The 57,177-nt window shown below is 52.4% G+C and carries 58 protein-coding genes, 2 pseudogenes and 1 other annotated feature (1 of these 61 running past the window's edge); of the genes and pseudogenes, 21 read left to right on the top strand and 39 right to left on the bottom strand.

Translation table 11 applies throughout. The features are described from left to right. A protein-coding gene (locus tag KNP67_RS06280) for an asparagine synthetase B family protein (RefSeq protein ID WP_214714152.1) crosses the window boundary here: on the bottom strand, positions 1 to 1,497 show its 5' portion. Its footprint begins 456 nt before the window's first position; the window shows 1,497 of its 1,953 coding nt (coding positions 1-1,497); the start codon lies at positions 1,495 to 1,497; its stop codon lies beyond the left edge, outside the window. A 73-nt stretch (positions 1,498 to 1,570) separates the two neighbouring features. Further along, positions 1,571 to 2,071 (bottom strand): hypothetical protein, encoded by a 501-nt coding sequence (locus tag KNP67_RS06275; RefSeq protein ID WP_214714154.1) that lies wholly within the window; start codon positions 2,069 to 2,071, stop codon positions 1,571 to 1,573. A gap of 226 nt (positions 2,072 to 2,297) precedes the next feature. On the opposite strand from KNP67_RS06275, the pseudogene KNP67_RS15650 reads away from it, so the two are divergent. Both KNP67_RS15650 and KNP67_RS06270 read left to right on the top strand, forming a co-directional pair. Then, positions 2,298 to 2,416, top strand: a pseudogene (locus KNP67_RS15650) (transposase); the annotation flags it as partial. A 149-nt stretch (positions 2,417 to 2,565) separates the two neighbouring features. Further along, on the top strand, positions 2,566 to 4,392 hold the full coding sequence (locus tag KNP67_RS06270) for a hypothetical protein (protein WP_214714156.1): 1,827 nt from the start codon (positions 2,566 to 2,568) through the stop codon (positions 4,390 to 4,392). Between the two features lie 275 nt (positions 4,393 to 4,667). Here KNP67_RS06270 and KNP67_RS06265 read toward each other — a convergent pair whose 3' ends face one another. The 3 genes from KNP67_RS06265 to KNP67_RS06255 all read right to left on the bottom strand — a co-directional run bounded on the left by KNP67_RS06265 (position 4,668) and on the right by KNP67_RS06255 (position 9,693). After that, positions 4,668 to 7,079, bottom strand: a complete 2,412-nt coding sequence (locus tag KNP67_RS06265) for an Ig-like domain-containing domain (protein WP_144060661.1) — start codon at positions 7,077 to 7,079, stop codon at positions 4,668 to 4,670. Positions 7,080 to 7,842: 763 nt separating this feature from the next. After that, positions 7,843 to 9,165 carry an Ig-like domain-containing protein gene (locus KNP67_RS06260; RefSeq protein WP_214756243.1) on the bottom strand — a complete coding sequence of 441 codons (1,323 nt, stop codon included), beginning with the start codon at positions 9,163 to 9,165 and terminating at the stop codon, positions 7,843 to 7,845. Positions 9,166 to 9,318: 153 nt separating this feature from the next. Further along, positions 9,319 to 9,693, bottom strand: coding sequence for a nuclear transport factor 2 family protein (locus KNP67_RS06255; protein ID WP_029594901.1), 375 nt, complete (start codon positions 9,691 to 9,693; stop codon positions 9,319 to 9,321). Between the two features lie 180 nt (positions 9,694 to 9,873). On the opposite strand from KNP67_RS06255, the gene KNP67_RS06250 reads away from it, so the two are divergent. From KNP67_RS06250 to KNP67_RS06240, 3 genes are all read left to right on the top strand, one after another. Further along, positions 9,874 to 10,155, top strand: a complete 282-nt coding sequence (locus KNP67_RS06250; RefSeq protein WP_051627691.1) for a hypothetical protein — start codon at positions 9,874 to 9,876, stop codon at positions 10,153 to 10,155. A 73-nt stretch (positions 10,156 to 10,228) separates the two neighbouring features. Beyond that, positions 10,229 to 10,452: a binding site (T-box leader), on the top strand. 56 nt (positions 10,453 to 10,508) lie between these two features. After that, positions 10,509 to 11,840, top strand: a complete 1,332-nt coding sequence (gene trpE, locus KNP67_RS06245; protein WP_029594899.1) for an anthranilate synthase component I — start codon at positions 10,509 to 10,511, stop codon at positions 11,838 to 11,840. Next, entirely contained in the window at positions 11,837 to 12,415 is a 579-nt protein-coding gene (locus tag KNP67_RS06240; RefSeq protein ID WP_029594898.1) for an anthranilate synthase component II, read from the top strand. Before trpE ends, KNP67_RS06240 begins: the two co-directional genes overlap by 4 nt. An 8-nt stretch (positions 12,416 to 12,423) precedes the next feature. Here KNP67_RS06240 and KNP67_RS06235 read toward each other — a convergent pair whose 3' ends face one another. The 8 genes from KNP67_RS06235 to KNP67_RS06200 all read right to left on the bottom strand — a co-directional run bounded on the left by KNP67_RS06235 (position 12,424) and on the right by KNP67_RS06200 (position 19,452). Beyond that, entirely contained in the window at positions 12,424 to 13,641 is a 1,218-nt protein-coding gene (locus KNP67_RS06235) for a hypothetical protein (protein WP_214714160.1), read from the bottom strand. Positions 13,642 to 13,742: 101 nt separating this feature from the next. Next, on the bottom strand, positions 13,743 to 14,441 hold the full coding sequence (locus tag KNP67_RS06230) for a ferredoxin--NADP reductase (RefSeq protein WP_214714162.1): 699 nt from the start codon (positions 14,439 to 14,441) through the stop codon (positions 13,743 to 13,745). Between the two features lie 17 nt (positions 14,442 to 14,458). Further along, a complete protein-coding gene (locus tag KNP67_RS06225) occupies positions 14,459 to 15,211 on the bottom strand; it encodes an iron ABC transporter ATP-binding protein (RefSeq protein ID WP_021066414.1) in 753 nt (250 codons plus the stop codon). Then, a complete protein-coding gene (locus KNP67_RS06220) occupies positions 15,208 to 16,284 on the bottom strand; it encodes an iron chelate uptake ABC transporter family permease subunit (RefSeq protein WP_214714164.1) in 1,077 nt (358 codons plus the stop codon). Before KNP67_RS06220 ends, KNP67_RS06225 begins: the two co-directional genes overlap by 4 nt. Then, entirely contained in the window at positions 16,281 to 17,273 is a 993-nt protein-coding gene (locus KNP67_RS06215; protein WP_251130824.1) for an ABC transporter permease, read from the bottom strand. Before KNP67_RS06215 ends, KNP67_RS06220 begins: the two co-directional genes overlap by 4 nt. Before the next feature lie 24 nt (positions 17,274 to 17,297). Continuing rightward, the gene (locus tag KNP67_RS06210) at positions 17,298 to 18,299 is read right to left on the bottom strand and encodes a siderophore ABC transporter substrate-binding protein (RefSeq protein WP_207391693.1); all 1,002 of its coding nucleotides are present in this window, start codon (positions 18,297 to 18,299) and stop codon (positions 17,298 to 17,300) included. Between the two features lie 293 nt (positions 18,300 to 18,592). After that, entirely contained in the window at positions 18,593 to 18,883 is a 291-nt protein-coding gene (locus tag KNP67_RS06205) for a hypothetical protein (protein WP_029594892.1), read from the bottom strand. Beyond that, on the bottom strand, positions 18,880 to 19,452 hold the full coding sequence (locus KNP67_RS06200) for a zinc dependent phospholipase C family protein (RefSeq protein ID WP_165569433.1): 573 nt from the start codon (positions 19,450 to 19,452) through the stop codon (positions 18,880 to 18,882). Before KNP67_RS06200 ends, KNP67_RS06205 begins: the two co-directional genes overlap by 4 nt. Positions 19,453 to 19,563: 111 nt before the next feature. Between KNP67_RS06200 and KNP67_RS06195 the strand changes: the two genes are divergently transcribed. From KNP67_RS06195 to KNP67_RS06175, 5 genes are all read left to right on the top strand, one after another. Continuing rightward, a complete protein-coding gene (locus KNP67_RS06195; protein WP_131471800.1) occupies positions 19,564 to 20,091 on the top strand; it encodes a TetR/AcrR family transcriptional regulator in 528 nt (175 codons plus the stop codon). Position 20,092: 1 nt separating this feature from the next. Further along, entirely contained in the window at positions 20,093 to 20,401 is a 309-nt protein-coding gene (locus KNP67_RS06190) for a DMT family transporter (protein WP_131471798.1), read from the top strand. A gap of 11 nt (positions 20,402 to 20,412) precedes the next feature. Beyond that, positions 20,413 to 20,754, top strand: a complete 342-nt coding sequence (locus tag KNP67_RS06185; protein WP_131471796.1) for a DMT family transporter — start codon at positions 20,413 to 20,415, stop codon at positions 20,752 to 20,754. Then, positions 20,744 to 21,091: a nuclear transport factor 2 family protein gene (locus tag KNP67_RS06180; protein WP_131471793.1), complete on the top strand. Its 348-nt coding sequence runs from the start codon at positions 20,744 to 20,746 to the stop codon at positions 21,089 to 21,091. The genes KNP67_RS06185 and KNP67_RS06180 overlap by 11 nt, the downstream gene beginning before the upstream one ends. Before the next feature lie 135 nt (positions 21,092 to 21,226). Further along, positions 21,227 to 21,736 (top strand): hypothetical protein, encoded by a 510-nt coding sequence (locus KNP67_RS06175; protein ID WP_131471791.1) that lies wholly within the window; start codon positions 21,227 to 21,229, stop codon positions 21,734 to 21,736. A 36-nt stretch (positions 21,737 to 21,772) separates the two neighbouring features. Here the strand turns inward: KNP67_RS06175 and KNP67_RS06170 are convergent, their stop codons facing one another. The 9 genes and pseudogenes from KNP67_RS06170 to KNP67_RS06130 all read right to left on the bottom strand — a co-directional run bounded on the left by KNP67_RS06170 (position 21,773) and on the right by KNP67_RS06130 (position 26,850). Further along, positions 21,773 to 22,135 (bottom strand): VOC family protein, encoded by a 363-nt coding sequence (locus tag KNP67_RS06170; protein ID WP_131471789.1) that lies wholly within the window; start codon positions 22,133 to 22,135, stop codon positions 21,773 to 21,775. After that, positions 22,132 to 22,905, bottom strand: coding sequence for an ABC transporter permease (locus tag KNP67_RS06165; protein ID WP_131471787.1), 774 nt, complete (start codon positions 22,903 to 22,905; stop codon positions 22,132 to 22,134). Before KNP67_RS06165 ends, KNP67_RS06170 begins: the two co-directional genes overlap by 4 nt. Beyond that, positions 22,902 to 23,606, bottom strand: coding sequence for an ABC transporter ATP-binding protein (locus KNP67_RS06160; protein WP_131471785.1), 705 nt, complete (start codon positions 23,604 to 23,606; stop codon positions 22,902 to 22,904). Before KNP67_RS06160 ends, KNP67_RS06165 begins: the two co-directional genes overlap by 4 nt. Positions 23,607 to 23,621: 15 nt before the next feature. After that, complete coding sequence (locus KNP67_RS06155; protein ID WP_214756361.1) at positions 23,622 to 24,155, bottom strand: GNAT family N-acetyltransferase; 534 nt, start codon at positions 24,153 to 24,155, stop codon at positions 23,622 to 23,624. Then, positions 24,155 to 24,373, bottom strand: a complete 219-nt coding sequence (locus KNP67_RS06150) for a DUF6440 family protein (protein ID WP_058764442.1) — start codon at positions 24,371 to 24,373, stop codon at positions 24,155 to 24,157. The genes KNP67_RS06155 and KNP67_RS06150 overlap by 1 nt, the downstream gene beginning before the upstream one ends. A 131-nt stretch (positions 24,374 to 24,504) precedes the next feature. Next, positions 24,505 to 24,621 (bottom strand): annotated as a pseudogene (locus KNP67_RS06145) (UTRA domain-containing protein); the annotation flags it as partial. 438 nt (positions 24,622 to 25,059) lie between these two features. Continuing rightward, positions 25,060 to 25,485, bottom strand: coding sequence for a hypothetical protein (locus tag KNP67_RS06140; RefSeq protein WP_131471783.1), 426 nt, complete (start codon positions 25,483 to 25,485; stop codon positions 25,060 to 25,062). 44 nt (positions 25,486 to 25,529) lie between these two features. Continuing rightward, a complete protein-coding gene (locus tag KNP67_RS06135) occupies positions 25,530 to 25,937 on the bottom strand; it encodes a hypothetical protein (protein WP_131471781.1) in 408 nt (135 codons plus the stop codon). Between the two features lie 352 nt (positions 25,938 to 26,289). Then, positions 26,290 to 26,850, bottom strand: a complete 561-nt coding sequence (locus KNP67_RS06130; protein WP_214756241.1) for an AAA family ATPase — start codon at positions 26,848 to 26,850, stop codon at positions 26,290 to 26,292. Between the two features lie 270 nt (positions 26,851 to 27,120). On the opposite strand from KNP67_RS06130, the gene KNP67_RS06125 reads away from it, so the two are divergent. Then, positions 27,121 to 28,362, top strand: a complete 1,242-nt coding sequence (locus KNP67_RS06125) for a hypothetical protein (protein WP_131471777.1) — start codon at positions 27,121 to 27,123, stop codon at positions 28,360 to 28,362. Between the two features lie 13 nt (positions 28,363 to 28,375). Here the strand turns inward: KNP67_RS06125 and KNP67_RS06120 are convergent, their stop codons facing one another. Further along, complete coding sequence (locus KNP67_RS06120; protein ID WP_165569432.1) at positions 28,376 to 28,540, bottom strand: hypothetical protein; 165 nt, start codon at positions 28,538 to 28,540, stop codon at positions 28,376 to 28,378. A 19-nt stretch (positions 28,541 to 28,559) separates the two neighbouring features. Beyond that, positions 28,560 to 28,787 carry a DUF3221 domain-containing protein gene (locus tag KNP67_RS06115; protein WP_131471775.1) on the bottom strand — a complete coding sequence of 76 codons (228 nt, stop codon included), beginning with the start codon at positions 28,785 to 28,787 and terminating at the stop codon, positions 28,560 to 28,562. A 125-nt stretch (positions 28,788 to 28,912) separates the two neighbouring features. On the opposite strand from KNP67_RS06115, the gene KNP67_RS06110 reads away from it, so the two are divergent. Beyond that, positions 28,913 to 29,797 carry a tetratricopeptide repeat protein gene (locus KNP67_RS06110; RefSeq protein ID WP_021066381.1) on the top strand — a complete coding sequence of 295 codons (885 nt, stop codon included), beginning with the start codon at positions 28,913 to 28,915 and terminating at the stop codon, positions 29,795 to 29,797. A gap of 71 nt (positions 29,798 to 29,868) precedes the next feature. Here KNP67_RS06110 and KNP67_RS06105 read toward each other — a convergent pair whose 3' ends face one another. The 8 genes from KNP67_RS06105 to KNP67_RS06070 form a co-directional block, all read right to left on the bottom strand. Continuing rightward, positions 29,869 to 30,615, bottom strand: a complete 747-nt coding sequence (locus tag KNP67_RS06105; RefSeq protein WP_131471773.1) for an SDR family NAD(P)-dependent oxidoreductase — start codon at positions 30,613 to 30,615, stop codon at positions 29,869 to 29,871. Positions 30,616 to 30,741: 126 nt separating this feature from the next. Further along, positions 30,742 to 32,448, bottom strand: coding sequence for a methyl-accepting chemotaxis protein (locus tag KNP67_RS06100; protein WP_131471771.1), 1,707 nt, complete (start codon positions 32,446 to 32,448; stop codon positions 30,742 to 30,744). Between the two features lie 193 nt (positions 32,449 to 32,641). Then, positions 32,642 to 34,465 (bottom strand): methyl-accepting chemotaxis protein, encoded by a 1,824-nt coding sequence (locus KNP67_RS06095; protein WP_214756238.1) that lies wholly within the window; start codon positions 34,463 to 34,465, stop codon positions 32,642 to 32,644. A gap of 119 nt (positions 34,466 to 34,584) precedes the next feature. Beyond that, positions 34,585 to 37,326: an Ig-like domain-containing protein gene (locus KNP67_RS06090; protein WP_214756236.1), complete on the bottom strand. Its 2,742-nt coding sequence runs from the start codon at positions 37,324 to 37,326 to the stop codon at positions 34,585 to 34,587. Between the two features lie 114 nt (positions 37,327 to 37,440). Then, complete coding sequence (locus KNP67_RS06085) at positions 37,441 to 37,653, bottom strand: DUF2922 domain-containing protein (protein WP_021066376.1); 213 nt, start codon at positions 37,651 to 37,653, stop codon at positions 37,441 to 37,443. A 29-nt stretch (positions 37,654 to 37,682) separates the two neighbouring features. Next, the gene (locus KNP67_RS06080) at positions 37,683 to 37,895 is read right to left on the bottom strand and encodes a hypothetical protein (RefSeq protein ID WP_058764453.1); all 213 of its coding nucleotides are present in this window, start codon (positions 37,893 to 37,895) and stop codon (positions 37,683 to 37,685) included. Positions 37,896 to 37,921: 26 nt separating this feature from the next. After that, complete coding sequence (locus KNP67_RS06075) at positions 37,922 to 38,062, bottom strand: YvrJ family protein (RefSeq protein WP_021066374.1); 141 nt, start codon at positions 38,060 to 38,062, stop codon at positions 37,922 to 37,924. A gap of 68 nt (positions 38,063 to 38,130) precedes the next feature. After that, positions 38,131 to 38,343 (bottom strand): hypothetical protein, encoded by a 213-nt coding sequence (locus KNP67_RS06070; protein ID WP_029594867.1) that lies wholly within the window; start codon positions 38,341 to 38,343, stop codon positions 38,131 to 38,133. Between the two features lie 320 nt (positions 38,344 to 38,663). Here KNP67_RS06070 and KNP67_RS06065 point away from each other — a divergent pair, with 320 nt between their 5' ends. Beyond that, on the top strand, positions 38,664 to 39,104 hold the full coding sequence (locus KNP67_RS06065) for a MerR family transcriptional regulator (RefSeq protein ID WP_029594866.1): 441 nt from the start codon (positions 38,664 to 38,666) through the stop codon (positions 39,102 to 39,104). A gap of 29 nt (positions 39,105 to 39,133) precedes the next feature. On the opposite strand, the gene KNP67_RS06060 is transcribed toward KNP67_RS06065, so the two are convergent. After that, a complete protein-coding gene (locus KNP67_RS06060; protein ID WP_214756234.1) occupies positions 39,134 to 39,889 on the bottom strand; it encodes a Fic family protein in 756 nt (251 codons plus the stop codon). 197 nt (positions 39,890 to 40,086) lie between these two features. On the opposite strand from KNP67_RS06060, the gene KNP67_RS06055 reads away from it, so the two are divergent. Beyond that, positions 40,087 to 40,287, top strand: a complete 201-nt coding sequence (locus KNP67_RS06055) for a sensor histidine kinase (RefSeq protein ID WP_214756232.1) — start codon at positions 40,087 to 40,089, stop codon at positions 40,285 to 40,287. Positions 40,288 to 40,348: 61 nt separating this feature from the next. Here KNP67_RS06055 and KNP67_RS06050 read toward each other — a convergent pair whose 3' ends face one another. Further along, complete coding sequence (locus KNP67_RS06050; protein WP_214756230.1) at positions 40,349 to 42,202, bottom strand: sensor domain-containing phosphodiesterase; 1,854 nt, start codon at positions 42,200 to 42,202, stop codon at positions 40,349 to 40,351. A 280-nt stretch (positions 42,203 to 42,482) separates the two neighbouring features. On the opposite strand from KNP67_RS06050, the gene KNP67_RS06045 reads away from it, so the two are divergent. Beyond that, complete coding sequence (locus tag KNP67_RS06045) at positions 42,483 to 44,108, top strand: C40 family peptidase (protein ID WP_251130797.1); 1,626 nt, start codon at positions 42,483 to 42,485, stop codon at positions 44,106 to 44,108. A 115-nt stretch (positions 44,109 to 44,223) separates the two neighbouring features. Further along, positions 44,224 to 46,932 (top strand): EAL domain-containing protein, encoded by a 2,709-nt coding sequence (locus KNP67_RS06040; protein WP_214756229.1) that lies wholly within the window; start codon positions 44,224 to 44,226, stop codon positions 46,930 to 46,932. Positions 46,933 to 46,962: 30 nt separating this feature from the next. Here the strand turns inward: KNP67_RS06040 and KNP67_RS06035 are convergent, their stop codons facing one another. Further along, positions 46,963 to 47,229, bottom strand: a complete 267-nt coding sequence (locus tag KNP67_RS06035; RefSeq protein WP_131471752.1) for a hypothetical protein — start codon at positions 47,227 to 47,229, stop codon at positions 46,963 to 46,965. Beyond that, positions 47,226 to 47,960 carry a DUF3784 domain-containing protein gene (locus KNP67_RS06030; protein ID WP_214756228.1) on the bottom strand — a complete coding sequence of 245 codons (735 nt, stop codon included), beginning with the start codon at positions 47,958 to 47,960 and terminating at the stop codon, positions 47,226 to 47,228. Before KNP67_RS06030 ends, KNP67_RS06035 begins: the two co-directional genes overlap by 4 nt. A gap of 107 nt (positions 47,961 to 48,067) precedes the next feature. Here KNP67_RS06030 and KNP67_RS06025 point away from each other — a divergent pair, with 107 nt between their 5' ends. Continuing rightward, a complete protein-coding gene (locus KNP67_RS06025; protein WP_214756227.1) occupies positions 48,068 to 48,541 on the top strand; it encodes a DinB family protein in 474 nt (157 codons plus the stop codon). Between the two features lie 34 nt (positions 48,542 to 48,575). Here KNP67_RS06025 and KNP67_RS06020 read toward each other — a convergent pair whose 3' ends face one another. Next, entirely contained in the window at positions 48,576 to 49,817 is a 1,242-nt protein-coding gene (locus KNP67_RS06020; protein ID WP_214756226.1) for a UDP-glucose dehydrogenase family protein, read from the bottom strand. A 126-nt stretch (positions 49,818 to 49,943) separates the two neighbouring features. Between KNP67_RS06020 and KNP67_RS06015 the strand changes: the two genes are divergently transcribed. From KNP67_RS06015 to KNP67_RS06000, 4 genes are all read left to right on the top strand, one after another. Continuing rightward, positions 49,944 to 50,189, top strand: coding sequence for a hypothetical protein (locus KNP67_RS06015; RefSeq protein ID WP_029594856.1), 246 nt, complete (start codon positions 49,944 to 49,946; stop codon positions 50,187 to 50,189). Between the two features lie 119 nt (positions 50,190 to 50,308). Further along, positions 50,309 to 51,568 carry a poly-beta-1,6-N-acetyl-D-glucosamine synthase gene (pgaC, locus tag KNP67_RS06010; RefSeq protein WP_214756225.1) on the top strand — a complete coding sequence of 420 codons (1,260 nt, stop codon included), beginning with the start codon at positions 50,309 to 50,311 and terminating at the stop codon, positions 51,566 to 51,568. Further along, a complete protein-coding gene (locus tag KNP67_RS06005) occupies positions 51,526 to 52,005 on the top strand; it encodes a PgaD family protein (protein WP_029594854.1) in 480 nt (159 codons plus the stop codon). The genes pgaC and KNP67_RS06005 overlap by 43 nt, the downstream gene beginning before the upstream one ends. Beyond that, positions 52,005 to 52,859: a polysaccharide deacetylase family protein gene (locus tag KNP67_RS06000; protein WP_214756224.1), complete on the top strand. Its 855-nt coding sequence runs from the start codon at positions 52,005 to 52,007 to the stop codon at positions 52,857 to 52,859. Before KNP67_RS06005 ends, KNP67_RS06000 begins: the two co-directional genes overlap by 1 nt. A 34-nt stretch (positions 52,860 to 52,893) precedes the next feature. Here KNP67_RS06000 and KNP67_RS05995 read toward each other — a convergent pair whose 3' ends face one another. After that, positions 52,894 to 53,538, bottom strand: a complete 645-nt coding sequence (locus KNP67_RS05995; RefSeq protein WP_165569430.1) for a thioredoxin domain-containing protein — start codon at positions 53,536 to 53,538, stop codon at positions 52,894 to 52,896. Positions 53,539 to 53,676: 138 nt separating this feature from the next. Beyond that, positions 53,677 to 56,883, bottom strand: coding sequence for an Ig-like domain-containing protein (locus KNP67_RS15555; RefSeq protein WP_214756222.1), 3,207 nt, complete (start codon positions 56,881 to 56,883; stop codon positions 53,677 to 53,679). Between the last annotated feature and the right edge of the window lie 294 nt (positions 56,884 to 57,177).

The following is a 57,177-nucleotide window of genomic DNA, read 5'->3' as shown; positions in this document are numbered from 1 at the left end:
CAACGGGATCGTCGTCTTGTCCAAACGGCCGCTCGTGATGACCCCATCGAGCGCCATCCACCCTTGGTCGAGCGTCGGATGCATATAGTCACGCATCGTGTCCCGCTTGTTCACACCCCAGAACGCGAGCACCGGCCACTCGTTCCCGATCACTTCATAGAACAGTTTGGCGTATAACCGATCCCCATAATCTGGCATCAAGAACAGCTCGAGGATGGCGCGCGCGTTGAACGGGATATACGTCTCGAACGCGACATCGCTCTCGGCGAGTACTTGCTGGTGCCAGACGCCCATCCGATACTCCCAATACAACAAGTCGTACGGGTCGTAGCCGTGCAGCGTCTCAGTCGTCAAATTGACCGCGGCCACGTAGGACGTCCAAAGCGAGACAACACGCTCGTCTTCCCGCGACTTCCATGAATAGCAACGAATCGCCCCTTCGACCGTGAACTCGGCCGGCAGCGTTCGATTCTTCCGATAAAATGCCCGGCCGATTTCAAGGATGTTTGAGCGCAAGTGACGCGTCGGCCGGTCTTTGTACAGTTTCATATATTCGTACGCGTGGGCATGACCGTGACGTGACGTCACACTTTGGCGCAACATCGTCCGGAACGACCGCGTCTCCTCGGCGCGTTCGAACGCCCGGTCATCGACCGGGATGACGCGATGACGAAACTGGAGATCACGCGCCATCATCGACGCAACTTCGACATCGATATCGAGCGACTCGACGTGATGGCCTTCCGTCACGTTCTGATACGTGAACGTCTCGATGTTCGCGAGGAACGGTTTGAGGAGCGCCAACGACAAACGACTGTCAATCCCGGCCGTGAGCGAGAAAATCATGCGTTCGTCCGACTCGAGTAGTTGATGGAGCTGATTGTCGAACCACGTCCGAAGTGGTTCGATGGCCGCCTCGACCGGCAACGCATCGAGCGGACGCCGTGGATAATAGCGTGTCATCCGGTTCGTCTCGTCCACGAAATGGTTCGGGACGAGAATTCGAATCGACTTATAAATCGTGAAATGACCTGGCAAGTGATAATGGTTATGGTGTCGCAACTCGTCCGAACAGAGCGGGTGCGCCTCAGACTGGACGTCTTCTTGTAACAGTTCGAGATGCGACGCCGCTCGGAGCGGTGCTTCCGTCGTGAAGTAGACACCTCGCATCCCGGTGGCATCATGATAGAGGCGAACCGATGTTTCATCACCCCGAATCAACACGTAGCGGCCACCCATGAAGTCAAGCGTTTCATGGAAGGTATCCACGTCTTGCCCGTTCAATCGTTCGAGCACCCCTATCCGGTCACGCTGTCGCGCTCGGATGTCGAGGATGTCCCCGAAAGCGAGCAGCCAACGGTCGCCTTCTTGAATCAAGTCGACCGGACTGAGCGGGTCATAATAGAAGAAATCGCCATTCGGCAAAGTGATTGTTTCCCATTCTTCACGGTTTAGCCGTGTGGCGGTCATTAAAAATCCACGTTGATAAGCTTGCATCGTTTTTCCCTCATTCTATAGAAAATTCGTTCCTCGATTCCAAAAAAAGACGAGCACCGGTCGTGCCGGCGACTCATCGACTCTGACTGATAATGGTCATCCAAATATTGGAGAAGACGCCAGCCGTCTTGGCATAATCCACGGGATCAGCCATGTTAAGTTGGACGCCGTTCTGATAGACAAACAAATGCGTCACCGTCCCACCCCCGGACGCCCCGATCGTGATGCCCCGTTTCGTGAGCGTCTCATCCGGTTCGGCGATAATGGAGACGACCGAATCGGCCCGATCGCGCCGGACAACGATGTAGCCCCGCGTCGGTTCAATATAGGCTTGGGTGAAGCCGAGCGGTTTATGACTCCCGTTCGCATGTATGTATAGTCCTTGCGGATCAAGCCGCAACGCCATGCCGCTGAATCTCAACTCACTCCCCGATGTGGACGGATGCAACATCCCGTCCGCCTCGGCTTCCTGGTTTTGTTCGTAAATGACCCCCACTAATACCAGACAGACCAGGACGAACGTCCTGATGAGAAGTTGAAACTTTTGCCTCTGTTTTCGTTGTGTTCGACTCATAATTCCCCTCCAAATTATAAAGTATCCACTAAAAAAATAGAACAATATAATCATACCGTACTTGTTTTAAATTTCCATAATAAATTGGGATTAATATGTATTTATTGAAGCTTCATACATAGTAAAACCAATAGAGTTCTGTGATATCGGTTCTACTATGTCTCGTCCATCATCAAAACGTATGCGTGACCTGCACGTCGTCTGTCCGATTGCGGGGAGACGAACGATCCTTTCACGACTATCAAACAGGAAGATGAAAGGACAAACAATAAGATCAAGCTCATCAAACGGCGTGCATATAGCTACCGGAACCTAGAACGTTTCTTCTACAGTCTTCAGATTTGAAATCGGTCGAACTAGTGTCAACTACGGTTTATTGTGATGAACTAACTTTTACACTGTTAACAAGAATTCATTTTCCATTTTTAATAAACATTAGAAATAAAGAATCTCTCATTTCTATATAATGGTTTTGTTAAAGGAGGAGAATTCTTATGTATAAAAAATGGTTCATGGTTTTCGTCATCGCTCTCGTCACATTGATTACGGGAAACGTCGAGGCGTCGTCGTTTCCATATAAGACGCTCGAGTCAACTCCATTGAAGGTGTCCGCAAGTTCTAAAGCGAAAACAATCCAAACTCTCAAAATGAACACGAACGTCTCACTCATCTCGACACAAAACGGATGGGCCAACGTCCAAGTCGGCAAGACGAAAGGATACGTCCCGTTCAAGAGTATCCTGCCCCTTGAAATCCCAATCAAAAATCATGATAGCTATCATCAGGTCATGACATATAAAGGGACTGAGATTGCCAGTGTCAACGGAAAAAGCGCGAAAATCGCTCCGGCGTTGCTCCCTTTCTTCAAACAGAACGCTGTGGCGCTACGAAGCACGCTCGCAAAGCCAATCATACAAAACAACACAATCGTGGGATTCGAACGATTGGCACTCGGCCAATTCGTGCAGGTCAAGACTCCAATTATCATTGATCGGAATGCCGCTGCACGAATTCAGAGTTTAAAGTTGCCCGGAGGACCCGTTACAATTACGACAGCCGCCCCACTCCGGCAAGTGATCCTAGAAGGGTGGGGGTTCGAGCCCTACAAACAGACGTCACAATGGAACGTCACGTTGAATGGTACGATTCACCAATTCCACTCAAACACGCGATTTACGCTTCGGGGGAAAGGAACAATCAATCGTTGGGACATCCATCAGGCTCAACTCTCTTATGATTTACCTATTACATACAATGGAGAGATTGGTTTCTTAAACGTTAAACATGCAGACGTCGTATTGCGCGGCACATCAACCTTTAAAGTCAGAGCTGTATCCGCTCCAACGAAAACGCATATCCTCGATGGACCGAACGGGTTACTTGGTGTCACTAAACCAAACCTTGTGATACAAGGTAAACGAATGGGCGCAGACGAAAGGGCGATTGCTACAGCATTACAAAATGTGACTGCCGCTAAACTCACTCAGCTACTTAAACAAATGAACATCGAACATAAATCAAATCATATGAATGACTACGTGAAAGCATTTAAATTGAACGAGACAGCCGGACCAAACAAGTTGTTCTTCACGACAAAATCCGACATCTCGTTTGTAGTCAGTGCGGTCGATCGCACGCTTGAATTCAATCAGTTCAGTGAACCGTTTGTTACATTGAACAATCCATCGAATCGAATCCAAATTCAGATGAAGAACATCCAGTATAATTCTTGGGCTAATCCGATTTATCATAAGCGTATCGTGAATGCTCTAATTGGAAAATCCGGCCTCATCACAATCTCGTTCAAAGGTCCAGAACAATCTGTCAGCGAGTTTGCGCGACTGGAAAAACAGGGTCGCTACTTTATCTATAATCACCCTCACGGTCCCGGAACGTTCCGTGTTGTCTCGATTGATGGCAAGAAAATTAATGGCTTCACGTATGTTATTGAGATGGGACGCTATTCGTACGACGAGCATAACCATTTCAATAGGGAAGAGCTCGTTCGTATTGGCGATAAGACGCTCGACTCTTACAATCAAGTACCGCCTGCATTCGAAGTCAAAGTCGTAAAAGGGTTGCGCGGTTCCAATTCATATTTAGCGATCCGCTCAAACGACAACCAATGGCTCAAGCGCGTGTATGGATACACGTTACAAGTCAATAAAAACTACTGGGCAGATGGCCGACTCAGTTCGGACGCAGTCGACCTCGCCGGCTGGGACCCAAAACAGACAATTATCTTATCGCAACTCGACGGAAAATTGAACGATACTTTGACCATCAAAGCATTCGGCTATCAAGACGCAAAACAAAAATAAGACAAGGTCATCTCGCGCGCGGGATGACCTTGTCTTATTTCGGTTGGCTGATAATCGTGACTCAGGCGTTCGAGAACTGCCCCGCAATCATCGTATAATCGGACGGTTTTACTTTAACGGAGTTGTTCTCAAAATCCGAGGTCAACCACACATTACGATGATGAACTAGACATAGTAAAACCGATAGCGTCAAACGCTACCGGTTTCAAGATGGCTCAGCCCGAAGGCCTTGCTCTATTTAACCCTAAGGGAGGGTCAATGAAGGTCAACGCTAATTACTTAGCGATGTTCACCGAAGTGAACAATGGGTGTTTGTTGTTCTCGAGGTCGAGGACTTCGAACGCAGCGCCTGGTTTGAGCGTGAGCGTTTGAGCTGTCTCGGCCGGAGTCAACACACGGTCAATCGTGATTTGGACTTGGTTCGACTGCGATCCCATGATTTCTGTGACTGTCGCAGATTTCGAGAGATCTTTGTCGCCAACGAGGACTTTGAAGTCTTCGTAGCCATCTTCGATTGAGTACTTCGCGATTGACTCATCGAACGTGAGCGTGATGACCGCGTAGTCGCCCGATACGTTGTTCGACGTGAGGACCGCAGACGTCAAGCCTGGAAGGTCGTTCTCCGCGAACTTCTCGTTCAACGAGACTGTATCCATGACGTTGCCCACTACATCCTTGATGTTTTGGATCACGAACGCATATTTACCAGTCGTTTGAATCGCGCCTTCTTTGAGCGTCAACTTGATGACGTCGCGATCTTCATCCGTGAAGACAGCTTTCTCGGCGATTGCCTTGCCTTCAATCAAGAAGTTGCCCAAGTTGAGTGACGATGGGTCGAGCTTCTCGCTGAACTTGAGGTAAAGCGTGCTGTTGTCCTTCTCTTGGAAGTAGTAGCCATCGAACGTTGGCTTCTCTTTCTCGATTGGGCTCGAGACAATTGAGAACTTGATTGATTGCTCAAGGCTCTCGTTGCCGACGACATCCTTCACGAGGTTAGCCGGAAGTTTAACTGAGTAGTTTCCAAGCTCAAGATCCGAGATTGGCGTCTTGATTTGGTTCTTCGAGTAATACGAGGCGTCAGTCCATGCCGCCACTTTCTTCTCGACACCGTTCGGCGTGATGTACGAACCGTACATCTTACCGTCGCTGTAAGCACCATGCTTGAGTTCTTCAGAGAACGTGAGGACGAGGTGGTTCTTGCCGTCGATGACTTCCACTTTCGCATCTGTCACAGTCGGAGCCATCTCATCGTTCGTGAAGTTAACCAATTTCGTTGACGCAGCGCCGTAGTTGCCAGCAAGGTCGCGGAAGTGAGAAACTTTCACGTCGATTTGACCGATGAACGAGTGGTCGCGGACAGTGAGGACTTTGCCTGACTCATCGAGCCATGCGTTGTCATCAAGGTCAGCTTCGATTTCGCCGTTTGTGAGCGTGATTTTCGCGACGTGGTTGTAACGGTCCACGTAGACAGCCTCAGAGAATGTGACTGTGAGGTAGCCTGGTTTCGACGAAGACATGCCGACGACTGAAGGGTTGACCGCGTCGATGACTTTCTTCTGAACGATCTTCGTCACTGGGTTTGGCGAGATGAAGTTGCCAGCGAAGTCACGGAGACCGACGAGCGTCAACTTGTAGTCTTTGCCTGCGACGAATTGCGCATCTGACAAGTCAAGGATGAACGATTTGCCGTCCCATGAGAGTTTGTCGACGTCTACTTTGTAGCCAGCGCCAGAAGCATCTTTCAATTCGAGTTTCTTCTCGAGCTCATCTTCCGAGTCAACGTTGACCGGCTCGGAGAACGTGAACTTCACGCGGTTGTTTTCAAGGTACTCAGGGTCGTTAAGGACCGGGCGTACGTTGTCTTCGAACGTGTAGATTTCTTTGAACGGTACGAGCGCTTTACCGTCGAGTCCTTCAATCTTCGAGCTAGCAAGCACAGCGTAGCGGCCATCGAATGTCTTCTCGGCGCGAACGACGAGCGTTTTGCCGTCTTTCGAGAGTGTGCCGCGAAGTCCTTTGAGGCGTTGCGCGTCTGGAATGTGATCGATTTCGACCGTTCCATCTTTGAGCATGCCGTTATAAAGGAGTGTGCTCGCGTCTACCGGTTTCGAGAAGTTGATTTCAAGTTCCTTCGCATTGAGCAACTTGACGCTCGACACCATCGGAGCTGATTCAACAACTTTATACTTGAACGATTTTGAGACCGTTCCGTACGCTTTGTTCGTGTACGTGAAAGTCGCCATGAACTCGCCGACTTTCGATGTGTCGATACCAGACCATGAACCTGGTTTCATATAGACGCGATCTGCGAACTTGACCGGCTGTGTGCGGATTCCTGAAACGGCTTCCCCTTTTTCGAAGACGAGCATTTCTTTCGGTCCGACCACTTCTTGGGCATAGTTCAAGACGCGAATGCGTTTCTCGACTTTGATGCCTTTCCCTTTGACGAAACCAACCGCCGTTTGGAAGACTCCCAATTTGTTCATGTTGACTGAAGACTTGTACCAGTGGATCTCTGATCCGTGATACTTCTTGTCAAGCGCTGCATCCAAATTGCCTTGGCGTACATAATCTGAACCTAGCTTGACGACGGGCATTGCTGCTGAAGCCGACATTGCTGGTGCGACTGCTGCCGCTGTCACTGCAAACGCTGCCGCTGCTGTGACAAATTGTTTTTTGTTTGCCATCTTGTTTAAATCCTCCCTTTGGTAAAATGCGATTTCTGCGTCTTCGACTTTCTCGGTCCTCTCGATCACTCCTCAGACACCCTTACTGCCCGAGTTATGTATAGCATCGATAGGACTCGAGTCATACAAAAACAGGTATCTAAAACCATACATTGACTTTTAGCCTATGCATCGTCCCAGATTGCTTACATCCATAATATACATAACGTTTCCAGTTGAAACAAGCGAATTTTTAGCGAAAAAGGGAAATGATAATGCATTTTCATGATTTTATTTAGAATAAACATTCTGCGTTCGATTAATTACCAGTGTAACAAAAATCGCATTAAATCAACAAAGTAAGCGCTATCAATAAATAAACTCAAGATCAGACTTCCGTCATCAGGTTAGATTTTTATAAATACACCTAATAAAATATAATTACCAATTATTTTTTTGTATTTTACAATAGAAGATAAATATTAACCATTAAATACCATATAATTATGTGGATAACGTTTTTTAATAAACCATTTCGTTACCAGTTCATGCTTTATTGGATTCATAAATAAATCATTACACTTTTCGAATAGGACTTTTGAAGGTGAGTCCAATGGACGATACACAAAAAAATGAAGGGCTTTTCGCAGAAGTGTTTGATTTTATCCAGTAAATGGATATTGGATTACGGGGATTGTTGTTGTACACAACACCGATGCTCCTTATTTTTGAGAACAAAAAAAATCGCCCTTCTCCTATGAAGGGCGATTAAAACTGATGGGGATTAATAACCGACGAAACTGAGTGATTCCATGAATGCACGTTTCTCCGCAGCATAGAGTGGCCATTCGATGACGTCCTCACTGCCTTCCACCGTCACAACGATTCGGTTCTCGGGACGAACATTCGCTTTCACGAATTGGACGAGCTTCGCATCCGGTTTGAACTCAACGTATTCCGCGACCGTTCCATCCTCGTATTCAATGTACTCGATGTCGTCTTGATCAAGGTTCACTTTATACGACTTGCTGCCGACTTTCAGGCGGAGCGTGTCCATTTCAAGGAAACCATCTTCCGATTCGATGTTGAGGAAGAACTGCATGCTCGCTTTCGACGGTGAACCGTAGAAGACCGGCGCGAACGTCTCCGCATAACGGAACTCCCCATAGCTATCGAGCACTTCACGGTGGACCGTCACCGGACCTGGGAAACGATAGAACTTGTTATAGAGCGCATGTTGGACGCCGAGTTTGAGCGTGCCGCCTTTATTGCCAGCGCCGTCAATCGCATACAACGAGATCGCTTGCCCTCGTTTTTGTTTTGGGATTTTAATCGCGAATTTTCCAGTCGACATGACCGGCGCTTTGTAAAGTTTCGTTCCGATTTGGGCATAGACTGTCGCATACGCCTCGGCCGTCCCTGTGATCGATGTCGATGTCGTCGTCACGCTCTGCGCGACACGCGGGCGTGCTGGAGCCACACCGTCTTTAATGACTTTCGTCGAACGCGTGACGCTTGTCGCGCCTTTCGCGTCGACCGTTGTCGCACGGATGACCGTTCCGATTGGAAGGACGACCGTCGCACGGCGATAGACGCCTTTCGCGTCATAGCGCGCCGTGTACGAAGCTGCACCGACTTGGAGTGTCACTTTCGCGCCAGGCGTTCCTGTCACGACGATTTGACGAGCCGAGTTATTGACCGTTCCGATTTTCGGCGTCGCCGGACGTGCGGCCGGATCGACGGCGACAACGACTTCCGTCGTCTCACTGACGTTGCCCGCGGCATCACGCAAGCTGACCGAGATCCGTTTGCCGACCGATTGCGGGCTCATGTTGAATTGAGCCGTCCCCGCTTCCGTGACGACACGCGTGTACACTTTGCTGTTGATGCCGATCAATGCTGTCGTGCCAGCCTCTCCTTCAATTACAAGTGACTTCGACGTATGGAGTGGCGTCGAGACGACAGGTGCGAGCGGTGCTGTGACGTCGACCGTCTCGACGACTGGTGGTTCTTCTGTTGATCCTTCTGCTTGCGCTTGGAGCGGCAAGAGTGGCGAGACGATGAGTGAACCGGCTAAGAACAATTTCAAATACGATGAATGATTCATGACTTTCCTCCATTATGTAGGTTTTACAGTTAATTGGTCGAATACCAAATTCTATTGTAATAATTCGACTTCATACAATGACGGATTTTTAATAAATCAGGTAAATGATTTCACAAAAAAACTGCTTTAGTTTCCCAAAGCAGTTCACGGTTCTCACACCTCATGAATCATTGTTGACTGGCCGCCTTGCCAGAGCCACGTGTCTTCTTGTTTCACATAGACATGCAACACCCAGAACCGGCCTTCGTAAGCGTTCGTCCCGAGAATGAAACGCTCCTCGAGCAACAGTTGCACGAGCGCGATCTCACCAGCCACCGTCTCGTCGAACGTGACGGTCTCCTGCGTAATCCACTGGACAGACGCCGGGTCAACGAACTGGTCTAAAAATGTTTCTTTATCGAACTGACGTCCGCTCGAGTCGACGTAACGAAACTCGTCATGCATGATGCCGCGCATCGCGTCCAGGTCGCCCTTGACTTGAAGTTCGGCCCGTTCGTCAGAAAGTTGTTTTAAGTTGATTGTTTCCATTGATGTACCTACCTTTCGCGTCCATCATAACATACTCGTATGCTCGAGTCGTCTCACTTGTAATGGTCATCTTCATTGTTCGATTGAATGTAACCACATCGGTAGTATTCTTTTTCTTATCCTCTATTCCCTGTATACTTATCAATATACAGTTAATCCCATTTCGAGAGGACTATGCTTATGGATTTGATCGACCCGTTCATCTGGCAACTCGTCATCGTCCCTATCCTCACCATCGGGACCGGTGTCCTTATTGCATTACGATTCGAAAAGTCTTATATCGCCCCGCTCATCACGTTGGTGCTCAATCTCGCAATTGAAATGACGATGGGCCTCGCGTACTACGGGACGCTCACTTCTCCATCGTCTTGGAATTGGCTTTTCCCGATTCCCTCGTTTCTCGTAGCCTATACGTTTCTCAGTAAACGGAAAACTGAGCGCCAGACAGAAAAACATTCCTGAGCCCTAATCATTCTGACAGTTTCAATATTGACATTCTTGCTTCAGCCCGTTAAAGTAACGATAACATTCATACGAACTCGCGATGAGAAAGAAGAGTAGCGTGAAGATTCGTCTCCAGAAAGCCGGTGGTCGATGCGAACCGGTGACGTGTCTCACGTGAATGGGCTTTTGAGCGTTCAGACCGATACGTAGGCTCTGACGGGTCCTCCCGTTACCGAGGATAGCGAATGATTGTTCGCGATGAGTGGGGGGGAACTCCCCCAACGAAGGTGGCACCACGGGTCCCCCGTCCTTCATGTCTTTTTTAGACATGTCGGGCGGGGGACTTTTTTTATTTTTAAGGAGGAGATCACATGAAACAACTCATCATCAACGGCGACGAACTGACACCGGTGGCCATCTTTCATCGATTAGAGGGAGATCGGAAAGTACTGCTCGAGAGCCGCGCCGAAGGCAAGCATGGCCGTTACTCGATTATCGCCTCCAATCCGGTCGAGACGATTCGCGCCAAAGGCAACGAATTGACCGACGCATCCGGCACGATGCACACGGACGACCCGCTCGCCTTGTTATCGGAACTAGTTTCGCGAGACACGCCGGATGCCCCCTATCCGTTCATCGGCGGTGCCGTCGGCTATATCGGCTATGACATGCAACGCGTCTATGAACCGATTCCGAATACACCTAGCGAGACTCGCGGTTTGCCAGATGCCTTGTTCCAACGATATGAGACGGTCGTTCTCTATGATCACGTCGAGGAGCAGGTCATCGTGATCGATACCGGGGATGATGATGCTGAGAAGCGACTCCACCACATCAAACTGGCACTCGAGACGGCGAAGACACACGAGCTCGCCCCTGTCGTCCGCACGAGTGAACGGGTGTTGACCGGGAAAGATGAATTCGTCGAACGCGTCTTGCAGGCGAAAGAAGCCATCCTCGCCGGTGAGGTGTTCCAACTCGTCTTGTCCCAACGCATCGACGCGACGTTCACCGGCGACCCGTTCCACTTCTATCGGACGCTCCGGAAACAGAACCCGAGTCCGTACTTATTCTATATCGACCTAGGCGAGGCGATCGTCCTCGGGGCGTCCCCGGAGAGTCTCGTTCGCGTCGAGGGAAATCGCGTCTCGACAAACCCGATCGCCGGCACGCGCCCCCGTGGCAAAACGGTCGAAGAAGACGTTCGTCACGCCGCTGACCTCGTGAAAGACGAGAAAGAACTCGCCGAGCATCGGATGCTGCTCGACCTCGGTCGCAACGACATCGGCCGGGTCGCAAAAGTCGGCTCGGTCACGATTCCGAAACAGATGGAAGTCGAGCGCTTCAAAAACGTCATGCATCTCGTCTCCGAGGTCGAGGGCGAACTGCGTGACAACTTGAATCCGATTGATGCGTTACGTGCCTGTCTCCCGGCCGGTACCGTCTCCGGCGCCCCGAAGATTCGGGCGATGCAGCTGATTGACGAATTGGAGACGGTGAAACGCGAAGTATATGCCGGGGCCGTCGGGTATCTCGACGTCCGGGGCGGCTATGATTTCGCTCTCGCCATCCGGACGATGGTCGTTCAAGGAGATACGGCCTACGTCCAAGCGGGCGCCGGTATCGTCTACGACTCGGACCCGGTGTCAGAATATGAAGAGACGTTGCATAAAGCCAAATCCCTTTTGGAGGTGTTCGCATGATTCTACTTATCGATAACTACGACTCGTTCACGTACAACGTGTATCAAGATGTCGCCCGGTTCAGCGACGTGACGGTCATCCGTAATGATGAACTGACAATCGACGCGATCCGCGACCTCAATCCGGCTGGCATCATCATCTCTCCGGGTCCAGGTGGCCCACTGGATGCCGGTGTGTCGCTCGACGTCGTCCGCTCTTTGTCTGGCACCATCCCCATCCTCGGCGTCTGTCTCGGTCATCAAGTCATCGCCGAAGCGTTCGGGGGGACGGTCGGACGGGCCGAGCAGGTCATGCATGGGAAGACGTCCGTGATCGAGACAATACCGAGCGTCTTGTTCGATGGGAATCCGAGCGAGGTCATGCGCTATCATTCGCTCGTCGTCCAAGAGACGGACCTCATCGTAACCGCTCGCACGACGGACGGTGTCATCATGGCACTCGAGCATCCCGAACACCCGACGTATGGCGTCCAGTACCATCCCGAGTCGATTGGCACACCGGACGGACGCGACCTGTTCGAGCGCTTCGTTGAGATTTGCCATACAAAAAGACCGAGGAACGTGTCCTCCGTCTGAGTACTAATTCATCGATTCGCCAACACTTTGACGTCATCCCCGTCCGAGACGAGGAATAATTTTCTCGGTTCGACTTCTGCCTTGAAATCGAGGTTAATCGTTCGAGCCGCGGACCGGTCTTTCACCGCCGCATGTTCGCTCGCGATTAGCTGGATTTGATTTCGTTCACGGCTCGCCAAAGCGAAGCGCACTTTGAACTCTTGTTCAAAGCTTTGCAAGCCTTGGTGAAACGATTGTCGTTTCGCTTCAAATTCTTGGCCAATAGCGTTCACTTGTTTTGTCGCTTGTTCAATCGTTTCTTCGGGATCACCTAACATGCGCATCGCATGAATTTCGCCTTGTAGACTAAGAAGGAACATATAGACGAGCTCTTCGTACTCTTGAAACTCACCGATGACATCTTTCATTGCCTTAATTTTAGTCGCTTCTTTGAACACGAGCGCCCGTTTCTTCAGGTCATACAACTTCCCGAGTGGGCCATCGATATGTTTGAGCAACGCATAGACCGTATCGATGTCCGTCTTATAGTTGTTTTCAAGTTGATGGGTGATTTTGCTGTCGACAGTATCTGTTTTCAAGAACACGTACACCCGGTCCAAATAGTTGAACGAACTACGGGCTTGTCCGTGATACTCGTTCAGTTTCATCGTGACCAACTTGCTAACAATCGTCTCAATCTTGTCTAGTGCCTGTTTGATTTCGCGTAAATGTTCCTGGGCGACGACGGTCGTCGCTAAGTCTAAGGCGATTCGCCGCACTTGGAGTGGGTTCACTTGTTTCAAATTCGCTTGCGCTTTAATTGCATTTTTCCCGTCCACCGCGAAGGCTCGCCAATACCCGTCTTCTTTTGATTTCCTTAAGGAATAGACACCTTTTTTCAAAGCGCCCTCCACTTCAGGTGAGAAGACGAGTTCGTACGTAGGTTTTTTACCGAGCGATTGCATCGCAACCGGGACGCCGACGGATTGAACCACCCGTTTCAATAATTGTACCGTGTCTGACCCGACCGTAATCTCTTCTTTATTTGAGACGTCATCCAATACGATTGGCAAAACGGTTGCCGATTGCTCATCTTTGACCAATTCATGCGCTGCGCTAGATGGTTCAATTTGAATAACTTCTGCGTCGAGCGGGACGGGTTCTTCAGTCAATTGCTGACGCTTCTTCCAAACGAGGATAGTGACCGCTACGAATGCAATACCAAGCAATATGTACAAGTATTCCATGTGAGTTCCCCCTTAATCATTGTATCTAGTATAAAGGGAAATGAACGCTTCAGGTACGATAATGCATAGAAAGACCGAGGAACGTGTCCTCGGTCTGAGCGTCAGGCTTTCAAGAAATCTTCAAATTGAAAATCATGCTTGTCGAGCATGATTTGGTCCGACGTGACACCGTTTTGACGCAACGTCGCAATCGTCTCATGCAAGAAATCATCGCTACCGACCACATAAAACAACCCATCTTTGTCTGCGGTGAGCGTTTCGACACGCTGATAATAATCCGGACGACTGTCGACGAACTCGGCCGTGAAGGCGGCTGTTGACGCGAATACATCGCTGAACAGATAATCCTGTGAGGAATCGACGTTCAACGAATGAAGGTGCGGCACGCCTTCCCCATTCGCCAAATACGCGAGCACGAGCGGACGGAACGTCGCAATGCCGACACCCGACGACAACAGATAGACGTTCTTCCCCTCCCGTTTCAACGGAACGTTCGAATGCGTCTTGAAGATGGCGACCTTGTCCCCGATGTTCATGTCACGCAAGATTGATTTAAACGTCGAGCATTCCGGTTTGACCCGGGTCGTGATACCGATTGCGCCTTCATGCGGCAACGTCGAGATCGACATATGGCGAATCAACGTCCGGTTCGGTCGATCTTCCTTGTTAAATCCCTCGAGCGCGAAGTGTGTGTGCGCCCCTTCTTCCCATGTGAAGCCAGCCGGCAGTTCAAGTTTGAACGTGTAGGTGTCTTTTGATTCCTCCACGACTTGTTGAATCGGTGTCCAGTAAATCTGCATCGAATCCCACCCTTTCTTTAATAGACTGCGATTGGCCCATATGGCCCTTGAATAATCTCCAGTTTCGTCTCGAATATGTCAGATAGGATGTCTGCATCCATAATCTCCTCGACCGTACCGAAGGCGGCGATGTTCCCGTCTTTCATCGCACAGATGCGGTCCGAATATTTCGCTGCGAAGTTGATGTCATGGAGCACCGTGACGATTGTCCGTCCGAACTCGTCAGCGACGTGGCGCAAGTACTCCATCATCTGGACCGATCGAGCGATATCGAGGTTATTGAGTGGCTCATCGAGGAGCACGTATTCCGTCTCCTGACAGAGCACCATCGCGACGTACGCCCGTTGGCGCTGTCCACCCGACAATTCATCGAGATAGCGATGCTCGAGCGACGTCAAGTCGAGGAAGTCGATATATTTCGAGATAATCCGTTCATCCTCTTGCGTCAACCGCCCTTTTGAGTACGGGAAGCGTCCGAAGCCCGCGAGCTGACGGACGGTGAGACGCGTCACGAAATGGTTCTCTTGCCGTAAGATCGTGACGATTTTCGCCAAGTCTTTCGATTTCGCGCTCGACACGTCCAGGCCGGCGACATGGATTTGACCTTCATCCAAGTCGAGTAAACGGCCAATCATCATGAGCGTCGTCGATTTCCCAGCCCCGTTCGGTCCAATCAACGACGTGAATCCAGCTTTCGGGATGTCGAGATTGATCGGTCCGATTTGGACGTCATCCGTATATGTTTTTTGTACTTGTTCAAGTTGAATCATAATGACCTCTTCCGTAAAATCACCGCTAAGAAAATCACGCCGCCGAACAGTTCGATGATGACGGACACGACACTCGGTGTATTGAGAATGTGATACATAAAGAAATACGCGCTCGTCAGAACGAAGAAACCAAGCGCGAACGCCAGCGGAAACACGTACTTATGATCGTACGTCGCTGCCACTTGATAGCTGAGCGTCGCCACTAAGAATCCGAAGAACGTCAACGGTCCAATCAGCGCCGTCGATACCGACATGAGGAGCGAGATTAAGACGAGCGTAAAGATGACGCTCCGGCGATGGTTCACCCCGAACGATGTCGCCACGTCTTTCCCGAGTGCGACGACGTTCAAGCGATTGGAGAAGCTATACAATAAGATCCCGACGACAATCACAATCGGGATGACAATCGGGAAGTAGGCGGCATCGGCATGCATCACCGAACCGAACAGACGGGCCTGCAGAACGTCGAACTCGGACGGCGCGAGCATGCGGCGCATGAACGAAGACACCGAGTTCAAGCCGGTCCCGATGATAATGCCGATGAGAAGCATGAGTTGCAGATTGCCATATTTCCCTGACAAGAGCCAGCCATACAAGAGCAGACTCATGAGCACCATGAGGCCCACCTGAGTCAAAAAGGCACCGGTTCCCGAAAAACCGATTAACGCCCCTGCCCCGAAGAAGAAGATCATGCTCGTCTGAATCGTCGAGTAGAGTGCGTCGAACCCGAGTAACGATGGCGTGATAATCCGGTTGTTCGTCACCGAATGAAACGCAACTGTCGCCATGCTTTGACAGAGCGCGGCAATCGCCATCGTGATGACGGCGACAATCCGACGCTCGACGACCGGGACGAACGACGGCGAGTCGAACGGGACCGGATTGTTATAGACGAGCAACCCGAACGCACAGAGTAATCCGCCGATGATGAAGAAGGCAAGGAATAGCCAGTAGCGGCGCTGTTCTCGTTTCGAACGGAACGCCGTCGCACACCGTTCTTCTGTATGCACGGATCGACCATCGACATCATACGCTACCCGTGGCTTCGTCTTATTTTCAATAAGTGTGCTCATCGTACCTCTCCCGTCTTCCGTTGTCTCATGAGAATCGCGATGAACACGATTGATCCGACCGTCCCGAGAATGAGTGATACCGGCAATTCGAACGGCATGATGATCGTCCGCGAAACCAAGTCGCTGACGAGGACCGTTCCCATCCCGATGACGCATACCCATGGCAAGTTGCTGCGCAGGTCATCCCCGCGAAACATCGAAACGATGTTCGGAACGATTAGCCCGAGAAACGGCAGATTGCCGATGACCGTCGCCACGACCCCGACCGCGAGTGCAATCAGTCCCGTCGCAATCAAGATGAGGCGGTTGTAGTTGACGCCGAGGCTCGTCGCGATGTCTTCTCCGAGTCCAGCGAGCGTCAAGCGATTCGCAAGGATGAAAATGAAGAACGTGACGAGGATGATGAGCCACAAGTATTCATAACGTCCGACCTGCACCGATGCGAACGACCCGACGAACCAACCTTCGATCGTCTGGCTTGCTTGAAAGAATAGACCGAGAAACGTTGACACGGCCGAGACGACCGCCCCGAGCATGAGTCCAATAATCGGGACAATCAACGACGAGCGAAGTTTGACCGAGCGCAGAAACCAGAAGAAGACCATCGTTCCGATGAATGAAAAGACGATCGCCCCCGTCATCCGCATCATGAGCGTCGGAGCCGGGACGAGCAGATACACAGCGAGCAGGCCGAGCCCCGCCCATTCGAGTGTACCGGTCGTCGTCGGTTCGACGAGACGGTTTTGCGTGATCAGTTGCATGACCAGTCCCGACATCGCCATGGCGGCACCGGTCAACATGATTGCAATCGTACGCGGGACGCGAGTGATCCAAAACATGTCCGACCCACCTTCTTGACGAATGTCATAGACGCCGGTCACGAGCGAAAGGCCCGCCAATATGAACACCACAAGCATTGCTACGATAAAGGACTTCGTCCATATGTTAGAAAAGGAGGGCTGAGACAATGTCTCAACCCTTGCTGTCATTGGTTTTTGCACAACGTGACTCCCTTATTTCGAAAGCGCGGCTGCGATGTCGTTGAATAGTTCAGAATAAGTTTGAATCGACTCGTTGATGTACGTATCGTTCGGCGCATACACGATTTTTTCGTCTGTCACGGCTTTCGTTTTTTGGAGTGCCGGTGCGTTATCGATCACGTCTGCTGCAGGTACAGCGTCTTCCATGCTTGAAATGGCCGCATCACGGTCGAGGACGAGCAACCAGTCCGGGTCACTCTCAGCAATCGCTTCAACCGATACCTCATCCCCTTGGTGGTCACCTGTCGTTTTCGCTACTTCGAGGGCAGGTGTCCAGTCAAAGATGTCATACATCGGTCCGAAGACACGCCCCGTATTTGGTGCCGAGAAGCCGATATCGCCGCCTGAGACGATGACTGACATCACCTTGTCTTCACTATCGTATGCATCTTTCACACTGTCGATCGATGCTTCAAAGCTCGCGATGAGCTCATCTGCTTCCGTTTCTTTTTCAAAGATTTGGCCGAGTGAACGTGTCGTCGTCTCAAAGCCTTCGACCAAGATTTCTCCTGGCGTGCCCGCATCTTCGGGAAGTTCGATGTCCAAGTTGATGACGGCCGCTTCTGGGACTAATTTTTTAATGTCTTCGTAGTAGTCGGCGAATCGTTGTCCGACGATGACGACATCCGGATCCACGCCGGCGATCGCTTCTAAGTTCGGCTCATTGTGCATCCCGACGTCTACGATGTCTTTATCGTTTTTATAAGGCAAGTCCGCTGGAATCAATCCAATTGGCGCCGCGACTAAGTCGATCCCCCAATCCGAGAGCGTCTCGAACGTTCGGTTGTCGAGCGCGACGACCTTCTCCGGATTGACCGGTACGTCGATTGTTCCATGTGCGTCTGTGATTTCAACTGTCTTCGGTGCCGTCTCGGCTTCCGCACTTCCTTCGTCTTTCGTTTCGTCCGTGCTACCGCATGCGGCTAGCGTGAAGACGAGTGATGTGAGCATGACTGCTGCTTTCCATTTCCCCATTCTTTCCATCTCCCTATGTATCTGTTTTTGAATGACGACCTTCTCAGTGAGTCCGCGACTAGTCCACGTTTCTGCTCTATGTAAGGAATACTGATGCTTTCTCACTGATAATGATTATCATTGTCGTTTTCATTGAGAAGCATAACAAACAAAAATAGGTTGCGCAATGCCAAATTTTCAAATTGGAAATGGAAATATTATTCTTTCTATTTAATGCCGATAAAAAAAGAAAGCGGAACGCCTGTCCACTTTCTAAGCAAATAGAGTTCATTCGGTCACTCTCATTTGTCCGATTACGCTTCCGAAATCCCGTTAGCGAGCACCAACAAAAAAATCCAAATCGATAGCGGCACAATCAATCCAAGATTCCCGACGAGACTGAACACACGCACCGTCTTGTCTTTTGAGAACAGGCCCCAAATCAATGTGGCAATCAGGGCGACATCTAGAACAATGTAGACCCATATGGCCGTAATCAAGTTCAAATCCGGGAAAAAGCGGCCGTTCACAGTGAACAGCGCCACGATTGTCAAAATAGAAAGTCCAAACGTTACGTAAAGCGGTGCATAACGTCGTTGAATCATATAATCACCCCACTCTTCTGTTGGACCATCTGTCGACATCGAAGGATGCACGTCTCGACGTAGCCATCGAACTGAAGTGGCAAAAACATCGTATACGTCCCTTCCTCTTTCGCCTTCGCATCTTGCTTGATTTTGAGGATGAGTGCCAGCAGCTCGCCTTGTGCGGCATTGGTTAACACGTCGAAATCGAAGGCGTCCAATCGCTGCACTAAACGAGCGTTATATGAATCAAAATCGGTATAATACATCGCCTGCTTTTCTGGGTCTTTCGTGATGACTTGCTTGAGCCAGGCTTTATAAAAACCCTGCAACCAAATCTCGTCCGCGACGAGATGGCAATAATAGCCGAGGCGAAACGATTGATTCTCGTCCACACTGTCCACCCAATATTGATCAAGGTCGAGCCGTCTTGTCATATCCTCATGCCGTCCCGCGTAATAGTGGGTGTTTTGTTTAGACGTCGTCGCATCGGGCGCAAGATTTCCCAACAAAAAAGTCGTGCGATCGACATCTGTCAAATGCGCCAACACCTCATTCCCGATGACGAGATGCATCAAATGTGAACCCATCATCTCTCCCCCCTTTTCCTAATTATCCCATTCATGTATTCATCTCGACAACCCAACTCTAGTCTGATACGCTCACTATACTGACCGTTCAGTATAGTGAGGAGGACACACATGAGTAAAAAACAATTGTTACTGCGGACCGCCGCACAAATCATTCAAACCGAGGGCATTCAACAACTGTCGATGGACCACTTAGCCAAACGCGCCGGTATCACGAAAGGGGGCGTCTTATACCACTTTGAAAGCAAGGCCAACCTGTTGCAGCAGATGAATAGAATGGCGCTCGATGAATTTGAAAATCGGATCGTCCATCATCAAACCGGGTTAGATGGTCCTTATCCGTTCACATGCGCCTACGCCCTCGCGACGCTCGATTATAGCGATGGTGATGCCGACTTGATTGCCGTCTTCATCTCATCACAAGAAGATGCGAGCGGAAAGCTTTGGAACGACGCCGCCAAACGTTGGGATAAACAGTTCGCCGCGGATGGTCCTGACGCTGATCGCGTGCTCGAGCTTCGACTGCTCTGTGACGGGTTTTGGTTCGCGTTGACATATGGCTATAGCGCTGCGTTCAAAGATCGGGCTGCCCGCATCATCCGACAAAAGTGCGACGCGCTGTCAAAAGGAGAATCGTAACATGGGCTTCGTCTATCTCGTTGGTGCCATCGTCTCTGAACTGTTCGGTTCGAGCATGTTGAAGCTGAACGCGACGACAACGAGCCGCCTGCCCATCATTGGTGTCGCCTTCGGTTACGTGACGGCATTTTACTTGTTGTCGCTCGCCCTTCTTTCCATCCCACTCAGTTTCGCCTATGCGTTTTGGAGCGGGGTCGGCACGGCAGCGACGGCGCTGATCGGCTTCCTCGTCTTCAAGGAACAAGTCCGGATTCAGACCGTCATGGGCATCGGGCTTGTCATCATCGGGCTCGTCTTGATGAAATTATGAGGAGGGAAATCATGAAATCCTATGGAATCTTACTCGTATCGATTGCATTCGAAGTGCTCGGGACGTCGATGTTGAAGCTGTCGGACGGATTTACCAATCTGTTCCCGAGTCTTGTTCTCTTAATCAGCTTCACCATCTCGTTCACGTTGATGGGCATCGTCTTGAAGACCATCCCGCTCAGCATTGCCTACAGCGTCTGGGCCGGGCTCGGCACGGTCGCGACCGGGCTGATCGGGGTGTTCGTGTACGGGGAAGTGCTGTCGAGCTTGAACAGCATCGGCCTGATCGTCATCGTGCTCGGCGTCATCGTCATGAATCTTGGAAAACAGGAGGAGCAACCACATGCTGGCTGACTTAATCGAACGACAGGAACGGGCATTATTGACGACCGACGTGCGCACATCGCCTGAGCATTTGCGCCGTCTACTCACGGATGATTTTTTTGAAATCGGCAGTTCCGGACGCATGTTATATCGGACGGCATCTGCCGCCACGATGGACCTCGGCGAGATTCACATCACCTTATCCGACTTCTCACTGGAGACCGTTCAAGACGACGTCGTCCTGGCCACGTATCGGACCGAAGACCACTCCACCGGACGCATCGCCTTGCGCAGCTCGATTTGGGTGAACGTTGATGGCCAATGGAAGATGCGTTTCCATCAAGGGACAATCGTTCCGCCTTCTTGACACTAAATCGTCACCTAAAAAGGGAGTGTCCCAATCGACACTCCCTTTCGTCGTACCTGATTCATTTTTGTACACACCCATCATGTTCATTTTGCTTATAATCAACCCATCCGATGAGATGAAAGGAAGATGAACATGGATCAACAAACAAAAAAGCAATGGCTTCAATCCGTACGTCCGAGGCGTTCCGTAGACGAACAGCTGGCCATCAAGGCATCCCTGGAAGCGAAATTGACGTTCGAGCCGACCATCCCGCTCGATGCCATCCGTAAAAAACGACCGACCATCACCGTCACGTTCACGGTCGGCGGCTTCGGCGTCCATAACGAGTCCACCATCACGTTTTTTGAAGATGGCGCGGTCAAACGAGAAGTCATCTGGCGTGAAGAGTTCGACTTAAGCACGGCGATTCCCCGTTCCGGTTGGTACAACGAAACAGATGCCTTCCGCGTCCATGAGCGATTCGTGTCGCTCGTCTCACATCGCTGGCCTGAAGTATTCGAGGAAAAAGGGTACTTCACGATGGACGGGACGCAATGGAACTTCACTGTGAACCGTCACGGCAAATTGTTGCATCAGCATGGGGGCAGCAACGCCTATCCTTCCAATTGGAAAGCTGTCACCGAACTGTTCGGGATCTCTTGAACGAAAAAAAGAGCACCCACAGCGGGCACTCTCCATTCAGAGGGCTTGAATCATCTCGACTCGATTGCCGAACGGGTCGCGGAACTCGAACCGGTCGAATCCAGGAATCGGGATACCTGTGAGCCGCTCAATCCCTTCCGCCTCGAGCTTCTGTCCCCATTCCGCTAAATCGGTCACGGCGTAGGCGACGTGTCCTTTCGTCGACAGCCGGTCAACCCCGTCCTCGGTCCCGACGTGGACGCTGCGATCGCCGACCTCGAGCCAAAACCCGCCCCGTCCTTGAAGTGACACCGGCTTCTCGATTTCTAGAAGACCGAGCACGCCGCAATAAAACGCACGGGCACGGGCTTCCTCCCCTTTCGGGATGGTGATTTGCACGTGATGGATGCCTTGAATCATGTCGTTTTCCCCTTTCGATACGTCAACCCGACGAACTGAAGTTTTTGGTTGAACAGGCGTGGATACGCGAGATAACCGACCATGACCGCCGAGATCGACGCGGTCGTCAAAATGAGAAACAAGATGAGCAACTGATACAACACGGCTTCCATCGGGTCGGCCCCGCCGATGATGAGACCGCTCATCATACCCGGGAGTTGGACGAGCCCCATCGTCTTCTGCGCCTCGACCGTCGGAATCATGCTCGTGCGGATGGCGCTCTTCAAACTGCGCTCGATCGCTGCCTTCGGTGTGCCGCCGAACGACAAGATGAGCTCAATCACTTCATCGCTCCGCTCGACCTCGTCTTTGAACTTGTTCAAGAACAGGAGCGACAACACCATACAGTTCCCGATGACCATTCCGCTGATCGGGATGACTTTCTCCGGCTCGAACGGGATGATGCCGAGCCCGAGCATGAGGCCCATCGTCAGCGTCTCGACCGTGACGAGCGTGAGCAGAATCATCCATGTGATGCCAGGGATGCCGTCCCCTTTCTTGATGATGTTCTGCGTCGCCGCCGCAATCATTAAGAGAATCATGAGCAACATGAACACCGGGCTGTCGCTCTCGAAGACAAACGTCAAAATGTAGCCGATGATGAGCAACTGAACAATCGACCGCACCGTCGCAATCAAGATGTCGCGTTCGAGCCCGAGTTTCAAGAACAACGCCAAACCGAGCGGGATGGCGACAAAAATCAATGAAGTCATCAGTTCGATGAACGTCATAGCTCTTCCCCCCTCACGAAACGACCAATCATCGGGTTATCGGACTCATCGATGAACGTCGCGTCGCCGAATTCAATCAATTCCCCGTTTCGCAAAAACCACATGTCATCACTGACACGTCGGGCTTGATCCAAGTCGTGCGTGATCCAGACGACGGTGACCCCGAAGTTTTTTTGCAGTCTCACAATCAACCGCTCAATCTCTTTCACGGTCCGATAGTCGAGGCTCGCCGTAATCTCGTCCAATAACAGCACGTCCGGCTTGTTGACGAGCGTCCGGGCAATGGCGACACGACTCCGTTCCCCGCCCGACAACGTCTTGATCGGTTGGTCGAGCGAGATCCCGCCCAAGTCGACTTTCTGCAACAGGTCCGCCGCCCGTTCCCGTTCGAGCGTCTCGCCGAAGATGGCTTTGGGCAGGTTCATGTTGTCGTACACCGTCCCGTCAATCATCGGCGCGCTTTGGAACGCCATGCCGATTCGTTGGCGCAGTTCGATGACGTCGATCGAATCGATATTCTCCCCTTTGAAATAAATCGCACCGGCGTCCGGTGATAACAGGCCGTTGATGTGCTTCAGGCACGTCGTCTTGCCGGCACCGCTCGGACCGACGAACGTCGTGATGCGTCCTTGCCGGAAATATCCCGTCACATTATGTAAAATGTCTCCATGACTCACGTTTTTGAATTCGATAATCTGCATCGGTGTCGTCCTCCATCATGTCATGCTGTCTGTCTCAAGCAATGAATACATATATAAATCGTCGTACTTACCACGTGTGAACTCATACCCCCGCAGCAACCCTTCTCGCGTAAATCCGACCCGCTCGAGTAGCTGTTGTGACGCGGTATTCGCCGGCTCGACGAGCGACTCGATACGATGGAACCCGAGTTGTGTGAACCCATGACGAACGACCGCTCGGAGCGCCTCACCGGCAATGCCTCTTCCCCAATGATTCGAGCTGAGCTCAAACCCGATTTCGGCTCGCTGGTGCTTCGCTGACACGTTCAAAAATCCGCAACTGCCGATGACCTCGTCTTGCCCGGTCAACATGATTCCCCAGCGGACACCTGTCCCTTCCTCGAGAATCGAATCGTACCAGGCAATCTCTTCTAACGCATCCTCTAACGACGTGAACGGGTCGAGTCCCATATGGCGGACGACCTCAGGTTTCGATAAATATGCCAACAGGTGTGGCGCATCGTCCGCTATCACCCGCCGTAACGTCAGCCGATTGGTGCTGAGTGACATCACGATCGGTACCCTTCCTCGACCACAACATCACCATTCGCATCGAGTAGCGGAGTGATGCCTCCACCTGTCCCGACCCACGTCTGGATATAGTTCACGCCGGTGTCCGTATCGACGAGGATGGTGATTTGTCCAAGTTCCGGCAGTTGTTCCGTCAACTTGACGTGAAATCGTTTCGATCCTGCCGCTTCTTCTGCTATTTTCTTTTTGAATAACATCCTACCTCCACCTTTCTACTTCTAACTGTACGCAATAGATCTTCTCGTTTCAATGAATGAGACGCATCCATAACTGCCGGATGTGAAACCCCTTTAATTCATACAAAAAAACACGCCCGATTGTGGCGTGTTCATGAATAGCTCCGCTCGATGACGAAGCTCGTCTTATCCCCTCTAAAGTAGGACCGTGAATATTCAATCGTACGTCCAGAGGCGTCCTCGGTCACCGTCTCGATATAGAAACACGGCGTATACGATTATATCTGTCGGTTTTCCCCTAAATATCAAACGCACCAAGTCCTCACTGAGGGATGAGTACCCTTCGCCGTCATCTGATTGAGTGCACTTGTTAAGCCGTCCGACTGACACCAAATTACTCTCACAACTCATACTCTTAGAAATTTTCTCGTCTCTGCATAATATTTGCTACTGATTCTAGACAATACTTTTTTTGGAATTACTATCTAAAATTCTCTCTTGTGACATCCTGCCGTAGATTTATAGAATCCTTCTTCCTTTATTCTGACACTCTAACCACTAGGTGGTAAGGGTCTAAAGTACAAGGGCTTCCAACGACACTCGAAAGTATAGGAGACTAACCCTTTTCCATTAGACTTTCACCATCAAACCTCTGAGCAGGGTTTTGTGATGGCATAGGACGCATGTCAACATCCTGTTATTACTTACTAGATAATATTCATTTTTTTACAACGTTTAATCTCAATGTGATGTTTCGAAAGGAATTCTTCAAAACGGCTGATACATTTCTCTTCATTTTTCCGTTGAAGCAGCCGTTTTTCACCTTCAAAAGAACGGACTCGATCGGCCAACACCAGCAGTTTCACTTTTTTCTCACTGACAATTGCAAGTGTGCTCAGACCAATGTCCAATCCAACGTCACCCGAACCAGTAGTTCGTTTGAAGTGTCCCGTTTCTTTATTCCGTTTAGCTGGCGGTATCCCTTTAAAAACAATTTGGACATAAAATTTATACTTTTTACGAACCCACTTTCTCACAACCCTGCAATAAGCAATATCATTTTGAAAAGCCTCGAGTTCGTAAGAATTGTTTTGATCACAAATGATTTGAAGTGATAAACCATTCCATAACAAATACCCATCCTTGTATCGGATGCCTGCTTTATTCGTCTTTCCTTCTAAGGAATTACATTCACCGAATTTCTTGAAGTGAATTTGTTTCCCATTACCATACAATAACTCATCAAAAGCTTTCCATAATCGAGTAGCAATCTTCTGAGAAGTGTTGGAGTCGATATTTTTTTAAAGTGGTGTTGCATAGGCTTAACATCTTTGTGGAACTCATATTCTGAAAGACGATATTCCTCACACAATTCTTTAAAGGCTTCATTCGCTTCACGTTTATTAGTCTTATGCAGCTCTAGTGCCTGTCGATAACGTTGGGTTTTAATCATTTCCTTGTAACGCTTGAGGGTTATATTGGCAAGGCTGTTGTAGATGTTACGCCCAATTTCGAAACGGTTATTTAACACATTATTTTTATATATTTCTGATATCGTTGGAAATTCCACAACAAAATATGTCAACGTGAACCCTCCTCTTTTTTATAAATAACAATCGAATCCTAATTCATGAATATGTGTTTAATCCATTCCTATCACCATTAGAATAGCAAACTACCTAGTCTTAAATTCAGTAATTGCATTGAACTACCCACATCTACACTTTCTAAGTATTTATACCCAAAAAAAGGTCGTGGCGATTCCTTACCCACTTACGCCGGGTCCTCGTCCAAACCGCTTAGAAACGGGCGTAGTTTCGCCGTTTTTTGATAAAAAGAGATTTTTTGAGGTTAAGCCGAAAAAAAGAAAGAAAAGTGAAAATCATTCTATTCATGGCAATGATTCTCACTCGTCTTTCCTAATAGACTCGTTTTCGTCATAGCTGGAAATGTTGTTTGATTCGTTCAGCGACCGTCGCCGCATCAAGATATGTGTTGTTGATGCGCAAGTAGTTGTCGACGTCGAGTTCCCCGTCCTGTGAGTTCAATCGGTATAGCGTCGCCGTCTGCTTCAACTCATCTTCCGACCAGGCGATGTCCCGCTTCGTCGGCTTATGGGTCAACCGGTTCTCCGTTTGGTTGCGAATGAGGCGCTCTTCGATGTCCGCTTCGAGCTCGACATAATAGATGTCGGCCCCGTTCGACTCGAACAAGTCGGTCACTTGTTTGATATACGCCCAGTCCTCTTCTAAATCGAACGCCCAGACGAACGTGAAGATCATCCCGTCCAAATCACTTTTCGCGACCGCGCCGAACAGCTCATGGCGGAACAGCTGGACGAGCCGACGCCCTTCCGGTGTCCCGTAACTGAAGAACGGACTGACGAGATCAATCGTCATATGGTTATGGAACAGCTTTAAGTCGGTAATACTGGCGAGTTCTTGCCCGACCGTCATTTTGCCGACGGCTTGTGGACCAAATAATACGACGAACTTCATGTCTAATCCCACCCCTACTGTCATTTTCAATACCATATCATATCGCTCGACTCGTCCAATAGGAACTTGTTCATATCCGCAATGGCTACATCTCATAATCAAGGGAATTCACCTCATATTCATAAATTTAGAGTCATCCTAGTCATCTCAAGAAAGTACCCATCATCCAATTCCCCATTTCTCTTTCTAAACCTGGTCAATTATTGTTTACCCCATCCTCATTTGAGGAATAGGCATATCATCTATGTGTATGAAGGAAGGTGTCATCCCGTGACTTGTCCACGCTGCGGAGCGAAGACCCGCTCGAAAACCACTATTTGTCCGGCGTGTGGCCATCGCCCACGTCGCTTGAAATGGATTGCTGTCCCCATCGTCATTGCACTCATCGCATTCGTCTCGTTTTTAACGAACGCCTATCTTACCGACAGCCCGCGCTCGAGTGATTCACTCGCCGACAAAGTCGATTTGAACATCACGAAAGACACGGTCTCAGCCGATGGTGCCACCACCGTCGACCTCGAGACGTTGCAAGATAGCCTCTATACTGTCGGCACGGGTACCGGGTTTTTGATTAGCCCGCAAGATGTATTGACGGCGGCCCATAACGTCGCCGGCATCACCCGCGTCACGATGAAACATGGTGACAAGACGGTGAATGGAACAGTCATCGGCCGGACTGACGCCATCGCCGTCATCCGCATCGAAAAAGTAAAAGTGACCCCGTTCTCGTTCAGTCACGCGATTGTCGGACCAGACGAATCGGTATTGACACTCGCACCGGACGAACAGATTGAAGGAACGCTCACGTTCGAAGAAGACAGCTATCGCCGCGAATTCGATTTACCGAACCGCGCCATCGGCAGCCCGATTGTCACGGCCAATGGACGGGTGCTCGGCCTTCACTTGGTGACGAAGACGCTCCCGGTCGCCTTGTTCGAACAAGACGTACTGTCGTTCCTCGAGTCGGATACACCGGCCCCGCCACCGACGACAAAACGCAGTGCCCCGGCCGCTGAACTCGCACCGGTCGCACCGATTACACCGGTACCGAAACGTGAGGATCCGGTCGAACCAGCTCCGGCGCCTGAACCGGAACCCGCGCCCGAACCGACACCAGCACCGGAAGCCGAGGCAGCACCAGACACACCGGAACCGACCGAGCCTCCAGTTGAAGAACCGGCACCGGTCGAGGAAGAGCCTCCAGCCGAACCGGAACAACCTGCTGAAGAATCGGAGGCCCCTCCCGTCACGGAGCAACCGACCGAGCCTGACGTCCCCGTGACCGAACCGGCCGAACCGGTCGAGCCGGAACAGCCGGCAGTTCAAGAAAAAGAAGCGGAGGCGGCACCGGTCAAGAAACAAGACAAGCCGAAAGCCACCGCTAAACCTGACAAGAAAGAGACGCCGCCCGTCGTCAAGGAGAAACCGGTCGCCGATGACGCGACCGAAGAAGCCACAGACGAGCCGGCTGCAGTTGAAACTGAAGATGAAGAAAGCACGCCATCGGAATGATGACGTGCTTTTTTTACGTGTCATTTCGAGAGCGTCGCTGCAAGTTGCCGACCGCGGCCCCGAATAGGAGCAGAATAATCGACAACATCCAAAATGGCATCACGTCCTGCAACAACCAGACAATCAGCGCACTGATGGCGATGACGACACCCATCCACAAAAAATTCGACTGTCCCATTTGTTTCACCTCGGTCTCATCATAGCACATCAATTCGATGCGCCGTCGCCTGTGGCGGCAGCGAGCGGGTCATCTTCTCATCGTGCTCGACGCGCACCTGTTGCCCGACGGCGAGCGGTGTCTCATCCTCTCGAAGCGGCTCTTCCCAGTGAAACACGATACCATCGAACGGCTCGGCATCTAGATTCGGCGCGACCCGCATCCGCGTCGGTTCGAGCTCGACAATATAACCCGTGAACGTGACCATCTCCATCCCTCCATTTCCTCGGAAATCCTTCCCTATTCTTTTCCCATTTTTTGAAATAACTCTACTCGTCCGTCCGAATGCTCGGTATAATGAAGCAACACTCATTTACGCCGGGAGGGACCTTCATGAAACACACCATCGATTTACACCATCCAGACTTTCAACGCACCTTCCTCGAGATGATGCTCCTTGAAGAAATGATTGACGACTATAACGCCGAAGCAATCGAATCGCTCGTCGTCCGCGGCGAGACGAACTTTCCAGACGACCCGTTCTTTCCGGCAATGCGGGCGTATCCGCTCATCCGTGAAGGCGAGTTCGGCCGGGCCCGTGACGTGCTCGAAGCCGCGAGCGCAAAAGGCGACCATTACATGATCCACTGTCTCCATGGCATCTTGAGCGACGATACGAATTTCTTGTTCGAGGCCGAGCAGCATTTCCTTCGGGCCGTCGAACGCTATCCGAACGTGCCGATCGTCCAACGCACCATCGCCGTCCATTACTTCAATCGTAAGTTTTATGGGGAGGCTGGTCTCCACTTGATGCATTACGTCCGACTCGCCGGATTCAACGAAGAGACTGTGCCGATGTTGCTCGAATTCTTCCAAGTATATGATGAGATTCCACTCGAGATGAACGATGAGCTCCTCAAGGTGGCCATCGGATACTTGAACGCTAACCCGCGCAACCCTCGCGCCCACTCGCTTTATGCGTCCATCTGCAGCCATCGGGTCGAGATGCTCGTCAAACGGTTGCCGGAAGACAACCATCAGCTCGATGACGAGACAATCGCGATGTTGCTCGAGGTCGAAGAGCACGGCATGTGGAGTGCGACGTATGACGACAGTGAGGACCACATGTTCCGCGCCATGTTCGCCGATTATATCGACAACGTCGTCTTGCCGAACACGTCGAAACTGTATGTATACCGTTTGCGTCTCCGCTATTGGTATCACCGGCTCACGCACCGGTTGACCGGAGGCTACGGGGATTCGATGCGCTCGTCTTGATTGAATATGAACAGGGGTCCTGCCACCACATGTTGGTGACGGGACCCCTGTTTGTTTCTTATTTGACTTGATCACATATACGGATGAATCGGTCCGCGCAACTCGAACGAGTAATCCTCGTGGTTGACGATGCCGACGACTTGATCGCTCTCGAGCAGTTGCACTAAGAACCCGGCCATCTCTTCGGCCGTATGGTACTTCTCAACGTTTTGGCTATAGTCAAAGTCGTCTTCTTCGCGAGCGCGGTTGGCAAAGCCCGTCTCCGTCGCGGCCGGCGCGAGCACTTTCGCTCGCAGTTTGTCCCCATCGTTCATGAGCTCGCGGGCAAGCCCTTCCGTATACGCACTGACGAAGAATTTGGTCGCGCTATACGTGACGCCTTTTTTGGCGATATGATAGCCGACGACCGATGCGACGTTCAACAGTGTCGCCCCTTCGACGTTATGATAGTCCCGGACGTATAGGCTCGACAGTACCGTCAACGCCTCGACGTTCAAGCGAATCATGTTCTCGATTTTCCCGACCTCGACGTCCTTCACGAAATTCGAATCGCCAAACCCGGCGTTGTTGATCCACGTCTCGATGTCGAGATCAGCGAGCGATTCATACAGCCCGTATACGTTCTCGCTGTATGACAAGTCTTTCGCCTTGATGATGACATCGCTCTTCGGTGCGATCGCCTTGATTTCACTCCGCAACTTCTCGAGTTCGTCGTGCCGCCGTGCCACGAGCACGAGTGACTTCCCTTGCTTGGCGAGCAATTTCGCCGCTTCATAACCAATACCTGAACTTGCTCCAGTGATGACGGTATATTTCATGATGTGTCCCCTTTTCACTGTAGTCGAGATGTTGTCTCTCTCCCGCAATTCCCGTAACACCCTCTCATCAATCCTGACAACACGCAAAAACTATCCTTTCCCTAGAACAGGAAAGGACGGTCCGTCTTATGTTTGGAAACGCCCGATGAGCGTCTGCAAGTCGCCGGTCATATTGCCGAGCGACTCGGCGACACCGTTCAACTCTTGAATCATCGCGAGCTGGGCGTCGGCCGTCTCACCTACGCTACGCATCGTCTCGGCCATGCCTTCACTGTCACTCGCCATATGGATTGCCGCTGTCGCGACTTGTTTCGTCGTCGTCGCGATCTCGCTCGAGGCGACCCGGATCTGTTCCGTGTTCTCGACCGAGGCGTGCAATTGCCCGACGATTTGTTGGAACGACGCCGTCGCTTCTTCAAGCAACGCCGTGTTCGTCTCGACGCGGCGGGCACTGATGGCGTGACGTTCGAGTACCGCATTCGATTGCGTCTGAATCGATTCGATCAAACCGGCGATTTGGGACGCCGATTGTTTCGACTGTTCCGCGAGTTTCCGTACTTCTTCGGCGACGACGGCGAAGCCTTTCCCTTGTTCCCCGGCCCGGGCCGCTTCGATGGCCGCGTTCAAGGCGAGCAGGTTCGTCTGGTCGGTGATCGACTGGATGACCTCGGTAATGAGGGCAATCTCATCTGACTGTTGTTTCAACGCCGTGATCGATTGACCAGTCACGACCGTCTCCGCTTCGAGCGCGAGCACTTCCTGCTTCGCCTGTTGGATCGTCTGTTCACCGCTTTCGGCGAGCTTTAGACTCGCCTGGACGTCTTGGCTGATCGTCCCGATTGAGATGGCAATCCGTTCGACACCTTCATCGGCGGCCGCGACTGCTTGCCCGCTCTTCGAGGCGGCCCCTGCCTGGTTGACCGTCTCTCCGACGACTTGTTCAATCATCCGCGTCGTCTCTTCTGTCTGCGAAGACATCTCTTCCGTACTCGCGTACAGTTCTTCCGACTGCGCCGTGATCTCTTGGGCGTTCCGGCTCACTTCGTCGATGAGTTCGCGGAGATTGCCTTTCATCTGGTTGAAGCCAAGCATCAACTCGCCGATTTCATCGCGCGTGAGCGCTTGAAGGTCAGCGCGTGTCAAATCACCGTCGGCGACGATGCCGACCTCGTCCGATAGTTGGCGAAGCGGGACCGTGACCATGCGTTGGAGGAAGTAGCCGGCGCCGAGCGTGAGTACGAAAATGATGACGGCGATCACTGCAGAGTATATCAATGCACTTTGACCTCGACTCTCAAGCTGCGCTTGCTTCGCCAACATCGCGGCTTCCGATTCGGCTTGCATCGTCTCTCCTGACTCAATGATTGATGCCGTCACATCCGGCAACAACCGGAGCGCGAGTCGGTCCGCTGTCTCTTGATCATCCGCGTCGATTGCTTGAATCAACTGTTGTGCTAAGTCATCGTAACCTAATGCGTATGACATCAAGTTCTCTAGTTCTTTCGTCTCTTCTGTCGAAGGCGAAAGTTCTAACAAGGCATTGATTGCTTCTTTTTTCTCTTCTGACCCTTGCTGCTCTGCTTCAAGCCGGGCCGGCTCTTGTTCAAGAATATAACCACGCAGGCCATACGCCTGACGGACCATCCCTAACGATAATTCATCGGCCGCCTTCATCCGCATGACATCTGATGAAATCATTTCTTCATATCGGCTCGTCGCATCGTTCAGCGCCATCAGATTGTAACCCATCCCGATTACGACGAGTAAAAGAATCATTCCGATCCCGCCAAACAGTTTCTGCGTCAATGTGAGTTGATTTAGCCTTTTTTTCATCTTCTCGAGGAACTCGTCCTCTCACACCTCTATTTCTATCAAATTTTGGGATCACATGATTTCTATCGGTTTGTGCAAACGGTTTTCCACATTTGTTTCCAATTAATTTAATGGATTGACCTTATTTACGAGTCTCATGTTCCATTTATTGTCACAAAAAAAGACCACAGCCCATCATGGCTGCGATCTAGCTTCATAACTTGAACTGTGACACGCGATTCGAAAGTTCGACCGCACGTTGCTCGGTCTCCTGCATCCGAGTTTGGACGTCGTTGAACCGCTCGACGGACAGTTGGACTTTCTCCGAAATCGACTGCGTCCCGTCCGCCCCTTCCGTCACGGTCGTCGCGACTTCTTGGATGACGTGGAGGATGCTGTCGGTCATATGACGAAGTTGGAGCGCGTTCGCCTCGAACGTCTCTGCCGTTTGTCCGAACACGGTCGCATCTGCCTCATATTGTGTGGCCGACTCCTCGAGTCGGTCGTAATCGGCGAGCACTTTCGTATCGAGGAACGTCAGCATATCGGCCGAACTCGTATTGAGCCGGGCGACCGAATCGATGACCGTGTGCGATACCGCTTGAATCTCGTTCACCGTCTGGCGCGAGTTCTCGGCGAGCTTACGAATCTCTGAAGCGACGACCGCGAAGCCGCGACCGGCATCTCCGGCCCGAGCCGCCTCAATCGATGCGTTCAAGGCAAGCAAGTTCGTCTGGTCGGCGATGGTCAAGATGGCGCTCGTCAGGACACGAATCTGTTCGACCGACTGCGCCCCTTTGATCGCCTCGTCAAGTTCGATGCGTTTCTGTTCGATGATGGCGTTCGCTTCCGTCTTCGATGCAACGGCTTGTTCACGCATGGCGTGAGCGCGACGTTCGACGTCGCCCGCTGTCGTCGCGCTGTCGTTCGACAAGTCGACGATGGAATCGATGGAACTGCCCATCTCGGTCGTCGACGCACTCATCTCTTGCGAGGACGCGGCCGTCTCTTCCATACCGGCCGTCAATTCCTCGACCGTGCCTGACGTTTCTTCCATGTAACGGCTCAGTTCAATGACTTCCGCTGCCACTTCTTTTGACGAGACGAGGACGACTTTTGCCGTCTTGTCGACGTCAATCATGATGTCGCGTAGCGTCGCGAGGAACGTGTTGAACGAGCGGCTCACTTGCGCGATCTCGTCGTTCGATGTGATCGGGATGGCCATCGTCAAGTCGCCGCCTTGTGAGGCCAACTCGTCAAACTTCTCTTGGAGCACCCGCATCGGTTTGATGATGGAACGCAATAAGCTCAGTCCGAGGAACAACAGGAGTACGACCGCACCGATCGTCACCGCGAGTAGTGCGATGAGCGACTGTTGAAACTCACGTTCCATGTCGGCGCCGACACGTTGTGAACCTTCCGAGTTGTAGTCGACGAGCTCGGTCAGGCGTTGCGTGAAATTATCGTATGTCGATTGGGACTGGGCATCGTAATACGAGCGAGCCATACCGTTGTTGCCGGACGTGCTGAAAATCAGCATGTTATCCGACACGCGTTGATACATCTCCCATTGCTTGCTGAAGTTGGCGAACAACTCCTTGTCCGTCTCACCCGTCACCGTCTGTTCATATTTCGGGGCAATCTCATTGATGCGTTTCCGAATCTCTTTCATCGCGGTCATCAATTCTTCTTTCGCGGCCGCGTCATCCGTCACGATGTGTTCGAGCTCGAGCGCACGATAGTTCGCCGCGAGCGTGTTCAACTCGTGGGCGTAGTCGAGCCCTTTGTTCCAGTTGTTGACGATGTCATCGCCTTGACGATTCGCATCGGCGAGCGACAAGAGCGAGTAGCCACCGACACCTGCGACCATGAGGAGCGCGAGAATGACGAGTCCCCACAGCTTTTGACGGATGGTCAGGTTCTTGCCGGTCACTCGTTTTCCTTCACGCGTGCTTGGCTTTCGTCGTTTCGGTTTCCATTGAAAGCGCTGGACGTTTAACCGGTTCCGTAACGCTATCCACTTCTGTTTCACTGACATATGTATATTCCCCTCTCGCATGCAACGTTTCTTCCTATATCGTCTTGACGTCGAGGAATCTAAAGGGGATTGACCAAAATAAAAAAGATGACTGAAAAATCAGTCACCTTTTCTCTACGTTATAATACGGACTTTACAGTCTGGCCGCTTCGGTTGGCCGGCGTCACGACTTTAATCGTCAACTTCGAGCCACGTTTTTGCGGTTTAATGGACACGTTCGTCGAAGTCGATGTGATCGTCTTCTTCGCGACGAGCGTCTTTCCGTTATAAATCGTCACCGTGCCGTACGGGACGTTCGTGCGAACAGCAATCGATTTCGTCGTCGAGCGGATTGTGCCGGTGCTCACCGTCGGACGAACGCCTGCTTTGACGGTCGCGCTCTTCGCGTCACGGGCCACTCCGACTTTCGCCTCGAATACAAGCTTCGTGCCCGCACGCTGACGGGCGAACTTCACTTGATAGCTACCGGTCGAGTTCGCCTTCGTCCGTCCAATCACTTTCGTCCCAGCCTTCACGGTGACGGTGGCGTTCGGGAGTGTCTTCCCTTTCCACGTGCTCACTTCGTCAGACGGCGCGAACGACGTCAACGAAGCCGTCGGGACTTTGTACGTCGTCCGCTTCTTCTTCGACCCAATCGTCGACTCGACGACGACCGACGTGCCTGGTTTCACCGAGATCCGGTAGCGGTCTTTTCCAACCTCAGTGTATGAGATTGGCTTCCCATTCACGATGAAGTTCAAGTATGCCGGTGTATCTTTCAACACTGTAAACGTTGAAGTAGACGATGTGACGAGCACATCTTTGATGCTGAGTGTCTTCGGTGCGTCACTCGTCACTTTTTGTTCGAACGTTTTACTGAGTTCAGGGCGGAAACTCGCGATGAGTCGAATCGTCTGTCCTTCCCAGAGTGGTCCTTTCAACGCGATGACGTTCGTTCCAGGAACGAGACGTTTTGCTGATTCATCTCGGCCATTTCGCGCCACCGCGAGCAGTGGAGAGAGTGTCCCGTTATAATGAACAGTCACAGTCGTATCACCTGTCTTCGGTGGTTTTGTCCACGTGACGTCAGGCACCGGATAATCTGTTGATACGTAAATATTCGCATACTGACTGTTCGTGTCGAGAATGCGATAAATGACACGGTAGTACATCGGCTTGTCTCGATTGTACTCCGTTAACTTCGCGACTCCCGATGCGTCTGCTTGGACTTCACGAACTTCATAGTTTGTCGGTGAGAACAATTGACGCACCTCGACTCGGGCATGTGGTTTTGTCCGAATCGTCACACCTTCCATCGCCGTCTCGGTCAACACTTCGGCGATGTTCGTGTCGGTCGGTTCATTCATCTGGAACGTCTGTTTGACCGATGCTGTTGTGGCTTGGTCATACGTCGCGTGATCTGCTGCCCAAACCGTAATGGTTTGATTTCCCCAGAGAATGCCGCGTGAGAATGTGAAACGTCCTGCCTCATCGGCCGTGACCGACCCGTCACAGCTCGCGTATTTGTTGTTTTCACATGTCACATACACCGTCATGTTCGGCGCAGTCATACCTGTAATCTCACCGACCGCCCCGTTGGCAAACGACGTCTCGACTTGAAGCGGCACTTTCGTTACCGGATTCAAGGTGACCCTGCTGCTTGTGAGGTTTCCGAATCGAACGGCATAACTGAACGACTCGTCGAACGATGGGATCGTGTATCCTTCGTCGAATGAGCGCGTCGCGTTGATGACTTCTACATCCGCTCCCAAATCCGCAACCGGGATCTTATGATAGATGCGATCGATTGTCACGACAGTCGCCATCAATTGATACGACTCGCCTAACCAGGTGTTGCCGGCTCCAGTCGGTTTCGTGGCTTTCAGCGATGTGTATAGCTGACCTGGAATGAGGTGGGCACGCTCTGCCGCCAGTAAGCGCTGGTCGTTTCGAAGCAAGTAGCCTCCGTGCAACAGTTTGTAGTCAAGCCGTGAATTGAATGAATCCAGTCGCAGTTTGTTCAATGTCTTCGTGGCTAAATCGATGGTGAGCAAATAATCGAACTCCGTCATCGCGTAGTACGTGCCGTTGTGATAGGTAAACGACTCGATTTCATAGAACGACTGATTTTTCAAATCAAGCGTCGTGATGGTACGTTGCTTCCAATCATACACGTGTAAGTCACTAACCCCTTCTAACAGAAGGTGATCTGTCGTAGGTTCAGCAAATACCGCTGTCACCGTATTCGGCATCTTGATTGTCTCGATTATCTCGCCTGTATCTGGATTCAGATGGAGCAGGACGTCCGAGTACGTGTCCGCAACGATGAGTTCGTTCGCGTTTGTCGCCAATATCACTTGTTCACGATCGGAGAGAGTACGCTCCCACTTCGTGACGCCATCCGAATCAGTCGTCACGAGTTGCTTCGAGCCTTTGTTCTCCCACAACATGATGTCGCGACTCGCATCGTACGTGATAAGTCGAATCGACTCTGTGTCGAACGGCGGGCTGAATGTACGCGTCGACCCATCACGGTTAACGTGAATCATATCCCCCGTCCGATGATGCGTCGCCATGAATGATTCACCGTCTAAGCTCGGCTTGAACGTATAGAAATCTCCATATGACCCCTCTTCATCATGCGACCGATCCGCCGTCAGATTGCCGTTGTAATCGATGGGTACGACGGTCTGTCGTTCTACATCATGAAGCCGCGTGGCTCCGTCTTGATAGTCCAAATAGAAGGGAGACCCTTCAATTGTCTTCACTTCTTGCTCGAGCAGCGTGCCCAGCTCGAACTTCGGAGTCGCGTTCGCTTGATCCATCGGGAACATCACGAACAACAGCGCGACGAATACAATTGCATAGTGCCATTTCTTCATTTACAATACCTGCCTTTTATTCAATATATTAAAAATATACCTTCAATTTGTGATTTTTAGAAGCAAAACAGGAAAAAAGCACCGTCTCTTTTTTTGAGAGACGATGCCTTTGGATTATTGGACATTCAACACGGTCTGCGTGCCTTCAATCATCTTGATTTCGGTCCATTTGACGACGCTCTTGCCGAGCGGGTCGTTGGCGACCATGAAGTCGGCGAGCGCTTGCACTTTCAACGCGTCGACCGGCTGTTTCACGTTATTCAAACGGAAGCGCGATACTTTATTGAACATGTCCAAAAATGCGATTTCTACTTTAGTCTCAGTCATGGGTTAGTCCTCCTTGGATGTGGGTGTGATTAGACGAGATCGTATTCGCGAACGACCGACACGGTGAAATCTTCTTGCTCGGTCAAGTCGAGCATGAGGTGACCGAACGCCTCGGCATTGTCAGCCGTGAGCGCCGCCCGGATCGGACCGAAGCGCTGCGTTTTCTTCGTCGGTTTCAAGCTGTTCAAATCGTGGTGCGTCGTCAAGACGAGTGTGGCTTTCTTTTCAGTCAATACGGCCATGGGGGATGGCTCCTTTCGGGGATGGATTACAATTCAGACGGATAGGTCGAGTCGAGACGTTCGAGCAGTTGAATCATGCGCTCAAGGCGCGTCTCGATCCGGTGGAGCAGATAGAGCGAGACGACGATCGGGAAGCCGAGGTTCGAGATGAGTTCGGGCCAGCTCATGGGCCCACCCGCTCATCGGAACAGCCTCCGGCGGGACGCTTCGGTACACGCATCAGGGATTCCTCCAATTAGAACGTCACGTGGAATTCACGCGACACGACGTATGCGGCGGATTCGACCGCGAGAAGCGGAATCAACAGATCACCGAACTGCTTGATCTCCTCGGTCTCCATCCGCGCACCGAGTGGACCGAACCGGACGAGCTGACGCTTTTCCTTGCCGTCAACGAGCCGCTTCGTGTCCAGATAAAAGACGCTTGCGTATTCTCGATACACTGCCATATGTCTCACCTCCTTCGCCCCTATTAACCGAAGTTGGTGAATGTTTGCTCATATTTCCTTGTAACCTTTTCGTAACGACTATAGACCTATTCTGAATGAAGGCGCATTCATCGGTAAAAATCGGCGTTATTCCTTGAATTCTCATACCAATTAGGGTATCTTAATAGACGTCAATCGCATTTCGAAAACACGCCTAAAGTCCCACGAATTCATTTCCCCACTTTGAAAAAACTGGCAGTTAATTGCTTAGAAATGGGTTACTATACGGAGGAGGGCATTTTCGAAATGACCAGTTTGACTTGAAGAAGGAGATACTCTAGATGAACAGCTTAGACTTCGCACTCAACACTTCTATTCCTTCCGCTCAACTCGACTTCGACCACACCGACCTGACGTTTTATGCGACTGACTGGGATGCTTATCGCCCGGAAAACGCGAAGCCGCTCCTGTACAACGAACGCCCATTGACCGTCTATCCACTCAAAGAACTGAGCCGTGCGTTTCATGTCGCCGGGATTCCCCGTAGCCAGCAACAGCTGATCAAATGGGAAACCGACGGCGTCTTGCCACCGACCCCGTTCACGATGGGACGCAAGCGCTTCTATACGGAAAATCAGATTCGGACAATCGTCGACATCGCATTGGAATGCGGACTACGGCCCCGGACACACGTCAAAAAGACGAACTTCTCCGAGCTAGCCCATAAAGAATTGGCGTACATACTCCAACTGGAATTGAAAACCGAACTCCCGCATGAATGAGCGGACATGAGGCAGCCCTTCCTGAATCGTCAGGAAGGGCTGTTTTTGGATGGATGAGGGGCGATCGCGCTCAAGTACAAATCGAGCGATGTTTCGACCTCTGTCACGACAAGGGCGACAAAGTCGTCATACATTCCTGTCGTATGCGCTCGATCTAACGCATTGTAATAACTCAGGCGATTTTCGACTTTGATGACAATCGGCGGATAACCGGACTTCATCAACTCTAAATTGAGCAACAACCGAGATGTACGACCATTTCCATCAATGAACGGGTGAATCCCCACGAACTTAGCATGCAACAAAGCGCCCCGTTCAACCGGGTGCATCGTATTCGTCTCTGTTTCATACCAATTCATCAGTTGCCCCATCTGTTCTTGAATGAGGTATGGAGGCGGCGGCATATGAACGGATCCAGCAATAAACACTTGCTGGTCCCGATAGACGCCTGCATACGCATCATCAATTCCTTTCAAGTCGAGACGGTGCAAATTTTTTATTTGCCACTCCGTCAGCGGTTCTTCGCGTTGGACAATCTCTTCTACATAAGAAATGGCGTCCTGGTGGTTAATCACTTCAAGATGCTCGCGCATCGTCTTCCCGCCAACCGTTATACCTTCCAGCACCACTTTTGTCTCGTTGATTGTCAACGTATTTCCTTCAATGGCATTCGAGTTGTATGTCCATTCTAAAAAGAGTTTTGCTCTCAAACTTTGAAGCGTATACGTCGGCAGCGGTCGATTTTGATCCAGTTGTTCTTTTTTCATCGTCAGTTGCTCAAACATATAACCCGCTTCCTTTCTCTCAAGTGTTCGTGATTTAATTATACGCTTGTTTACCTGAGCAAGTCGATTTCGAGTGAACGCCTCATTTCATCTTTAATCGGCAAGGATACCCTCTACTTCAATCGTGTCCCGGGCACAGCCCGACGATAAGTGGGAGAGGAATTGCCGCCGGGGCCGAATCGTGCACGTCCGACTCAATGAACGGCATCGGCATCGACGCGAACGAACTGCCGTACATCTTCGAGCGCTACTACCGGGGCACGAACACGACCGACGCACTCGGCAGCGGCCTCGGTATGGCGATTTCCCGGGGCATCATCAAAGCGCACGGCGGCACTGTCACGGTGACGAGTGCGCGCGGGTCTGGAACGACGATTCGCATCGAGTTGCCGGCCTGACGCGAGCGGCAAAAAAAACGCAGACACGTAACATGTCTGCGGTCCATTCAAAAGGATTCGCTCAACGGAGCGAATCCTTTTTCGTCGTGTCATAATCCTCAATCCACGTCTCGAGCTCATCAATCGGGAGCGGACGCGAGAACAAGTAGCCTTGCATCTCATCACAGCCGAGCGAGCGGAGTGTGTCGCGCTGGTCCGTCGTCTCGATGCCCTCGCACACCGTCTTCAAGCCGAGCCCGCGGGCGAGCTCGATAATCGACTGGACGATGACGTTCCCGGTCGGATCGTTGTCCGTCACTTGGATGAACTGCCGATCGATTTTAATCTCATGAATCGGATAGTGCTTCAAATAGACGAACGCCGAGAAGCCGGTCCCGAAGTCGTCGATTGAGATCGAGAAGCCTTGTTCCCGGAACGCGACGAACCGCTCGATGACGTGTTGCTGATTCTCCATCCCGACGCTCTCGGTGATCTCGAACGTCAAGTAGTTCGGGCAGACGCCCATCTCCTTGACGATATGGGCCAGCTTTTCGACGACCCCGTCCGATAGGAAATGACGGGCCGACAAGTTCAAGGCGAGCTGATACATCCGGCCCTCGTCGTGCCATGTCTTCAACTGGCGGCACGCGGCCTCGAGCGCCCATTCTTCGAGCGCGATGATGACGCCGGTCGATTCGGCGAGCGGGATGAAGTCGAGCGGTGGAATCAATCCTTGTTTCGGATGAATCCAGCGCATCAGCCCTTCGAATCCTTTTAACTTGCCCGTCGCCGCTTCAATCTTCGGTTGGTAATAGAGCGTGAACTCGTTCAAGGCGAGCCCTTTTCGCAAATTCATCTCGAGTGTCAGACGGGCCGTCGCCTTCTCACCCATCTCTTCCTCGTAGAAGGCGACCCCCCCGCGCTGCACGTGGCGATCATTGGCCGTGATTCGGGTCGTGTCCATCATCTCGAGCGTCGAGCGTGACTTGTCTTCAATCGAGATGAAGGCGCTCATCGTCAAGACGACGTCGAGCTCCCCGACCGCGAACGGCTCGCTCGTCACCGTCTCACAAATCAAATCGGCGAGCGCCTTCACTTTGATGCGGTCGCCGTAAGGCGTCCACAGTAGAAAGCCAGATTGAGAGACGCGCGCCAAGAGCGACGCATCGACGACTTGTTGGAGGCGTTCCGACAGTTCGATTACGATGTCGTCCGCGCGCTGGATGCCGATTGCCGTCTCGACGGAACGGAACTCGTCCGCCCGGAGATAAATCAATGAGCCGAGCTGGTGCGGTGCCTGTTCGCGGAGCGCGTCCACCCGCTCGATGAACCCGTTCAAGTTCATGAGCCCGGTCTGTTCATCCGTATAGGCGAGTTTCGTGATGTGTTCATCGATCTCGCGGCGGTCGAGCCGGAGATAGAGGATGGCGATAAAGTCGGACAGCGTGCTGACAATCAGCTCCTCGATGAACGTCCATTGCCGCGGCGCGAACGTCTCACAACAGATGACCCCTTTCGCCCGATTGTTCGCATAGATCGGGGCATCGAGCATCGAGTAAATCCGTTGCCCTTCCACGAAGTGCTGCTGGTATAAATCCTTCACCCACTCGTGGGTCCGGACGTCTTCGAACGGGAGCACCCGGTTCGTCCGCAACGCGTCGAAATAGACAGGTGCGTCCCCACGCATGACTGTCAACACCGGTTCGCTCGGTCCCGTCTCTTTCGAATAGGCGACTTGGCAACTGATCGAGGCATACGTCTCGTCGAAATGCCAAATCGAGACCGTGTCGACGTCGAGCATATCGGAGACGACCTCGCACATATATAAGAGCGCTTGCCGTACCGCAGCCTCCGTCACCTCTGGCATTCGGACGAGTTCGAACAGTTTCTCTTGATGTTTGCGATATGATTGTGTTGAAAAGTTCCCCTCGTTCATAAGTCCCCTACTCTCATTCAAACGTTTTGCATTCATGATAGCACGAAAAGAACTATGGATAGGTTTCCAAAATTCAACAGAAAGTCAATTTTCGATTCCCCTGTTTCTTTAGTACTCCCGCCTCATCCGTGTCCGAAAATATTGACCTCATTTTTAACGGAATCCACTGATTGAGCCATTTCCACCATTGCTTGCCGTTTGTGTAAACCCTACAATAAACATGTATTGCTTTACCTGTCGATAATTGTCAAAAGCACTCATTAGAGAAGGAAGTGACCCAATGTCCCCTAAGTCCGGCCTCATGTACTCATTCGCAGCCATCGCCGCCGTAAGCATCATCGCCCAGGCCGACGAAGTCGCAGCAGCCAGCTCACACGTCGTCCGTGCCGGTGACACGCTCTGGTCGATCAGCCAACAGCACAACGTGTCACTCGCCAATTTGAAAGCCTACAACAACTTGAATTCAGACCGTCTCGCCATCGGGCAGACGCTCAAATTAAGCGGAAACGCCCCGACCACGGTGAAACCTGCCGCCACACCTGCCACGTCACGCACGGGTACCGTCACGACAGCCGCATTGAACATGCGCCTCGCCGCAGGCACATGGCATCAAGTGCTCGTCACGATCCCGAAAGGCCAGACGCTCACACCGATTCAAACGAGCGGCGCCTGGACGAAAGTCAGTTATGGTGGGAAGACCGGTTGGGTACATAACGGTTACTTGACGACCTCATCCGTCAAACCAGCTGCACCGATCACACCGACACCAACGACACCTGCTGCTCCGGCTCCATCAAGCAATGCTACCGTCACGACGGCCGCCTTGAACATGCGCGCCGCTGCAGGAACATGGCATCAAGTGCTCGTCACGATTCCGAAAGGTCAGACGCTCACACCGATTCAAACGAGCGGTGCCTGGACGAAAGTCAGCTATGGCGGGAAGACGGGTTGGGTACATAACGGTTACTTGACGAACTCATCCGTCAAACCGACTACACCGAGCACGCCGACAAAACCGGCCGCGCCTCAAGAACAGAGCATTAACCAGTCGTACGTCACGACGGCCAACTTGAACGTCCGTCAAGGCCCGGGCATCGGCTATGCCCTCGTCACGAGCATCCCGAACGGCACGACCGTCAAAGCGACGAAACAGATCGGCACGTGGGTATACGTCACGCATAACGGCAAGAGCGGTTACGTCAGCACCGGTTACTTGAAACAGACGACGACGGCACCGAGCGCGCCGGTCACACCGAACGCCGGAGACGGCGGTGCGGGCAACGAAGCATTCGACTACGTCGTGAACACGCCATCGTTGAACGTCCGCGCTTCGGCCTCGACGAGTTCGGCTATCATCGGCAGCGTCAAGTCCGGCCAGACGCTCCGCGTCGTGCAGACGTCGAACGGTTGGCATCAAATCTATATCGGGAATACGACCGGTTTCGTCGCGGCGTCTTACGTCAAGGCGGTGCCGAAAGGGTCTACGGTAAACCCAACTCCGACTCCGGCTCCTTCACAAGGTGCCGGAATCGCAGCCATCGCCGTCGCCAAGAAGTATGTCGGCACGCCGTACATCTGGGCGTCATCGAACCCGGCCAACGGCGGATTCGACTGTTCAGGGCTGATCCACTATGCCTTCAACCAGGCTGGCTACAGCGTCCCACGCACGAATGTCGCCACATACTGGGCCGGGTCTTATTTCGGAACACAGCTCAGCAAGACGTTCGTCCCGCAAGCGGGCGACCTCGTCTTCTTCGAGAACACGTACACGGCCGGACCGTCACACATGGGCATCATGATTAACGCGGACACGTTCATCCACGCCGGGACGTACGGACTCGGCTATAACACGATCAGTAAAGAGCCATACTGGAAATCACGCGTCATCGGTTACAAGCGACCGTGACCTTCGGCGCATTGAAAGACCCGACCTTTGTCGGGTTTTTTTTCGTGGGGCAGGATTTCCCTCGAAAGACTCGAACAGGGACTATAGAATGGGAAGAGAAAGAAGGAGGTGTCCGATGGGAAGCAATCGATTCGCTAAAATTCCGTACCGGATTTACACGATGGCCCTCGCCGTCGCTTGTCTCATCGGCGTATTGTTGTTCGGGCTCGGCCTGAGCTATTACTGGAAAGAAAAACACGTCGCCGTCGACGAGACGGTGCGCGACTTGAACCACGCCTCCGACTTGGCCGGCGTCGAGTCGTATCTCGTCTTGCATCACGCGGCCAAGCTCTACGAGACGAACTCGGAGCAACCGACGGCGTTACTGTCGGCCCCGTACCGTGAACGGGCGCTCCAATACAACGTGCAACTGCTCGACGACTTCGAGACCGGGGTCGATGAGCGTGAACGGGAGGCGTTGCTGCGCTTCTCGGAAGACCTCGAGGACACGTTGAACGCGGACGGCTTGAGCCGCTTCGAAGCCGTGCCGTTCGACGTCATCGAGTCAATCAACCGACGCTGGCTCTATCAAGGGCTCGAACGGACCGCCCAAGCGAACACGGCCTATGAATTGACCGATGCCGTCATGCGCATGCAGATGGCGTTCGTCGAAGGCGTCACGAACTTGCTCGCCGAGACACCGGATGAAGACCAACTCGAGTTCGAGGTCTCGACGATCGCGAACGAGGCCCGTCTGATTGAGGATATCGTCGCGACCGACCCGTCGCTCAGGACGAAATCGGTCGACGATTTGATTGAGAGCGCGCTCGCCCTCGGACGGGTGACGGCCGCCAATTCGACGCTTGAGGCTCGTTACGTCAACGGGACGAGCTTCTATGAGGACTCGCACGCCGCACTACAAGCGGTACGCGCGGCAGCGGATGACACGCTCTTGACCGAGCGGGACCGTTACGGCGCACTCGCCCTCACCGTCCTGCTCATCACGCTCCTGTTGTCGGGGGCGCTCTTGTTCGCCCTCTGCTACACAAGGAAGATGTACGCCCATGACCTCGGGCATTTGAAGGCGCGCGCCCTCGCCATCGACCCGAGCACGGAACCGGTCGAGGAGACGTTCCCGCCGAGCCATGACTTCCGTGGCATCGAGGATGAGCTTCGTGAGATTGCCGTCAGCGTCCATTCGACGGTGCACACGCTCGAGACGAAGTCGAACGACCTGCTCCGGTATCACGAGCGCTGGTCGTCCCTCTTCTCCGAGACGGGTCTCGCCATCGCCTTAATCGATGATACGTACAACTTCATCGAACGCAACGATGTGTTCCGCCAGTTCTTCGGCGAACGGAACTTGTATGAAATTAATCAATTGTTCACCGACACGGGGCGCCGCTTGTTGCGCGAGGCGCTCGCCGGGGTGACGGAGAATGGGACGAGTGCCCAGTTCATCCTGCACTTGAAAGGCGAGCACGTCCGCTTCTTGAACGTCAAAATCATCCCGCTTAAGCGTGGCGAGACGCTCACGTATTACCTCATCCTCGAGGATGAGACCGAGCGCGTCGAACGCGAACGCAAAGTCGACCGGCTCGTCCGGTTCGACCTCGCCACCGAACTGTATAACGAATATGGCTTCCTGCGGGCGTGGGAAAAACAGGACATCGACGGGACGTTCCTCTTGATTAAACTGAACGACTTCCACCACCTCGTCGACTGGTACGACCCGACGTATGCCGACTTGCTCATGACCGAGTTCGCCCGTCACGTCGAGGACCGGCTCGAGAAGTACGCGCATCACTTGTTCGGCCGTTACCGCGACGACACGCTCATGCTGTATGTCCGTGGCTTCAGCACCGTCGATGAACATGAGTTGATGGAGCTGTTCCCGACCGAACTGTTAATCAATCAGAAACGCCAGACCGTCCACGTTCAAATCGGGGCGACGCATACGACGCCAAGCTTTAACGATTGTCTGTTCGAGGCGACGAAGGCGTTGCAACACGCCAAAGAGACGCGCACCCCGTTCGTCTGGTACGACGCGAGCATCCTCGCCCAGCTCCAATGGGCCGCCTTGATTGAACAGGCGCTCCCGGAGGCAATCGAACAAGGCTATATCACCGTCGCCTATCAGCCGCAAGTCGAGCTGAAGACAGGCCGTGTCGTCGGGGCCGAGGCGCTCGCCCGCTGGCAGCACCCGGACATCGGCAACGTGCCGCCGAACGAGTTCATCCGCATCGCCGAGCGCTCGGACCAAATTCTTTGGCTGTCGCACTCGATTCTCGACTTGGTCGTCGAACAGCTCGTCGCCTGGCGTGACACACCGTTCGCCGACATCTCGTTGTCGTACAACTTGTCGGCCCATTCGGTCGACCCGTCGATCGTCACGAAATTGCGTGACTTGATGGTGACGTATCCATGGCTCCCGGACCGGCTGAAAATCGAGTTGACCGAGTCGGCCGACATCATGTCGCACACGACAGAGCTCGAACGACTCGAAGATATCTCTGACCTCGGCTACTGCCTCTCGATTGACGACTTCGGGACCGGCTACGCCTCGTTCGAAGCGATTTGGCACTTGCCGATTCAAGAAGTGAAGATCGACCGCATGTACGTCAGCGGCAAAGCGAAGGACAGCACGTCATTCCTCCGTGCCGTTTCTCGCTTCGCGAGTGAACAGAAATTGACCTCGCTCGCCGAGGGCATCGAGACGGAACAGGACCTCGAGCGGATTATCGCGGAAGGTGTCGAACTCGGACAAGGTTATTATTACGCCCCGGCCCTTGACGCGACCACGTTCGAAGCTTGGGTGAACGAAAAAAGAGGGCACCTCGCCTAAGCGAGCGCCCCTCCGACCGGTTGACACATGTCAGCCGGTTTTTCGTTTGATGAGATTGAGCACGAGCTTCAGTGCGATCAACAGTCCGATGACCGGCAAGATGACCGGTAGCGACCCGCGCGGCAAGAGCCCAAACACGATGAACGCCGTCATCCCGATGGTGAAGAACAGTTTGACCCCTCGCTCATGGCCGTCGAACTGTTCCCAGCGCCAGACAAGAAGCAACAGTGTCAGCGGCGCGAACAAGAACGTCAAGAAAAAGAACGGCATGTGCCGTGTATACCAAGGTTGTGTCATTTCAGTCGGACCTCCCCATATAACTCTTCCGTCGCCTCGTTCGACTCCACGTTCACATAAATCGGTTTGCCGCTCCAGTCGATGCGTACGGCGGCCTCGATGTCTTGGTCGAGGTAGACAAGCACGTCCTCCCCGTCCGTCGTCCGGAAGTGTCCGATCAGGCGTGAACCGACGGCGGCACCGTTCGTCCGGCGGTCGAGGCTCGGCCGATACGTCAATGTCACGGTCTCGATTTCATCATACGGCACCGTCTCGCCGTAGCTACCCTCGATGACGAGTGCCGAGTCGGTGAGCGTCACCTCGGTCGGCTGACTGAACCAGAGCCACAGGCCGGGCACGATTGTGACGAGGAGACCCAAGACGACAACGACCGGGATGAGTTTCTTTTTGCCGCCAGGGCGGATGTTCCCGTCCTCGTCATAAATGTTGCCGTCATACTTCTGAGCACGCCAGAGCGTCACGACGATGAGGATGAGCATCAAACCGAAGAACGGTTCGACCGGGATGTCGAGTCCGAAACCGAGTCCATGGATGGCGGCGATCAGTAGGAAGATAACGGCCATCCCGTAGCACATGAAGCCGATTAAACGCGCTACCGCCTTAATATTGACGCGCGCCTTATCTTCGCGCTTCATCGTATTATACCCGGAGATGAGGAAATGCCAGCCCAAGCGATGGACGGCGAAGCCGAGTGCGAACAGAATGAGTCCGGCACTTAAGTAGATCCACATACAAGCGTCCCCCTTTCTTCTATAGTCTACGGGAAAACGAGACCGAACGTTTCAAAATCGTGAATCTGCGTCGTATACTCAGGGTAGAACGTTCAAGGGGGAATTCGATGTATCGCACCAAAGCAGATTTTCTACACGACTGGACCAAATCATCGACCGGCACGCTCGACGTGCTCCGCACCGTCACCGACGAGGCGCTCGGGCAGGAGATTGTTCCAGGCCATAACTCAATCGGCTGGATCGGGTGGCACATGACGACCGCGCTCGGCTATTTCACGAACTTGCTCGGCTTCCGCTTGTCGGCGCTGAAAAGTTTGACGCAACCGAACGACGCCAAGGCGATCGCCGACCAATACGCGCGCTACGCCGACGAGATTAGCCAGGCGGCCGAACAGTTCTCGGACGCCTATTTGTTAGAAGAAGTCGACGTCCACGGCGCCAAACAGCCGCGTGGCGCCGTCTTGCGCATGATGATCGACCATCAGACGCACCACCGCGGCCAGATGACGGTGCTCCTCCGTCAGGCGGGACTCACGGTCCCGGGCGTCATGGGACCGACGAAAGAACAGATGAAGGCGTGAAAAAAGGCGAGGCCCCGTGGGGTCTCGCCTTTCGTCACATCGATGACGGTGTATTCTCCTTGTTTTGCATCCGACCGACCCCTTCGTACTGGACGGTACCCGGGTCGCGTGCATACTTCCAAGCGTTGCGCGCATCGATCAAGCGCTTCGTCCGCATCCCGTCGAACGCTTCCGGTTTCAACGCGACGAGCTCGTCCCATTCCGTGACGAGGATGGCGATGTCCGCTCCCTCGAGCGCCGCTTCGACCGTCTCCGCTTGGGGGAAGTCCCACTTGGCGAGCGGGTCGTAACCGATGACTTCGACTCCACGTATCTCCAACAGTTGAGCGAGCGTCATTGAAGGCGCGTCGCGCATGTCGTCCGTCCCCGGTTTGAAGGCGAGGCCAAGCAAGGCGACTTTGAGATCGCTCTTCGGTTCGACTTTCGAGGCGACGTACTCCATCTGGGCGTCGTTCGCGTGCATGGCTGCTCGGATGACCGGTAAGTCGACTTCGTTCTCGTTCGCCACGTTCAAGAGCGCGTGCATATCTTTCGGGAAGCACGAGCCCCCGTAGCCGAGTCCGGCGTTCAAGAATGAACGTCCGATGCGCGGGTCGAGCCCCATCCCTTCGGCGATTGTCGTGATGTCCGCCCCTGCCTTGTCGGCGAGACGCGCCAAATCGTTGATGAAACTGATTTTCGTGGCGAGGAACGCGTTCGAGGCGTATTTGATGAACTCGGCGTCAACCGGTGACGTGCAGACGATCGGGACACCGAGGCGGCCATAGATGCCTGCGAGCTCTTCACACATCTCGAGGTCGTCACTGCCGATGACGACGCGATGCGGTTTCAATACGTCGGCGAGGGCACGGCCCTCTTGAAGGAATTCCGGCACGACGGCGAACGTGTGGGCCGGATACATGACCGACAGCATGTCGGTCGTCCCCGGCGGCACCGTGCTGCGGATGATGATTTTATGTTTCGACTCGACCTCGGACAAGGCCGCGTCGACGAACGTCAAGTCACAGCTGCCGTCTTGCTTGCTCGGCGTCCCGACAGCGAGGACGAGGTAGTCGACCGTTTCTGTATCGGCAATCGAGTCCGTGAATGTGATTGAACCGTGATGATCGCGTAACACGTCTGCCATGCCCGGTTCGTGGAACGGGACGTCCCCGTTCATAAGACGGAGCAGTCTCGGTTGGTCTTTCTCGACACCGATGACCTCATGCCCCGCTTTTGCTAGTCCACACAGGGTGGCCAGCCCGACATAGCCAAGGCCGATGATTCCAAATTTCACGATAGTTCCTCCTTCAATAGTCTTCTATTAACAGTACAGAAAAGCGGCATGCAAGGGAAGGCTCTAACACTCTCTGAATATTCTCTGCTATAATGAGTCAAAATGAGGCTAGAAAGGAATAACCGCATGGGATTGCTCGCTTTCTTTTTGATTACGCTCTTCGTGTTCTACTGGTTTCCTATTCGAGGTGGACTCAAGACTTTCCTGCTGATTCTCATCATGATCAGCGGATGGCTCTCGATTTTCGAACTCGTCTCCATCATCGAAGCCCGCCCTTGGGTTGCGGCCCCTGTCCTCGCGCTGATCGGTTTGTTCGTTTGGAAATGGCGCAAAGACAGACGGACGAACTTGAACAAGCACCCAGACATTTGACACACGTCGAATGTCTTTTTGAATTTCTGTACAATTTTTTCGCTAAATATGGGAAAACAATTTTTTGATGCTATCATACGTTCAGTACATGGTTTTTTTGAAAATAAGGGGAGACAATTATGAATTTTTACGGGCTCGACATCACACCTTGGATCGAACCACTGGCCCAATTCGTGTTTTGGTATCCGTTCTTCATGGCGCTGTTTTGGATTTCAGGCGCTCTCTTATTCAGCTTGACGCGGGAGAAAGAAGAAGAACTCGATTTGAACGAGCGGGAATGGCCGCTCATCAGTATCTTGATTCCTTGTTATAACGAAGAAGAGACGATTGCCGAGACAATCGAGTACTTAGATCGTCTCACCTATCCGAATTTTGAGATTATCGCCGTCAACGATGGTAGCCGTGACAAGACCGGCGACATTCTCGTCGTACTCGCCGACAAATATGAACGTCTGCGTGTTATCGACTGTCATGAGAACCGAGGCAAGGCAAACGCGCTACATATGGCCGCCCACGCCGCCCGCTCCGAGTATTTGCTCTGCGTCGACTCGGACGCATTCTTGAGCGAGGAGGCCCCGTATTACCTCGTCCGTCACTTCTTGAACCGCGGTGAGCGCGTCGGTGCCGTCACCGGCAATCCGCGCATCCGTAACCGCGACACGCTCCTCAGCCGGATGCAGCTCGTCGAATACTCGTCGATTATCGGCTCCATCAAACGGACGCAGCGTGTCATGGGTAAAATCATGACCGTTTCCGGCGTCATCGTCATGTTCCGCAAGAAAGCGTTGCTGTCGGTCGGGCTTTGGGACCGCGACATGATCACCGAGGACATCGCCGTCTCGTGGAAACTCCAGAAGAATTTCTGGGACATCCGTTATGAGCCACGCGCTCTCTGCTGGATGCTCGTCCCCGAGTCGATCTCTGGCATTTGGAAACAGCGCGTGCGCTGGTCGCAAGGCGGACAGGAAGTCGTCTTGCGTCACTTCGACATCTTCAAAGACTGGCGCCAGCGCCGGATTTGGCCCGTCTATATCGAACAGGTCGTCAGCGTCCTCTGGGCGTATGCCTGGCTCATCGTCACGGTGTATCTGTTCGCGACGGCCGACACGTGGCAGGACATGTTGATTTGGTTCACGTACAACTCGTTCGCGCTCGTCCTCGTCAGCCACGTCCAGCTCATCATCTCGCTCTGGAACGACGCCCGCTACGATAAAGTGTTCAAATATTACGTCTGGGCCGCTTGGTATCCGGTCATCTACTGGATGCTCAACACGTTCGTCGTCATCGCGGCGACACCGAAAGCGATTAGAGCCCGTGTGAAAGGAGGCTATGCGACATGGAGTTCACCAGACCGGGGGGCACGGAGAAGCAGCCTGTAAGTGAGTTATATGATTACGAGCAAGAGATTCTCGTCAAGACGAAACAGAACGTGTTCCGCAAAGGGATTGAGCTGTTGCTCACGGTCGTGTTCTGGCTATACACGTTCATCGTCACATGGTTCTTTTTGAGCGCCGTCGTCGACGTGAACGACCGCTATATCGCCATCCTCAAGACCGCCTTGAACGTGACGAACGCCGACATCCGCGAGCTGCTCTTCTTCGGGATTGTCTCGTCGTTCATCGCCGCCCTGTCGCTCTTCCTTTGGCGGACGTACAACAAGCGGAAGTACGGCCCGCTCAACCGCCGGCAGATGCCGACGGACACGACGCTCGACGATTGGCTCAAACTCGACTTGATGGAGCCAGAAGATATCGAGCGGCTTCAGCGTGACAAGGTCATCGTGTTCACAGAAAATCCAGTGAAAGAGTTGAAATGATGCGCTACATGAAATGGCTGGTCGTTCTATTGATTATTGGCGGCATCGCTTGGAAAGTATACGACGTGTCCTCGACGACACATGAGGACGTGCCCGATGCGGCGCTCCTCCCGACCGAGAACGTCTGTCTCGGTCTCAACTATCACCGCGTCAAACAGCCGAACACGTGGAACAAGCTCGTCGAGAACGTGACCGGCTCGTCCGAACTTGTCCGCTACAACGTCTACGCCGACAAGTTCGAGCAACAGATGACGTGGCTTCAAGAAGAAGGCGTCCACTTCGCGACACAGGCCGACTTGCTCGGCTATCGCGCCGGTGAGCCGATTCCGGACAAATGCGTGTGGATCTCGTTCGACGACGTCGACCATACCGTCTATGAGAACGCGTTCCCGATCTTGAAAGACAAGCAAATCCCGTTCACGCTGTTCATCATCACCGGTCATGTCGGCGAGGCGTTCCAAAACTTGGACCTCGCCCCGTGGACCGAATTGAAGGACATGCAGGCGAGCGGGCTCGCCGACTTCGGGACACATACGCATGACATGCATTACGTCAAAGACGGAGGCGCCGTGTTCTTGCCGGAAGACATGCAAGACGAGCTCCGACAAGATTTGGAGACAAGTGTCGCCGCCATCGAGAAGAATCTCGGGACGCGCGTCACGACGATCGCCTATCCGTTCGGCAACACGAGCGACGCCGTGACCGAGACGGTGCAAGACCTCGGCTTCGAACAGGCGTTCATCTTGAGCCCGAATCCGATTACGCCGGACAACGACCCGTTCTATTCGAACCGGTACTTGCTCGATGCCGAACTGTTCGAGCTGTTCGTCAAACCGTATTTCGAGCAACACTGACTTGACCCCTCGTCCGATCGACGAGGGGTCATTTTTATTCCTCCTGCAACTCGACTTGGTCCCCTGCTTCAATCGTCCCGTCCATGACCTGTTCCATCTCCTCTAAGCTGAACGCGTCCACGAGCTGGATGCCGTCGACATACACCGTCGGCACATAGGCCACGCCGAAGTCGCGCGTGAACAGCCGTGAGTTTTGGATGCCGACGTCGACGTGATTCTCGAGCAGTTCATCCGCATTGAGGTTGAATTCAGCGGCGAGTTCACGGGCATACGCTTCCGTGCCAAAACCGTCCGACCCGGAATCGAGCCCGATGGCGCGCTGCACTTCATAATAGCGGTCCGGGATGAGCCGTTCCACATTATAATCCACGTTCGCGAGCAGTTGTGACTGTTCGTTCAACAGGACGAGCGGCTGTCCTTTGAACGTCGCCTCGCCCGTGTCAATCCAGCGCTCCTCGATCTCCGGTAGTACCTCTTCCATCCACTTCTTGCACCACGGGCAACTGTAGTCGAAGACGAACACGATCTCGTGCTCTCCTTCCCCGAGCGCGACTTTGTCTTCGAGCGGGAGTTCGTATGTTTTGTATGTATGGACCTTCGTCGAATCGACCGCCTCGCTTGGACTGCAGGCTGCAAGGATGACGATGAGTCCGACGAATAAAAACAGAAATCGCTTCAATGTATAACCTCCTATTTGTTCAATCGTTCACATGTTAGTTATATCACGTTTGGTTGGCAGACTCGAGTGACGTTATGGTGAAATTTGTCAAAAGAAATGACACATAAGAAAACGAGCGGACCCTAAGGCCCCCTCGATTCATTTGACGACGCGTGTCGTCTTCTTCACTTCTTCGTATCCGTTCTGCGTCATCTTCACGGTGACAACCACGCCTGGTTTCTGACGTGAAATCGTCAGCTTGTAGTTGCCTTTCGAATCGACTTTCGCGGTCTTGCTGATGAGTTTCGTCCCGACGTACGCCTTGACGGTCGCCCCCTTGTTCCCTTTTCCAATGATCACGTTAGAAGTAGACTTCACCGTGTTGACCGTGAACGTCCGGAACGTGTTGAGGACTTTCACAGAAGTACTGCTCGACGTGTTCCCGGCCGCGTCTCGCGCGCGAACCGAGACGGTCACCCCTGGCTTCGTCGTCTTCACGTTGTAGCGATACGAGCCTGTACTCGATGCTTTCGTCGTGTACGTGCGTCCGTTATATGTGATATACACGGTCGCGCCTTTCTCGGCTTTCCCGGACACATACGTCGACTTGTTCGTGAGCGTCGAGATGGTCGGTTTCGTTGGAGCCATTTTATCGATCGTAAACGTGAGTGACTTGACGTTCCCAGCTTGGTCCGTGACACGGAGCGTGTAAGCACCCGAGTTCTTCACCGGCCAATTGTTGCGAATCCGTTTCCCGTTCAACGTCGCCGTGCCTTCATTATATTGAATCGTCACCGATTGATTCGTGACTTGGCGACTCTTGACGCCTGAGATGACAGGTGCCGTCCGGTCGATGGTGAAAATGGTCACCGTCTCGTTGCCCGTCGCGTCAGACAAGCGAAGCGTGTACTTCCCAGGCTGACTGATCAGTTTGCCTGACGTGTACGGCTCGCCGTTCAGCGTCGCCGTCCCTTCGTCGAATCGTGGTGCGACACTGCGATAATAGGCCTTCCCGGCTGTGAAGCCAGTAAGGACAGGAGGTGCATTGTCGATAGTGAAGCGAATCGTCGTCTCATTTTCAGCTTCATCGGTGACAATCAATTTGTGTTCACCGTTTGTCACGATTGCCGTTCCTGACATATATGGCTGTCCAGACAACGTAGCGGTCCCTTCATCAAACGTAGGCGTCACTTCTTTATACGTCTTGCCTTCCTCGACACCATTGACTTTGATTGGTGTCCAATCAAGCACGAATCGAATACGTGTCACATTCTTCGCTTCATCGGTGACGACGAGTTCATACGTTCCTTCTTGATCGATGATGGTGCCTGACGTATACGGTTTCCCGTTCAATGTCGCCGTACCTTCTCCAAACGTTGGCGTCATAGCACGATTCGTCGCTCCATCTTTGACACCTGTCACAACGGGTGCCGTCTGGTCGATGCGGAACGAACGTTTCGTAACGTTGTTTGCTGCATCCGTCACAACGAGTTCATACGTTCCATCTTGATTGATTGCTTGCCCCGACACAAATGCCTTCCCATTCAATGTCGCAGTTCCTTCATTGAAAACTGGTGTGATTGACTTGTTATATAGGATTCCTTCCATAACCCCTGTCACATTCGGAGCTGTACGATCAATCGTAAAATTGATAGTCGTCTCATTTCCTGTTAAATCGATCACGCGGAATGCATAAGTGCCTTCAGTTTCAATTAAGGTTCCTACTTTATAAGCTTGACCGTTCAATGTCGCAGTTCCTTCTGCGAATTGAAGACGTGCTTGTTGGTAAGACTTCCCTTCTTCTGCGCCTGTGACCGCAACCGGTGTCTGATCAATCGTGAAGCTCGCTTTCGTCTCGTTCCCTGCCTTGTCACGAACGACAAGCTCGTAGTCACCTTCAGTCGAGACCGTCGTGCCTGACGCGACTGTTTTTCCGTTCAACGTGGCGCTGCCTTCGTTGAATGAGAGCGTGACATTCTTGTTTGTGTAACGTGACGAAATTCCCGACACGACTGGTGCTTTCGTATCGATTGTGAACTGACGTGTCGTTGAGTTCCCGCTCTGATCCGTGACGATCAACGTGTAAGCACCGTCCGCCGTCACTTTTGTGCCGTTTGAAACAGGTTGCCCGTTCAATGTCGCCACGCCCTCATTGAACGTGAGCGTGACGGCGCTCGACGTATAGGCATCGTTCGTCACACCACTGATGATTGGTGCGATGACATCCTTAATTACTCCTGTGTACGGTTTGCTTTGAAGCAGACCGTGCTGCAACTGTAATTTGTACTCGCTATAAGAATCGAGCGTGAGATTCTTAAACGCGAACGTCCCGTCTGGAGTCGCGGTCGTCGTGTATGTGCGTTCTCCAAGCGTCAACGTGAGCGTTGTATCCGGTTCGGCTTGACCACGAATTGCTTGATCGTCATTTTCGACCGCATTGACGTTGAAGACTTCATATTGTTTTGTTTCAGAAGCCGACGCCAATTCAATCTCATCGACCGCATGGTAAGCGATTGTGACACTGTTGTCGAGTTGAATCGGACCGCCATACGTGAGCGGTTCAGCGTTCTCGTTCAGCTTGTAGTAAATCGTCGCATCTTTCGTCGCTTCCAATGTCACTGACTCGCCTTTCGGATAAATCCCGCTCGGCAAGCTCGCGGTGACGACAGGTAAGTCACGTGAATACACTTTGTACGTCCAGCGATGGGTCTTCCCGTATTGATCCGTCATCGAGAAGCGAAGTGTTTTATCTTCCGGTACGACGACATCAGTAAGACGGAAAATCCCGTTCGCTTTCGTCGTCACCGCCTCACCGTTCAAGTAAAGCGCGCTGAGCGGAATGAATGAACCGGCCACATCGACCGTCCCGTTTTCTTCGAATAATGGCGCTCCCGAGATTTGGAACGGGAGCGTCCCATATAGATCGTTCGTTGCCGTCATCGAGTTGACGTAATTCGAACCAGAAAGGACGACCATGCCATCTTGATACGGATTGTAGTAACCGAATGTGAAGTAGCTGGCGCGCATATCCCCGTTCAATTCGAGACCGCCATATGAACGAAGACGACCTCCAACATAGACGTCCCCATTGATTTGAACGTTCGAATCAATGTTCAATTGTGCACCCGGCAACACGTAAACGTCTTGATTGATGGTTTCATAACTCCACCACTCATACCCACTGACGATGCGTGCATTGACCGGTTCAATTGCTGGGAGCACATTAATCGTGACGTCCAACCCGTCTGTGACCGTTACGGAGTTTTGATTCAAGTCCGAAATCGTAAGGCTTGTTAACTTCCATTGCCCCGGATGAGCCCGGAATGAATCGTAGGACACCGGGAAGTCGAAACCAGTCGACGTCACTGTCTCACTCGATAAGGTGATAGTTTCTCCATTTTCATGAGTGAATGTTCCTTCAGCTGACTTAAGTTTTAAATCGTCAGAGGCAGAAATCGAGAAGGACATTGTTTCATGTTGATCAAGAACGATATTTTTCACTTCGCTTGAATTGAATTTTGGGCTGAGCAAATCAGTAGATGGATATCTCATATCAAATGACTGATCACTTTCATCTCCGTCTAATCTGGAGTAGTTCCCTTGATTGTCGTAAGCTGCGATTCGGTCTAATACATAACGTCCTGCTTCCATCCCCTCCAC

The organism is Exiguobacterium sp. s157 (assembly GCF_018618205.1).
GTDB lineage: Bacteria > Bacillota > Bacilli > Exiguobacteriales > Exiguobacteriaceae > Exiguobacterium > Exiguobacterium chiriqhucha.
The sequence above is the reverse complement of the archived record's forward strand: the minus strand, read 5'-3'. Positions and strand labels throughout refer to the sequence as shown.

Coding starts and splice junctions, on each gene's coding strand:
- KNP67_RS06275 (WP_214714154.1), bottom strand. CDS start 2,071: ATGAGTCGAACACAACGAAAACAGAGGCAAAAGTTTCAACTTCTCATC.
- KNP67_RS06270 (WP_214714156.1), top strand. CDS start 2,566: ATGTATAAAAAATGGTTCATGGTTTTCGTCATCGCTCTCGTCACATTG.
- KNP67_RS06265 (WP_144060661.1), bottom strand. CDS start 7,079: ATGGCAAACAAAAAACAATTTGTCACAGCAGCGGCAGCGTTTGCAGTG.
- KNP67_RS06260 (WP_214756243.1), bottom strand. CDS start 9,165: ATGAATCATTCATCGTATTTGAAATTGTTCTTAGCCGGTTCACTCATC.
- KNP67_RS06255 (WP_029594901.1), bottom strand. CDS start 9,693: ATGGAAACAATCAACTTAAAACAACTTTCTGACGAACGGGCCGAACTT.
- KNP67_RS06250 (WP_051627691.1), top strand. CDS start 9,874: ATGGATTTGATCGACCCGTTCATCTGGCAACTCGTCATCGTCCCTATC.
- trpE (WP_029594899.1), top strand. CDS start 10,509: ATGAAACAACTCATCATCAACGGCGACGAACTGACACCGGTGGCCATC.
- KNP67_RS06240 (WP_029594898.1), top strand. CDS start 11,837: ATGATTCTACTTATCGATAACTACGACTCGTTCACGTACAACGTGTAT.
- KNP67_RS06235 (WP_214714160.1), bottom strand. CDS start 13,641: ATGGAATACTTGTACATATTGCTTGGTATTGCATTCGTAGCGGTCACT.
- KNP67_RS06230 (WP_214714162.1), bottom strand. CDS start 14,441: ATGCAGATTTACTGGACACCGATTCAACAAGTCGTGGAGGAATCAAAA.
- KNP67_RS06225 (WP_021066414.1), bottom strand. CDS start 15,211: ATGATTCAACTTGAACAAGTACAAAAAACATATACGGATGACGTCCAA.
- KNP67_RS06220 (WP_214714164.1), bottom strand. CDS start 16,284: ATGAGCACACTTATTGAAAATAAGACGAAGCCACGGGTAGCGTATGAT.
- KNP67_RS06215 (WP_251130824.1), bottom strand. CDS start 17,273: ATGACAGCAAGGGTTGAGACATTGTCTCAGCCCTCCTTTTCTAACATA.
- KNP67_RS06210 (WP_207391693.1), bottom strand. CDS start 18,299: ATGGGGAAATGGAAAGCAGCAGTCATGCTCACATCACTCGTCTTCACG.
- KNP67_RS06205 (WP_029594892.1), bottom strand. CDS start 18,883: ATGATTCAACGACGTTATGCACCGCTTTACGTAACGTTTGGACTTTCT.
- KNP67_RS06200 (WP_165569433.1), bottom strand. CDS start 19,452: ATGGGTTCACATTTGATGCATCTCGTCATCGGGAATGAGGTGTTGGCG.
- KNP67_RS06195 (WP_131471800.1), top strand. CDS start 19,564: ATGAGTAAAAAACAATTGTTACTGCGGACCGCCGCACAAATCATTCAA.
- KNP67_RS06190 (WP_131471798.1), top strand. CDS start 20,093: ATGGGCTTCGTCTATCTCGTTGGTGCCATCGTCTCTGAACTGTTCGGT.
- KNP67_RS06185 (WP_131471796.1), top strand. CDS start 20,413: ATGAAATCCTATGGAATCTTACTCGTATCGATTGCATTCGAAGTGCTC.
- KNP67_RS06180 (WP_131471793.1), top strand. CDS start 20,744: ATGCTGGCTGACTTAATCGAACGACAGGAACGGGCATTATTGACGACC.
- KNP67_RS06175 (WP_131471791.1), top strand. CDS start 21,227: ATGGATCAACAAACAAAAAAGCAATGGCTTCAATCCGTACGTCCGAGG.
- KNP67_RS06170 (WP_131471789.1), bottom strand. CDS start 22,135: ATGATTCAAGGCATCCATCACGTGCAAATCACCATCCCGAAAGGGGAG.
- KNP67_RS06165 (WP_131471787.1), bottom strand. CDS start 22,905: ATGACGTTCATCGAACTGATGACTTCATTGATTTTTGTCGCCATCCCG.
- KNP67_RS06160 (WP_131471785.1), bottom strand. CDS start 23,606: ATGCAGATTATCGAATTCAAAAACGTGAGTCATGGAGACATTTTACAT.
- KNP67_RS06155 (WP_214756361.1), bottom strand. CDS start 24,155: ATGTCACTCAGCACCAATCGGCTGACGTTACGGCGGGTGATAGCGGAC.
- KNP67_RS06150 (WP_058764442.1), bottom strand. CDS start 24,373: ATGTTATTCAAAAAGAAAATAGCAGAAGAAGCGGCAGGATCGAAACGA.
- KNP67_RS06130 (WP_214756241.1), bottom strand. CDS start 26,850: ATGAAGTTCGTCGTATTATTTGGTCCACAAGCCGTCGGCAAAATGACG.
- KNP67_RS06120 (WP_165569432.1), bottom strand. CDS start 28,540: ATGGGACAGTCGAATTTTTTGTGGATGGGTGTCGTCATCGCCATCAGT.
- KNP67_RS06115 (WP_131471775.1), bottom strand. CDS start 28,787: ATGGTCACGTTCACGGGTTATATTGTCGAGCTCGAACCGACGCGGATG.
- KNP67_RS06110 (WP_021066381.1), top strand. CDS start 28,913: ATGAAACACACCATCGATTTACACCATCCAGACTTTCAACGCACCTTC.
- KNP67_RS06105 (WP_131471773.1), bottom strand. CDS start 30,615: ATGAAATATACCGTCATCACTGGAGCAAGTTCAGGTATTGGTTATGAA.
- KNP67_RS06100 (WP_131471771.1), bottom strand. CDS start 32,448: ATGAAAAAAAGGCTAAATCAACTCACATTGACGCAGAAACTGTTTGGC.
- KNP67_RS06095 (WP_214756238.1), bottom strand. CDS start 34,465: ATGTCAGTGAAACAGAAGTGGATAGCGTTACGGAACCGGTTAAACGTC.
- KNP67_RS06090 (WP_214756236.1), bottom strand. CDS start 37,326: ATGAAGAAATGGCACTATGCAATTGTATTCGTCGCGCTGTTGTTCGTG.
- KNP67_RS06085 (WP_021066376.1), bottom strand. CDS start 37,653: ATGACTGAGACTAAAGTAGAAATCGCATTTTTGGACATGTTCAATAAA.
- KNP67_RS06080 (WP_058764453.1), bottom strand. CDS start 37,895: ATGGCCGTATTGACTGAAAAGAAAGCCACACTCGTCTTGACGACGCAC.
- KNP67_RS06075 (WP_021066374.1), bottom strand. CDS start 38,062: ATGAGCTGGCCCGAACTCATCTCGAACCTCGGCTTCCCGATCGTCGTC.
- KNP67_RS06070 (WP_029594867.1), bottom strand. CDS start 38,343: ATGGCAGTGTATCGAGAATACGCAAGCGTCTTTTATCTGGACACGAAG.
- KNP67_RS06065 (WP_029594866.1), top strand. CDS start 38,664: ATGAACAGCTTAGACTTCGCACTCAACACTTCTATTCCTTCCGCTCAA.
- KNP67_RS06060 (WP_214756234.1), bottom strand. CDS start 39,889: ATGTTTGAGCAACTGACGATGAAAAAAGAACAACTGGATCAAAATCGA.
- KNP67_RS06055 (WP_214756232.1), top strand. CDS start 40,087: ATGAACGGCATCGGCATCGACGCGAACGAACTGCCGTACATCTTCGAG.
- KNP67_RS06050 (WP_214756230.1), bottom strand. CDS start 42,202: ATGAACGAGGGGAACTTTTCAACACAATCATATCGCAAACATCAAGAG.
- KNP67_RS06045 (WP_251130797.1), top strand. CDS start 42,483: ATGTCCCCTAAGTCCGGCCTCATGTACTCATTCGCAGCCATCGCCGCC.
- KNP67_RS06040 (WP_214756229.1), top strand. CDS start 44,224: ATGGGAAGCAATCGATTCGCTAAAATTCCGTACCGGATTTACACGATG.
- KNP67_RS06035 (WP_131471752.1), bottom strand. CDS start 47,229: ATGACACAACCTTGGTATACACGGCACATGCCGTTCTTTTTCTTGACG.
- KNP67_RS06030 (WP_214756228.1), bottom strand. CDS start 47,960: ATGTGGATCTACTTAAGTGCCGGACTCATTCTGTTCGCACTCGGCTTC.
- KNP67_RS06025 (WP_214756227.1), top strand. CDS start 48,068: ATGTATCGCACCAAAGCAGATTTTCTACACGACTGGACCAAATCATCG.
- KNP67_RS06015 (WP_029594856.1), top strand. CDS start 49,944: ATGGGATTGCTCGCTTTCTTTTTGATTACGCTCTTCGTGTTCTACTGG.
- pgaC (WP_214756225.1), top strand. CDS start 50,309: ATGAATTTTTACGGGCTCGACATCACACCTTGGATCGAACCACTGGCC.
- KNP67_RS06005 (WP_029594854.1), top strand. CDS start 51,526: ATGGAGTTCACCAGACCGGGGGGCACGGAGAAGCAGCCTGTAAGTGAG.
- KNP67_RS06000 (WP_214756224.1), top strand. CDS start 52,005: ATGCGCTACATGAAATGGCTGGTCGTTCTATTGATTATTGGCGGCATC.